The organism is Streptomyces sp. NPDC033229, from assembly GCF_055576875.1.
Genome location: NZ_JBVIQR010000027.1, coordinates 74,574 through 119,081 on the forward strand (window position 1 = coordinate 74,574; position 44,508 = coordinate 119,081).

The following is a 44,508-nucleotide window of genomic DNA, read 5'->3' on the forward strand; positions in this document are numbered from 1 at the left end:
TACCGCTTGCGGCGGCGGCTACCTGGTGGGCGCGTCCTCAATCGCCGGACGGGCTGATTTCAGCCCGTCCGGCGATTGAGGACACCGCCGCGCAGCGGTTGGTGCAGCCAGTTCGGAACCGCCCGGTTCCTACTTCGGCTTGGCCTCGTTCACCAGCTCCACCGCCGCGCGCAGGCTCAGGCCCCGCTCAGCCTCCCGTACCGCCTTGATCGCGCGGACCTCGTGCTTGACCGGGTCCACCCCCGCCTCCGCGAGAACACCCCGCACCCACTCCACACGCGCCTCCGCCTCCGGGCGGGCCCCGTACTCGGCGACGATCGCGGCGGCGCGCTCCAGGCCCGGCCGCTCCGCGTCACTCGCCCCGGCCAGCGCCTCGCGTATCGCGTCGGCGGCCGCCGCGCTGTCGCGCAGCACGAGGACCTCGTGCTCGAGCCCGGTCTTCTTGCCGCCACCGCCCAGGAATTCCAGCATCCGGCCACTCCCCCGGTTCCATTCGATCTTGATCAGGCAGCCGAGCGTACGACAAGCCGCACCACGGCGCCCACCGCCACCGTCCCCAGCAACCCCACCACCGCCACCACCGCGTGCACCGGCGCGAACTCCGCGGCCACGCCCGCGAGTGCCATGCCCAGGCCCTGGATCGTCATCATCCCGGCCGTCTGGAGCGTCATCGCCCGCCCGCGCAGCTCTTCCGGCACGGCCGCGATGAACCACTGGTCCAGGCCCAGTGTGTACGCCATGCCCGTGCCGGCCAGCGCCACGATCAGCAGGGCCCACCCCAGCGACGGCCGGAACGCGTACGCGAGGAACGGCAGCAGGGTCGCCGCCGCCACCGGCAAGGTGATCCGCTCCCGGGCCCGCGCGCTGAGCACCGATCCCGCGAGCATCTCCCCCACGATCGAGCCCACCGGCATCCCGCACATCAGCAGCCCCAGGCCCACCGGGCCCACCCCGATCGCGTCCGCGTACGGCGCCGCGAGGGCCTCCGGGGCGACGAGGAGGAACGGCGGCACCCAGGACAGCAGCAGCAACGCCCGTACGCGCCGGTCGGCGAAGAGCTGCCGGGCGCCGGACAGCGAGGACTTCACCAGCGCCCCGCCGGCGCCCGTACGCGACGGCCGTCGCCGCGTCCCGAAGCGCAGCAGCGCCGCCGAGCCCAGGAAGCCGACGACCGTGGCCACCAGCACCTCGCGCGGCGACGCCATCGTCAGCAGCACTCCGCCCGCCGCGAACCCGGCGAGCTGCGCGCCCTGCGACACGATCCGGATCAGCGAGCGTCCCAGGACGAACAGTTCGCCCTCACCGAGGATGTCGCCCAGGGTCGCGGCCCTGGTCCCGCCGAAGACGGGGGCGACGGCGGCGAGGACGCAGCGCAGGGCGAGCAGCCCGGCGATCGGCGTCGCGGGCAGCGCCATGGTCGCGGCGGCCCCGGCGCACACGAGGTCGCAGACGACGAGCACCCGCCGGGCGGGATACCGGTCGGCGATGCCGGACAGCAGCGTGCCGCCCGCGACGTACGGCAGGAAGCCGAGCGCGAAGGTCAGTGCGGTCAGCATCGGCGATCCGGTCAGCCGGTAGACGAGCACGGACAGGGCGATCTCCCCGACGACGATGCCGAGCAGGGACAGCAGGTGGGCGGCGAAGACGGTACGGAACTCGCGCACGGCGAAGACGGCGGCGTAGTCGGCAGGGGCGATGGCTGGGACGGAAGACATGCCGGTCAGCGTGCCGAGGGCGGTCCCGGCCCACTAGTGTTTCGGCTGGATCCGAAAGGAAGCAGACCCCGATGCCCTTCCATATGCGGTTCGGAGCCGACGATCTGCTGCGCTGCCGGTTCGGGATCTCCCCGCTGTGGGAGACCCACCAGGCGCTGTACACACTGCTGCGCCCGGAGCGGCACGGTTACCACCTGCCGTGGCTGCGCCGGATGCGGGAGGCGGTCGACCGGCTGGATCTGACGCGGATGTCGCTGCTGGCCCCCGCCGCTTCCGGCGGCTACCACCCGGACTTCCTCTGCCCGCCGCCCGTCGGCCCCCTGTCATCGTTCGAGGACGAGCTGACGCGCGTACGGGCCACCGACCCGGCGGTGGTCCATGCCGAGTTGGCCCGGTCCATGGCCGACACCCCGGGCGCGGCCGAGTCCGTCCACGGCCGGGCGCTGCTGGCCGATCCGGCGCGCGCCCTCGCCGAGCTCACCGGCCTGCTGGAACAGGCCTGGCTCACGCTGCTCGCCCCGGACTGGCCGAGGCTGCGCGCGTTGCTGGAGGCGGACGTCGCCTTTCATACGCGGCGGCTGGCGGAAGGCGGCCTGGAGCGGCTCTTCGCCGATCTGCACCCACGGCTGATCTGGTCGGACGGCACCCTCACGATCACCAATCGCGGCGATCACGTCCGTGAGCTGGGCGGTCAGGGCCTGATGCTGGTGCCGAGCGTCTTCGCGTGGCCGGAGGTGATCGGCGGTTTCGACCCGCCCTGGCAGGCGACCGTGATCTACCCGGCGCGCGGCATCGGCGGCCTGTGGGCCGAGCCGGACGCGGAGACGTCGGACGCGCTCGTCCGTCTCCTCGGCCCGAACCGCGCCGCCGTCCTCTCCGCCCTGGACGAGCCCGCCTCCACCACCACCCTGGCCCACCGCCACGGCCTCGCCCTGTCGTCGGTCTCCGCCCACCTGTCGGTACTGCGCGCCGCCGGCCTCCTGACATCCCGCCGCCACGGCCACCAGGTCCTGTACGAACGCACACCCCTGGGCATGGCGCTGGCGGGGAGATGACGGGGCGGATTCTCCTGAGCCCGGCCCCATGGCCGCACGACTCGTCGTACGTCGGGCGGTACGTCCCCGACGACGCCCCCGCTGGCTCAACCCGGCGAGGACACCGCACAGAAGCCGCGAGAAGTGTACACTTCCGCACATGGCTGACACGCTGCCGATCACTGAAGCACGCGCTCGCTTCGGATCCTTGGTCCGTCGGGCTTCACACGCCCGCGAGCGCATCACCATCACGGACCACGGGCAACCCGCTGCAGTGTTGATAAACCCGCAGGAACTCGCCGACCTCGAGGACGCCCTCGCACTGGCCCAGTACCGGGAACGGCTGGCCGTCGGCACGGCGGTTGGCGTCCCGCATGAAGAGGTGCGGGCGCGACTTGGCCTGGAGCGTGTGTGAGCTTACAGATCATCTGGGACGAGCCGGCGATCGACGCGGCCACCCGGTTCCTCAAGGACGACCCCGAAGGGCTGCGGCAGCTCTTCGCCGCGATCGACCTGCTGGCCGACGACCCCCGCCCCGCAGGTGCGGCCGAGTACGGCTCGCCCAACCTCCGGCGCATCCACGTGGGCCGCTACCGGGTCCTCTACGAGATCACCGACTCGTCGGTCACGATCGTCATCATCCACGTGGGCCGCATCGGCTGACGTACGCAAGGAAACGGCCCGGCCCGGGGTGCGCACATCGCGCGCGCCCCGGGCCGGGCCGTTGACCGACTCTCCGGGTCACCCCTCGGAGAGATACCGCTCCACCGTGTCGACCTTCGACGTCAGTCCGTTCGTCACGCCCGGCCGGATGTCCGCCTTCAACACGAGCGACACCCGCCCGCACCGCGCCTCGACGGCGGCCACCGCGCGCTTGACGACGTCCATGACCTCGTCCCACTCGCCCTCGACGGACGTGAACATCGCGTCCGTGCGGTTCGGCAGCCCGGACTCGCGGACCACGCGCACCGCGTCGGCCACGTACTCGCCGACGTCCTCGCCCACGCCCAGCGGGGAGACGGAGAACGCGACGATCATGCGTTGACCACGCCTTCCTGGCGGGCACGGGCGGCGATGACGCTCGCCTCGGCCTCACGGCGCAGCATGCGCTCGGCGAAGAAGCCGCCGGTCGGCAGGACGGAGAGGACGAAGTAGAGGGCGGCGGTCTTGAGGCCCCACTTGGTCTTGTGCCAGGCGTCCAGCCAGAAGAGCACGTAGATCACGAACAGCACGCCGTGCACGGCACCCATCACGGGCACCGCGTTGAAGTCCGTGGTCCGCTTGAGCAGCGAGCAGAGCAGCAGGAGCAGGAAGGAGACGGCCTCCGGGGCGGAGACCAGGCGGAGTCGGCGCAGGGGGGATGCGGTCGTCATGTCCACGGGGGCACGCACCTTCGGGAAGCGAGTGGCGGATCGGCTACAGCTTGTGACGGCATTCACAAACCACCCCATTGTTGCAGCCCATGAGTTGATCAAGCCTGCCGGGTCCCACCCGAAGCGCCCTCCCCTCTCCCGGTGATCTCCCGGCGATCCCCCGATGATCTTCCCTCGGGACCTCTTCTGATCGGTTCCGGGACCATGGGGCCTGTTGGAGCGGTATGTCCTGCCGCTAGCGTCTGGTCCGTGGCTCAGTTTCGGCTCCAAGGGAGCAAAGTCCTCGCCGTCGACATGGCGGGTGACGCGGTCAAGGCCAAGAACGGCGCCATGGTCGCGTACGAGGGCGAGATGACGTTCAAGAAGATGACCGGCGGCGGTGACGGCCTGCGCGGCATGGTCACCCGTCGGCTCACCGGCGAGCAGATGGAAGTCATGGAGGTGAAGGGACACGGCACCTGCTACTTCGCCGACCGCGCGAGCGAGATCAATCTCGTCACGCTGCACGGCGACACGCTGTACGTCGAGTCGAGCAATCTGCTCTGCACGGACAGCGGCCTCCGCACGGGCACCTCGTTCACCGGCCTGCGCGGCGCCTCGCAGGGCACCGGACTGTTCACGACCACCGTCGAGGGCTCCGGCCAGGCCGCGATCATGTCGGCCGGCACGGCGGTCGTCCTGCGCGTCACGCCGAACATGCCGCTCCAGGTCGACCCCGGCGCGTACATCGCCCACACCGGCAAGCTCAAGCAGCACTTCCAGTCCGGGGTGAACTTCCGGACGTTCATGGGCGAGGGTTCGGGCGAGGCCTTCCAGATCCGCTTCGAGGGCGAGGGGCTCGTCTACGTGCAACCCAGCGAGCGCAACACCATCGGGGGTGACGTCTGATGCCCTTCCGGCTTCTGAACTCGCGCATGGTCGAAGCCAGCGTCCTGCCGGGCCAGCGGCTCTTCAGCCAGCGCGGCGCGATGCTCGCCTACCGGGGCGACGTCTCCTTCACCCCCAGCATCACCGGCGGCCAGGGCGGCGTCATGGGGATGATCGGCCGCCGGATCGCCAACGAGGCCACCCCGCTGATGACCGTCGAAGGCAGCGGCACGGTCATGTTCGGCCACGGCGGCCACCATGTCTCGGTGATCGAGCTGTCCGGCGACACCCTCTACGTCGAGGCCGACCGGCTGCTCGCCTTCGACGGCACGCTCCAGCAAGGCACGATGTTCATGGGGTCCCAGGGAGGTGTGATGGGCATGGTGCGCGGCCAGGTCACCGGCCAGGGCCTCTTCACCACCACCCTCAAGGGCCATGGCGCGGTGGCGGTGATGGCCCACGGCGGCTTCATCGAGCTGCCCATCGCCCCGCAGCGCCCCATTCATGTCGACCCGCAGGCCTACGTCGCCCACCGCGGCGACGTCCGCAACAAGCTCTCGACCGCCCTCGGCTGGCGCGAGATGGTCGGCCGCGGCTCGGGCGAGGGCTTCCAGCTGGAGCTGTCCGGCAGCGGCACGGTGTACGTACAGGCGTCGGAGGAAAAGCTGTGAACGGCCCGGTCATCCATGACGCGACCACGCTCCCGGTCGACGACAACGTCAATCCGTACGCGTTCTCCGTCGACCTCAACGGCCAGTGGTTTCTGCAGAAGGGGAAGATGATCGCCTATTACGGGCGTATCGACTTCCACGGCATCGGCCACGGCCCCCTCGACCGTCTCATCCGCAGCAGCTTCCACTCCCCGCTGCACGCCTCGGACTGGGTCGTCGCCGAGGGCCAGGGCAAGATGCTCCTCGCGGACCGCAGCTTCGACGTCAATTCCTTCGACCTCGAAGACGGCAACCTCACCGTTCGCTCGGGCAATCTCCTGGCCTTCCAGCCCTCGCTCTCGTTGAAGCAGTCGATCATCCCCGGCTTTCTGACGCTGATCGGCACGGGCAAGTTCGTGGCCGCGTCCAATGGCCCGGTCCACTTCGTCGAACCCCCGATCCGCGTGGACCCCCAGGCCCTCGTCGGCTGGGCGGACTGCCCTTCGCCTTGCCACCACTACGATCACCAGTACTTGAAGGGCGTCCTCGGTGGCATCCGCTCCCTGACGGGCCTGGGCGGCACATCGGGCGAGGAGCACCAGTTCGAGTTCGTCGGTGCCGGTACGGTGCTCCTGCAATCCACCGAGCAACTGATGGACGAGCAGAACACGGGCGTCACGCCCCAGCAGGCCGGCGTCCCGAACGCAACACCGGCAAACCAGCCAATGACACCCCGGATGCCCGGCCAGCTCGGTGACCTCCAGCGTCGCTTCGGGCTGTGAGCGGTACCCTGCGGAGTGTGACGTCGAACGCGTGACTCCTCAGTCCCGATCGCTCCGCAATGACCATTGGTTCATCTTTCAACTTTCTTAGGTAGAATCCATCTATGGACACCGAGAACGGCACCCGTTGGCTCAGCGACGAGGAACAGCGCGCCTGGCGTGCCCATCTGGAGGTCAGCCGACTGCTGATGCACCAGCTCGAACGGGACCTCCAGCCGTTCGGACTCACCAATAACGACTACGAGATCCTGGTCAACCTCTCGGAGTCCGAGGACCACCGGATGCGGATGAGCGACCTCGCCACCGCGACCCTCCAGTCCAAGAGCCGCCTCTCCCACCAGATCACCCGCATGGAGACGGCGGGCCTCGTCCGCCGCGAGAACTGCGAGTCGGACCGGCGCGGCCTCTTCGCTGTCCTCACCGACCAGGGCTGGGAGACCATGCGCGAAGTCGCCCCGCACCATGTCGCCTCGGTGCGCGAGCACTTCATCGACCTGCTGTCCCCCGAGGACCTCAAGGCCCTCCACGCCGCACTCGCCCCGATCGCGAAGCGACTGCGCACGACGCGCGGCCGCGCCTGACCTTCTCCTTACGGGCCCCTGTTGCTCCGTCGCTCCCGTCACTCGGGAGCGGGGAGTTTCCCCGAACCCGGCTCATATGCCCCTTGCCCGGCAATAGCGTCGCCAGTAACGACATGGGTACGGGAAAGGCGGGATGCCGTGACCGGAGAGACCTCCCAGCCGCCGATGGCATGGCGGTATTGCGGGAACCAGATCAAACTGTGGCGAACCCAAGCGGGCATCTCCCGCGATGAGTTGGGCAAGGAAGCCGGGTACGAGTACGAGTCGGTCAAGTCGATGGAGCAGGGGCGGCGGAAGCCGCAGCTTCGACTGCTTGAAGTGGCGGACCAGATGTGCGGGGCGCGGGGGTTGTTGCTCGCCGCTCAGGATTATCTGAAGCCGGACAAATTCCAGTCGTACGCGCAGAGTTTCATGGAGGCAGAGGCAGAGGCCATCGCCCTGCACTGGTACGAAACGGTGCTCATCCCGGGCCTGCTCCAGACCGAGGACTACGCGAGAGCCCTGATCGGCAGCCACTGCCCACCCCTGGACGACGAGACGATCGAGGAGCGGGTAGCAGGAAGGCTGGAACGCCAGGAAAAACTGAGGGACCAGCCGACCGCCATGTTCAACTTCGTGATCTACGAAGCTGCGTTGCGCACTGGAGTCGGCGGGCCAGGGGTGATGAGGGGCCAGCTCCTCCGCCTGCTCGAATCGGGAGCGCTACGCAACGTCTCCATTCAGATCCTCCCGGCCGACCGCTGCTCCCATTCCTGGCTCAACGGGCCACTGGTGTTGCTGGAATCCGCCGAGCACGAGCAGCACGCATACACAGAGGGCCAGGAGTCCGGCATGCTGCACGCGGACGTGGAGACGGTCAGAAAGCTCTCCCACCGCCATGGCATGATCCGCATGCAAGCCCTCAGCGTTGAGGAGTCGACGCGGTTCATCACAAGGCTGGTGGAGGAAATATGAGCAACGAGCGGACGTGGCTCAAGTCCAGCTACAGCGACTCCGGCGGGGGCGCCTGCGTGGAAGTAGCCGCCCCGCATCCCCACACCATCCACATCCGAGACTCGAAGCTCGGGTCGGGGCCAGAGGTCCACGTAACGGCGGCGACCTGGGCGAAGTTCATATCGCACATAGCCGGGGCTTGAGCGTCGGGCTTCGGGGGTCGGGATCCGAGCTCCTTACCAATGGAATGGTGGGGAAGAGATAACCCACCCACCCTCCCAACTCCCGCGTGCACTCGTACAGATGACTTTTGCGCAACGAGGTCACAGCGACGCGCAGCGCCCGGTAGCGTGCGGAGCAACAAACAACCCCCGCCGGTGCTGGAACACCGAACGGGGGTCTGACCAACAAGATCGCGAGACCGATCCCAATGGCTGTTGCCAACCTTATCGCTGCCCCGCCCATGGCCGCACCGGGCTACGGAAAACGCTCCGCGCCCGGAGAAGCACCCCGCCGCCGGGACGACTTCACACACTTACCGCCCCGTGAGGCGTCCATCGCCACGCACATCGACCGCCTGCCGGACGGCGCGGCGATCGACACGAAGACCCTGGCCAAGGAGCTACCGCCCTACGGCCAGCAAGCGGTCCGCACCGCACTCAACGCCCTTTCCGTTGCTGGCCACTTGCGCCGCGTACGGGAACCGGTCGGGGACGGCCGTACGCAGTGGGTGTTCCGTACGTACTTCTCGCGAACCGCCCGCAGCGACGCCTGGTGGAACCGCTTCCTGGCGGGAGACGTACCGGAGGTCGAACCGCAGGCACCGGCGCCACAAGCTCGGCAGCCGAAACGGTCGGAGGCCTACGACGCCCTGGCCGCACTGGGCCGGACCGATGCCCGCCTGACGCTCTCGGCGGCGGAATGCATGGCCCTGGAACCCCTGGCAGCCGAATGGCTGGCACGCGGGGTGCGGTCGGCGGACTTCGCGACGACCCTCACCGCCGGGCTGCCGGACGTCATCCACTCCCCCGGAGCGTTCACCCGAAAGCGGCTCGTCGACAAACTTCCGCCGGAGCCACCCTTGGCAGCACTTCCGGGACCCCAGGCCCCACCCCGCCGCCTCATGGAATGCACGAACTGCGGCGATCCGGGCCGCCCGGAAGCCCTCCCCGGCGGCCTCTGCCGCCCCTGCCGAGGCGAAGCCCCCGACGACCCGGCCCCACCGGCCGACTGGATCCACTCCCAGGTCGACCGCCTACGCGCCGCCGCCCGCCAGGCCCGCTGACGGTGCCGACGGGCGGGCCGGTTCTCCTCAGTCCAAGCGCGCCCGACGGTCACGGACCCACGTCACCACGATCAGGCTCGCGGTGACGTACATGAGGACAGCGGCGGTGGACACGGACTCGACGTACTGCTCGTAGCCGACTGCGCGCAACTCGACCGCGAGGCAACCCAGCACGGTCCCGAGCGCCACGATCGCGCCGGTCAAGGCACCGAAGGGGGGCTTTGCCATTCCATCTCCTCCAAACAACAAGACAACCCGGCCACCGCCGAGTCCACTGACCCACCATCAACTACCCCCACCTGCCCCACCCATAGCGACACACGCGCGTGGTGAAGAGCACATCCTGGGGGCAATGGGCAGTCGCTACCTCCTGCCGCTGAGAGGTTCTCCGGTAGCGGCCTACTCGTATGCCCATGCCTTGCCGCTCTGGCGGTACTCCTCCACGGGGATCGGCTCTACTCCGGTCCTCATGCGGGCCGTGTACAGCAGCCCGTCGAGGTGGTCGACCTCGTGGTGGATGAGGCGGGCGAGCCCGCGCTCGTACACCGTGCTCACGGTCTCGCCGGTGAGGGCCGTGGTCACGATGGTGACCTTCAGAGGGCGGGGAACCAGGCCACGGACGTCGAAGAAGCTCAGACAGCCCTCGTACTGCTCGTCCGTCCCGTCAGAGCGGTCGGTGATCCGCGGGTTGAGCAGGATGATCGCCGGGGCTTCACCAGGCGGCTGGACGACGGCCGCAGCGCGACCGACGCCGATCTGCGGGGCGGCGATACCCATGCCCTTGGCGAAGGGGTGGACCTGACCGATCCGTTCCATCGCGGCGAACAGCTCGTCGGTGATGCGCTCGGCCTCATCGCGCTCGGCGGGCAGGGCGAAGGCGCGGGCCGGTTCGGCGAGGATGCCGGCCCCGTGCTGGACGACTCCGAGGTCTCGCATCTGCTGACTGGGCCGCACGTCAATCACCTGAAGTCCCCTTGTTCCGAGTTGTGTTCGGGCCGCGCCCGGAACCTCCATTCAAGACGGTACCGAGCGTGGAGGGTGGGTGCGGTCGTGGTCCATGTGAATTGCCTCAGTTCACCTTCGTCGCTGCGGACGGGCGGGGTCCGCAGTGGGGATGCTTCCGCGGTCATGGACGTCTCGGTGCCCCACACGACGGGGTCGAGGGCAGCGGGGAAGGCGAGCTGGACTTCGAGTTGTTCGGTGGGCAGGCGTACGGCCCGCTGGAACCAGTTACCCCATTTGTCGTCGCTGACGGTGTAGGCGTACTCGATCCACACGGACTCGCCGGGGTAGAGCGGGAAGCGGCCGTGTTCGTTGTCGAACAACAGCCAGACCTCCTTGAAGGCGTCGCGGTCGTGCTTGGCCTGCCACCGCATTGCCTCGCCCCGGCAGGCGGCTGTGAGGTCCAGTTCATCCCAGGTCAGCGGGTGGGCGCGGTAGTGCGCGTTGGACCGCTCCGGGGCACCGGGGTATCGATCGACGGAGATGCGGATCAAGTAGCGGGTCACCGGCTCACTGCCGGTATTCAGCAGCAGCCTGCGCATGGTGAGGCGGTAGGAATGACCGTCGTACTGGAGACGGGCGGCGTCGTGTTCGACGACGAGGGCGGAGCCGGTGGCGTACGGCTGCTCGTGCCCGCGCTGGGCCGGTGGGACGGTAGGTGGGCGCCGGGCCTTTGCCCGGGCCCGCTTGTAGTCGCCCCAGCGCCGCCAGATCGCCTTCCCGGCGTTCAGGTGCTCGTCGGCGAGCCGGGCGAACTCCTCGCTGGGCTTGTGCCGGCCGGACTCCACATGGCTGACGTACGACGGGTCGAAACCCATGGCCAGCGCTAACGCCCGCTTGGACTTGCCGCGTACTTCCCGCCAGTGCGCCACCTCGGCCACGAAGTTTTCGGCCGCCTGCTCGACGGCGATCTCCTCGCTCTGCGCGTCCATCAAAGCCCCGCCCCGCGTCATTGTTGGTGAGCATGAATGAACCGTGAGTGATCCAAGTTCACCATCCCGTCACGGCCCGCGTCGCCGTTTTCCTTCCCTCATGAGCCCGGATCGACCCCCGGGCGGATGAGGGAGGCGACGCATCATGCGCGTGCTGTACCTGCTGAACATTTCCAACCCCGACCGGCTCTCGGCCGACTCCGGCTGGATCTTCGCGGGCCTGCTCGCCCCTGCCCTGGCCGACGCCGGGGCCGATGTGACCGTCGCAGCCCCAGCTGCGGTCGGGGATGCCCGCTGCGGCTTCCACCGGACGCAGGTGCCCGGAACGAAGTACCGGGCCCGGTTCTCGGCGAACATCGACGAGCTGGTGGCCTTGATCCGGTGCGAGCGGCCGGATGCGGTCGTGGCCAACCAGATCGAGGAGGCTCCGGCGGTCCGCACGGCCCTGCTGGAGGCCGGATCGGACGCGCTGCTGGCCGGTTACTGTCACTACCTGCCGTTCTCCTTCGCCAGCGGCGAACAGCTCCTGCTCGACCCCTCCCTGGACGACGCGGGACTCGGGCGGCCGGTGCTGCTGGCGTTCGCCGCCGGCCTGGCCGCGTGCGACCGGGTGATGGCCCACTCCTCCGTTGCCGCCTCCTGGGTGTCGGCCGCCGCCGCCCGGATGACCGTGGACCTGGGCAACCGGTTGCGGGTGGTTCCCGCGCCGCGTGACGAGCGCCTGGTCAGCGACCGCATCACCACCCAGCCCTCCTGCGACAACGGCGAGGCCATCGGGATCTACAACCACCGGCTGTACGCGCACTACGGCACCGGTCAGTTCGTGGACCTGGCCCGCGCGCTCAGTGCCTCCGGCACGGTACGGCTGCGGGTCATGGACCTGTTCGGCCAGCGCCGGGCCGAACGGAAGGGTCTGGACGACAGCCCCGAGAAGATGCGTAACCAGCTCGCCGCGCTGCCGCACGTCCAGGTCGTGTCCGATCGGGGTGACCGCGTCCGCTACAAGAGCCTGCTGGCCGGCGCCCGCTTCGGCATCGCCCCGTTCCGGCCCGGCTGCCCCTGGTCAATGAGCGTGATCGACTGCCAGGGCATGGGCCTGCCGGTCATCTCACCCCGGCTGGGCTGGCTGGCCGAGCACATCGACCCCGAGCTGTCCTTTACCACCCCGGCCGAGGCGGTCACCCTGGCCGAACGCCTGGCCACGGACGACGAGTTCCACGCCGTGCACGCCAAGCGGGCCCACGCCTCCACCGCCGACTTCGCCCCTGCCCTGGTCGCCGCCCGATACCTGGAGGCCATCTCGTGACCGACTTCGACGCGGTATTTCTGTCGTACGACGAGCCGATGGCCAACTCCCTGCACTCCCGGCTCCAGCGGACGCTGGGCGGCAGCGTGAAGCGTCTGCACGGCGTGCACGGAATGCGCCGGGCCTACCGGCTGTGCGCCGAGGTCGTCGAGCGCGAGCAGTTCTTCCTCGCCGACGGCGATTTCGCCGTCGCCACCGACTTCGACCCGACGGCTGTCGAGCCGCTGAATGAGGGCATCTCCATGCGGGTATGGCAGGCGGTCAACCCGGTCAACGGCCTGACCTACGGCTACGGCGGGCTGAAGCTGATCCGCCGCAGTGCTCTGCGGGACATGGGCGAGGCGGTGGACGTGCTCGCCGCCCTGCCCGGCCGCATTGAATTCGCCCAGCAGACCGCCGGGATCACGCGCTTCAACCAGAGCCCCTTCCACGCCTGGAAGGCGGGTTTCCGCGAGTGCGCGATGCTCTCCCGCGGCAGCGAGTACGGCATGGCCGACGACGACGCCCACAAGCGTGTCGAGGCATGGACACTCAGCCGCAGCGGCGAGTTCGCCGCCTACGCCGCCACCGGGGCACGGGAGGGCGTCGCCTTCGCCTGCCTGACCGCACGCGACCCGCAGCAGTTCGGCCACCTCAACAGCCCCACCTGGCTGCGAGAGAGGTTCACCGCCGCCCACGGGGACCAGGCGGTCTCGGGATGACCGGCCCCCTCGTGCTCATCGAGCCCTACGCGGACCGCCTGGGCGGGCACCACCAGCGCACGCTGGTGGCCCTCGCCCAGGCGCCGGCCCGGCAGCCTCGTCATCGCCCCGCACGGGGCCGCCCGCGACGCGGTGGCGGCCCTTCGGGAGGCCGGGGCCCGGCTGGTGACTGCACCGGCCGGGCGACGGGCGACCGTGCTGCTGGCCGCCTCCCGTCTCTCAGCCGGGCTGTCGGCGGCCGGGCAGCGGGCCTTCCGTTCGCGCCGCTGGCCCCGCGTCGTGCGGCGGCTGCCGCACCAGATCACTCTGATCGCCCGCTGCCTCACCGAAGGGGCGGCCTTGCAGACCGCCCGCCGATCGGAGTCCGGCGCCGACGCGGTGGTGATCCTTACCGCAAGCGAGGCCTTGCACGGGGCCGCCGCCCTCCTCGGATGCCAGCCGCACCTGCGGTTCATCCACGAGGCGGTGACCACCGAAGACGCCGTCGTGCGGTTGCTCGGCCGGCTCGCGCGCCGAGGCGAACAACGGGTGATCGCGGTGTACCCGACCCAGGCCGTCGGCGATCAGCTCTCCGCGGCCTTCCCCCACCTGCCCGCGGTGGTGCGGGCCTTCGCGGTCGACGACGGCCGCCGTCTGACGGAGGCAGAACGTGACGGCGGCCGGGCGGCGTTCGACATCCCCGTCACCGAAGCCGTGGTCTGCCTGGTGGGCGGCTGGTGGCCTTACAAAGACGTCGGCGTCATCGACGCCGCCCTGGCCCGGCTGAAGGAGCCACTACACCTTGTGGTCGCGGGCGATCCGCTCGACGAAGCTGTACTCGAGCGGTGGCGGGCCTTGCCTCACCTCCGCCTGCACACCGTCCCCGGCCCCGTCGCGGAGGGCGTGCTACGGCTGGTCTATGGCACCGCCGACGCCGCCCTGGTCGCCCGGCGCCCCGGAGTCGGAAAGGAGTCCGGGCTCGTGATGGATGCCATCCGCCTCGGCGTCCCGCTGATCGTCTCCGACCACGACCCCGCTCTCACCAGCCGCCTGCACAAGTCGTGGGCTCTGACTTTCTCGGCCGGTGATCCGGTCGGTCTCGCCGACGCCCTCCACACGGTCAGGCACCAGCCGCCGGAGCGCCCCGGCCCCGAAGCCCCTGGCCTGGCGGGGATGTGGACCGCCGAAGAGCAGGCCGCCTTCCTCACTCGATCGTTCACGTCGCTCACAGCCAAGGAGTCCCGATGCTGAGCGCACCCCCCGCCCTGATCGCGGTCATCGGCCCGGTCGAGCCTCCGCTGCTGGCAGCCTGGGTCCGCCACTACCGGTGGCTGGGTGTCGAGCGGTTCCTGATCACCTTCCACTTCCCCGACCACGTCAGGGACGTCCAGCGGCACGAGCTCCAGGCCGCCTGCCGCGAGCTGGGCATCATCCCCACCGGCACCAGCACCGGCCCCTGGCACGAGCACACCAACACCCAGCTCCGCGACGCTCTGCGGCACCGTGCCGGTCTCGGCTGGCATCTGATGGCCGACGCTGACGAGTTCCAGCAGTATCCGGCCCCGCTGGCCGAGGTCGTCACCCAGGCCGAGAACTCCGGGCACCGTGTGGTGGGCGGGCTGATGCTCGACCGCGTCGCCGCGAGCGGGCGCCTGACCGGCTGGCGACCTGAAGGCGGCCTCGATGTGGCCTATCCCCTCGGCGGCCACCTCACCCACCGGCTCCTGCAGGGCGACCCCCGCAAGATCGTCCTCGCCCGTCATGACGTCACCGTTTCCTCCGGCAACCACCGGGCCCCCGGACGCCGTCCGGACGCGGACCGCATCTGCGCAGTTCACCATTTCAAGTGGCGCTCGGGCGTCCTGGACGACCTCCGCCGACGGGTCCAGCACTTCACATCCGGCACCTGGCAGGAACACACCCCGGCCGTCCGCGACGAGGCCGGCCGACTGCTGTCCCACGTCGGCCAGCACGGCGGCGTGATTAACACGAGCGATCCGCGGTTCGCCTTCCGCCGGGTCAGCCTGGATCGGATGCCCTTCGGCTGGCTCTCCGAGGCCCGCAACATTTTCACCGCCTGGCGTCCACACGCACATACCGGCCAGGATTGACACACAATGCACATCGCTCGCGGACAGCACGTCGCGGAAGGATGACCACGTGCCCCTTGCCGTTCTCCTGGCAGGCCTCACCGGCTCAGGGAAGACCACCGTCGCCCAGACCCTGGCCGAGCATGGCTACATCCGGTTGTCCGTCGACGAGGAGGTCCACCGTCTCCACGGCCGGTACGGCGTGGACTACCCCGAGCACACCTACTTCGAGCGCGAACGGCCGGTGGTCGACGCGATCCGGGAACGGTTCATCAAGGAGATCGAGGCAGGAAACGACGTCGTCCTGGACCACGGCCTGTGGCGCCGCAGCGAACGCGACGCCTGGCGGCAGGCCGCCCGCGAAGCGGGCGGCCACCCCCTTGTCGTATACCTCCCCGCCGACCGCGAAGAGCTGCTGCGGCGCCTTGCCGAGCGCAACCAGCGCAAGGACGCCAACGCTTTGACCGTTACCGCCGAAGCTCTCGACGACTTCTTCGCCCGCTTCGACCCCCCGGCCGATGACGAGGAAGTGATCGTGCACTCCGGCGAGGTGGACGTGCTGGTGACGGCACTCACCAAGGCCCGGGGCCGGTAGCGCGGGACCTCGGCTACCGACTCGGCGCCGGCCTCTGGGTAGTCACTCCGTCCAGGGGCCGGAGGCGGGCAGGGCAATCCCCCGCCCCTGGCACCGCGCGCTCGCCTTTTTCTTCAGCTCGAGACTCTCGCAGTAGAGGTTCGCGGTCACGGTGGCGAGCGCGTCGAACTTGCACTGCAGTTCGGTCGCCTTGGCGGTGGCCTCGCGCAGCATTCCTGTCCTGAACCATTCAGCCAGGCCGTCGAGCCGCTCCGCGCGGCGACCGAGCATGTAGAGCCGGTACTTGGTGCGCTCCACTTCGTGGACCAGGGTGAACCCCTGACTCTCGTAGTAGCGCACCAGGTCCGGCCACAAACAGTCCCGGCGCACCCACTCCCGACCCTCGCGCGCGGCGCGGTTCACCGCCCACAAAGCCATCAGCGTGCCCGGCCGCAGGTGCCTCACTGACGGATCCGTCACCGAGGTGTTCAAATACAACGCGGGCTCAGCCTGCTCCTGCGGTGTCCATCCCCAGGGCGGCCCCTGCTCCTGCACGGTCGTACGCCCCACGACCCTGCCGTCCAGCTCCAGCAGCCACACGTCCCCGAACGGGTTGTCGCACTGAGACGCAAGATCCGCTGCGCTGTCACGCCAGCTCGGCAGCCCTTTCCGCTCCATCCACTCGCATCGGGCACGGATCACATCCTCAACTGAGGCGCGGTCTCTCGGCTCAGCACGTCGCATGGAGAACACCTGGGCTCCTCACCTGGGTTCGGGTCGGCGAAGCCATTACCTGACAGCGAGGCAGCCAGACCGACGGTTCTGCAACCTAGGCGACCGTACTCCCCGGGCCCGCTGACCGCCGTCGCCGACGCGAGCGCTGACGCCCGCCGACGGCGGGGAGACCCAAGTCACATCCACTCGTGTCACAGGGGCTCGGGCTGTCCCGTCTCAAGGGGTGTAGCCACTGACGACGACGGAGGAGCACACCATGGACGCACGACTGGACTTCTTTGCCGACCCGACCACCGGCAAGGCCCTCAAGCAATTCATGGCACTGGGCAAGGCACTCAAGGAGTCGTCGCTGTCGGCCACCACGCAGGAGCTGGTGTCGCTGCGCGTGAGCCAGATCAACGGCTGCGCCGTCTGCATCGACATGCACACCAAGGAGGCGGCCGCCGCCGGTGAGACCTCGGTGCGGCTGAACCTCGTGGCGGCGTGGCGGGAGGCCACGGTCTTCACCGCGGCCGAGCGTGCCGCGCTGGAGCTGGCGGAGGAGGGGACCAGGGTCGCGGACGCGGCCGGTGGGGTCAGCGACGAGGTGTGGGCGAACGCCGCCAAGCACTACGACCAGGAGCAGCTCGCCGCCCTGACCCTCCTGATCTCCGCCATGAACTTGGCCAACCGGCTGAACATCATCACCCAGCAGCCGGCGGGCAACTACGAGGTCGGGCAGTTCCACTGAGCGGCATCAGCCCCTCTACCGACGGGCGTTAGGGTGACCTGCCGGTGGTCCTGATGATCACCAGCAGGCCGCCTGCGCCGACGAGTACGGCCAGGTGGGAGGGGATCAGGGGGAGGAGAGCCGGCGTGAGCAAGGTCGAGGAGTTCGAGGAGCTGCGGCCGCTGCTGTTTTCGATCGCCTATCGGATTCTGGGCAGTGTCGGTGAGGCCGAGGACGCGGTGCAGGAGACATGGCTGCGCTTCGACGGGTCGTCGACCCGGCCCACGTCGACCAAGGCTTTCCTGTCGGCCACGGTGACGCGGATCTCGATCGACGTGCTGCGCTCCGCGCGGGTGCGAAGGGAGCAGTACGTGGGCCCGTGGTTTCCCGAGCCGCTGCTGAACGATCCGTATCAGGATCCGGCGCGGGCGGCGGAGTTGGCCGACTCCGTGTCGATGGCGGCACTGGTGCTGCTGGAGCGGCTCAGCCCGCTGGAGCGGGCGGTGTTCGTGCTGCGGGAGGTGTTCGGCTTCGGATTCGACGAGATCGCCACGGCGGTGGAGCGTTCGGAGGCGGCGTGCCGACAGCTGCTCGTACGGGCGCGGCGGCACATGCAGGCCGGACGGCCCCGGTTCGAGGCGGACCGTCAGGAGCGGCAGAAGCTGGCGACACGGTTCTTCGACGCCCTCCGCGAAGGTGACGTCACCGGCCTGCAAGAGCTGCTGGCAGCCGACGTATCGATGGTCGGTGACGGCGGCGGCAAGTCCCCCGCGCTGGCCAGGGCCATCGTGGGCGCGGAGAAGGCGGCCAGGTTGCTCGCCTCGGTCTTCCCCTGGCTGATCCGGGTCGACGTGACGTTCGAGCCGCGCGACGTCAACGGCCAGCCGGGCGCGATCTTCCGCGACCGGGACGGCAAGGTGCTGTACGCCATGACCCTCGATGTGCTGGACGGCCAGATCCAGACGATCCGCTCGGTGAGCAACCCCGACAAGCTCGGCCACCTCGGGCCGGTCGCCGACGCCTGGGCCACCGACCGCGAGCTGAAGCAGGCCCGCCGGGCCTCCCGTACCTGATCCCGCCCTCACGCGCGGAGAGCGGCGTCGAGATCGCGAAATTCTGGCGTCATACGGATCGGCCGCCCCGCGGAAGGCGGTGGGCCGATCCGCGGGGCGACCGAGCGTGGCGGAGCCAGTGCGCCTGAGGTTATGGGCAGGTCACACCCATATGTAGAGGTCGTAAGTACCGTCACCCCACGGGACGCACTGGTACCGGCCGACGTAGTCCCGGCCGGCCGCTACGCACGCCCGCTTGCTGGGGTAGTTGCCGATATATACCTTGCCCGGAACAGCCGCGTCGGTTGCCGTGACGGTCCCGGAGGACGCGGGCGCTGCCTGCGCCGTGGCGGCGGTGGCGGCGGCTCCGCCCGCCAGCAGCGTGGCGGCCAACGCGACGCCGGCGAGCCGGACTCGTGTGTTCATGGTTGCCCCTCGGATCGAAGTGGTTCGACTGATCCGAGCGTGCTGGCGCGGCTCGGGCCGGGGCAACAGCGATGTCCGTCCCGGACGACGCGCTGCCTGTCCGGCCTGGTCAGCGCCTCGTCCGGGTCCTGTCCGGACGCAGCGCGGCGGCCTCGCGGAAGTCGGCGAGCGCCTCGGCGTAGCTCTTGCCCGCGACAAGCAGGGTCGATCGGTCGGTCAGGGCCCTGACGAGCGCGGGCGTGCCGCGCTTCTCATCCAGCCCGGCCAGGCGACGGGCCAGCTCGACCCCCTCGTCGAACGAGGGCCGCAGCGATGCGAGGAACCGGTGGTGGTGTGATCCCCAACGCTTCGCCGCGTCGATGGTCGATCTCCGCTGCGCGGCGATCCGTTCGGCGAGGCCATCGGACGCGGCCTGTTCCTCGTCCTCCTTGTCCGACAGGACGAACAGGGCAGTCCACCAAGGGAGGATGTTGCTCCAGGACTTGCGTTCGCCGGTCTCGGCCAGCTCGCTCAGCAGGGTGTCGACTTCCCGACGGGCCTCATGGGCGTCGTCGCACCGCCCCCGGGCGTCGAGCATCCGGGAGTAGTGGACCAGGTCCCAGATCAGCGTGGCCAGCGAGGCCCAGCCCTCGTCGAGGCGGGCGCGGGTGTGGTCCACGAGTTCCTTGAAGGCGGCGAGGGCCTCGTCGGGCAGTCCAGCGGCGTCCAGTTGGGTCGTCCAGTCGACCATGGTCCAGAAGGAAACACCGCCCGGCCGTGGGCGCTCCGCGTCGACAATCTTCCCGTAGGCCTCTGCCGCCTCGCGGTGACGTCCCTCCCCGGCGAGGGCGGCGGCCAACGACCCGAGCCCGTACGCGGGGCTCTCCACCTGGCCCGTCTCATATCCCCGGCGCCCGACGCGGGCCATCTCCTCGCACACGGAGAAGCCCTCCGCCCGTCGGCCGAGTACACACAGCGAACGCTGGTAGGCGCGCAGGGCGTCGACGAGCAACTCGGTCCGCGCGGGCTCGCTCTCGTCCAGCCGCCGGGCCGCCTCCACCGCCTCGGCCCTCAGGGCCAGGCAGGCCTCGGGCTGGTCCCGGTACGCCTCGTGGCTGAGCCGCACCAATGCCCGGCTCAGGCGCGGCAGATAGGTCATCGGGCCCACGTCGGCGAGCGCCCGGTACGCCTCGACCTCCTGTTGCAGGTTGAGCCTGCCGGATCCGAGCAGCATCGTCCGCGCTCGCAACACCGCATCGTGATCGACGTTCTCGGAGTGGTTCATGTCGGCGATTCTGCGAGCCGCCGCGCAGCCGGGACAAGGCCTCTGAGCTGTGCCTTCTGTCCTAGGAAAGCGCCCTGCGGCCTGTCATGATGGGTGTGTCATCACCCCTCATCACCTCTCATCGCCCCTCCGCCCGGCCTCTCGGAACCGTCCGCACCCCGGACGCCGCACCGGGCACCGCCCCCGCGCCCGCTCCTGGTGCAGCGGACCCGAAGGGGGCCGGCGCTCGGCGTATTCGAAACCGGAGAGGCGCCCTCCGACCCACCTTCCCCTGCCGACCCCACGGTCGCGGCCGGAATGCGCCCGAAAGCCGTTTCTGCTGACGGCGATCGGACCGGGAAGGGCCGAAACCGCAGAACACCCCCATTGGGCCGAACGGCGCACCCCCGGCGTGGAAAGCGAATGCATCGGGTACCGATGTCGCACTGATCAACAGGGTCGGCCGTCGGACCAACGGCTTCGCGGCCCGGCCGGGTGAGCGAGGTGGCCAGTGACCGGGCGATGGTTCGGCGTGGTGATCGCCGTGGCGGCCGTGTCCGCCGCGAGCGGGTGCGGGACGGTCTCCGAACGGCGTGACGGGGCCACCGCGGCCACCACCGTCTTCGAGAAGGCCCTCGGGTCCCGGCAGTACGCGGCGGTGTGTGCCGTACTGGCTCCCGCCACCCGCGAGGAGCTGGCGCAGTCGGCACGCGCGACGTGCGAGGAGGCCATGGGCCAGGAGGACGTGCCGGCCGGTGGCCCGGTGCGGCACGTGGACGTGTACGGCAACCAGGCCCGTGCCGTACTGGCAACGGACACCTTGTTCCTGTCGCGGTTCCCCGACGGCTGGAAGGTCACCGCGGCGGGCTGCGAGGAACGCCCGGACAAGCCGTACCAGTGCGATATCAAGGGCGGTTGAGAGCTGGTGAAGGTGATGTTCATCGGAATCCTGCTGGTCCTGGCCGTCGGATTGGCCTACTTCACGACACTGGGGTTGATGTACCGATGACCGGGGCCACGGGCGGTGAACAGTCCAAACCCACCCCGCCGAAGCGGAGCTTCCTGCGCGACAACGGCCTCGGACTCGCCTTCGGCATCGGCTTCCTGCTCACGCTCGTGGGCCAAGCGGTCGCCGGACACGCGGAGTTCAACAGCCAACTCGTCGACGAGGGCCTGGCCCGCGTCGACTTCGGCGGCTATGTGACGTCCTCGGACTTCGCGGTGGACGTCACCGAGAACTGGCAGTCCGAGTACCTGCAGTTCTTCCTCTACATTTTCGTCACCGTATGGCTGGTGCAACGGGGTTCACCGGAGTCCAAGGAGCCGCACAAGGCCGGCACCGAGTCGGACAAGGAGCAGATGGTCGGCGAGCACGCCAAGGAGGACTCGCCCCGCTGGGCCAAGGAGCGCGGCTGGCGCCAGCGCAACTACGCCCGCTCGCTGGGCATGGTCATGGGTACCATCTTCGTGCTGTCCTGGCTGGCCCAGTCCGTCACCGGCGTGGCCGCGTACAACGAGCGCCAGCTCAGGGAGTTGCAGGCGCCGAACAGCTGGGGCGAGTACCTGCTGCTGCCGGACTTCTGGGACCGCACGCTGCAGAACTGGCAGTCCGAACTGCTCGCCGTCGCTTCCATGGCGGTGCTGTCGATCTATCTGCGCCAGCGGGGCTCACCCGAGTCGAAGCCGGTGGGCGCGGCCCACACCACCACCGGAGTCGAAGGCTGACGGCGGCGGCTGGCGGCATCAGCCCTCCGTGATGCCCGCCACCAGCTCGTCCGCCGCCGCGTACGGGTCCAGGTCGCCGGCGACGATCCGCTCCGCCAGCGCGTCCAGGCGGCGGTCGCCGTGCAGGTCGCCGATGCGCTCGCGCAGGGCGGTCACCGCGATGGTCTCCACTTCGCGGGCCGCCCGCGCCACGCGCCGTTCCGCCAGGACGCCGCGCTCCTCCATCCACGCCCGGTGCTTCTCCAGCGCCTCGACCACCTCGTCCAGGCCCTCACCGCGCGCGGCCACGGTCTTGACGATGGGGGGCCGCCAGTCGCCCGGGCCGCGGGACTCGCCGAGGCCCAGCATGTGGTTCAGCTCGCGGGCCGTGGCGTCGGCGCCGTCGCGGTCGGCCTTGTTGACGACGTAGACGTCGCCGATCTCCAGGATGCCCGCCTTGGCCGCCTGGATGCCGTCGCCCATGCCCGGGGCCAGCAGCACCACGCTCGTATCGGCCTGGGAGGCGATCTCCACCTCGGACTGCCCCACGCCCACCGTCTCGACGAGGATCACGTCGCAGCCCGCCGCGTCCAGCACCCGGATGGCCTGGGGGGCGGCCCAGGCCAGGCCGCCGAGGTGGCCGCGGGTGGCCATCGAGCGGATGTAGACCCCCGGGTCGGAGGCGTGGTCGGACATCCGTACGCGGTCACCGAGCAGGGCGCCGCCCGAGAACGGGGAGGACGGGTCGACGGCGAGGACGCCGACCCGCTTGCCTGCCCGGCGGTAGGCGGAGACCAGGCCCGAGGTGGAGGTGGACTTGCCGACGCCGGGCGAGCCGGTGAGGCCGACGACGTACGCCCCGCCGGTCAGCGGGGCCAGCGCCGCCATCACCTCGCGCAGCTGCGGGGACGCCCCCTCGACCAGGGAGATCAGCCGGGCCACGGCACGCGGCCGGCCTTCCCGTGCCTGCTCGACCAGCGTGGGGACGTCCGCCATGACTGCTCCGTTCCGATCTGAGAAAGCCCGAACCCGCGCGTCGGAATCCGGGGAGGGTCAGTTCCCCGGCACCCGGATGATCAGCGCGTCGCCCTGGCCGCCGCCACCGCACAGCGCCGCCGCGCCCACGCCGCCGCCACGCCGCTTCAGCTCCAGCGCGAGGTGCAGCACGATGCGGGCGCCCGACATGCCGATGGGGTGCCCGAGCGCGATGGCTCCGCCGTTGACGTTCACCTTTTCCGGGGACACCCCGAGGTCCTTCATTGACTGCACGGCCACCGCGGCGAACGCCTCGTTGATCTCGATGAGATCGAGGTCCTGCACCGTGAGGCCCTCCTTGCCCAGCGCGTGGTTGATCGCGTTGGACGGCTGGGACTGGAGGGAATTGTCCGGTCCGGCCACATTGCCGTGGGCGCCGATCTCGGCGATCCACTCCAGGCCCAGCTCCTCGGCCTTGGCCTTGCTCATCACGACCACGGCGGCGGCGCCGTCGGAGATCTGCGAGGACGTACCGGCCGTGATCGTGCCGTCCTTGGCGAAAGCGGGCCGCAGCTTGGCCAGCGACTCGACGGTGGTCTCCGGGCGGATGCCCTCGTCCTTGCTGAAGATGACCGGCTCGCCCTTGCGCTGCGGGATCTCCACGGGGGTGATCTCCGCCTCGAAGAGGCCGTTCTTCTGGGCGGCGGCGGCGCGCTGGTGGGAGCCGGCCGCGATCTCGTCCTGCGCGGCGCGGGCGATGCCGAGACGGGTGTTGTGCTTCTCGGTCGACTCGCCCATGGCGATGTTCTCGAACGCGTCCGTCAACCCGTCGTGCGCCATCGCGTCGAGCATCTCGATCGCGCCGTACTTGTAGCCCTCACGGGACTTGGGCAGCAGGTGCGGGGCGTTGGTCATCGACTCCTGGCCGCCGGCCACCACGATGTCGAACTCGCCCGCGCGGATGAGCTGGTCGGCCAGCGCGATGGCGTCGAGGCCCGAGAGGCAGACCTTGTTGATGGTGAGGGCCGGCACGCTCATCGGGATGCCGGCCTTGACGGCCGCCTGGCGGGCCGGGATCTGCCCGGCCCCGGCCTGGAGCACCTGGCCCATGATCACGTACTGGACCTGGTCGCCGCCGATGCCGGCCCGGTCCAGGGCCGCCTTGATGGCCACCCCGCCCAGGTCGGCACCGGAGAAGGTGCGCAGCGATCCGAGGAGGCGGCCCATGGGCGTACGGGCGCCCGCGACGATCACGGAGGTCTTGTCGGTGGAACCGTTCGTACCGGTCATGAGGCGCGGCCCCTTCGAGCGGAGGAAGTTAACGAGGGTTTCCGTCAATGTACTGAGCGGTACCCGCCCGGTCACCGGGCAGCGGGTGTGATCGCGCGCACGTTGCGTAACCACGCGTACGGCGGTGCACTGGACCCATGCTGACGCGAATCGACCACATCGGGATCGCCTGTTTCGACCTCGACAGGACTGTCGAGTTCTACCGTGCCACGTATGGCTTCGAGGTGTTCCACAGCGAGGTCAACGAGGAGCAGGGCGTGCGCGAGGCCATGCTCAAGATCAATGAGACGTCCGACGGCGGCGCCTCGTACCTCCAGCTCCTGGAGCCCACCCGGGAGGACTCCGCGGTCGGCAAGTGGCTTGCGAAGAACGGGGAAGGGGTCCATCACATCGCCTTCGGCACCGCCGACGTGGACGGCGACGCACAGGCCATCCGGGACAAGGGCGTACGGGTCCTGTACGAGGAGCCGCGGATCGGTTCGATGGGCTCCCGGATCACCTTCCTGCACCCCAAGGACTGTCACGGCGTTCTCACCGAACTGGTCACCTCGGCGACCGCCCCCGGGGCGGAGCACTGACCACCGCCTCCCCCGGCCGGTAGAGTGCAGGCTCAGCCGGGGTACGGGTGGGGCCCGACCCAGGCTGTACCGATGATCTGACACCATTTCTTCGGAAGGGCGGGCTCCGGGGTTCCACCAGTACGCAGGACGGGGCCGGCCGCCAACGCGACCAGGGGACGGATGGGACCGCGCAGTGCGGGGCAACGACCGCTACGAGGCTGACGACCACCTCTCGCAATTCGAAGCCGAGATGGAGCGGCTGAAGAAGGAGCGGGAGAAGGCGGTCCAGCACGCCGACGACCTCGGCTATCAGGTCGAGGTGCTGCGCGCCAAGCTCCACGAGGCGCGCCGCACTCTTGCCCACCGTCCGGCATACGACACCGCCGACATCGGGTACCAGGCGGAGCAGTTGCTCCGTAATGCCCAGATTCAGGCGGAACAGCTGCGCACGGACGCCGAGCGCGAGCTGCGCGAGGCCCGGGCGCAGACGCAGCGTCTCCTCCAGGAGCAGGCCGAGCGCCAGGCCCGGATGGAAGCCGAGCTGCACGCCGAGGCCGTCGCGCGCCGACAGCGGCTGGACGAGGAGCTCAACGAGCGCCGCCAGACCGTCGAGTCGCACGTCAACGAGAACGTGGCCTGGGCCGAGCAGCTGCGGGCCCGCACCGAGTCGCAGGCGCGGCGGCTGCTGGAGGAGTCCCGGGCGGAGTCGGAGGCCGCCCTGGCCGCCGCCCGCGCGGAGGCCCAGCGGCTGACCGAGCAGGCCCGGGCCCGGCTCGGGGCCGCCGCCGAGGAGGCGCGCGCCGAAGCGGAAGCGATACTGCGCCGGGCGCGCACCGACGCGGAGCGGCTGCTGACCGCCGCGTCCGCGCAGGCCCAGGAGGCCACCGACCACGCCGAGCAACTGCGCACGGCGACGAGCGCGGAGTCCGACCAGGCCCGTACGACGGCGGCCGAGCTGACGCGCGGCGCCGAGGCGCGCATGCAGGAGGCCGACACGGCGCTGCGCGAGGCGCGCGCCGAGGCCGAGAAGCTGGTCACCGAGGCGAAGGAGTCCGCCGCCCGCCGGCTGACGTCGGCGGAGTCGGAGAACGAGCAGCGCACCCGTACCGCCAAGGCCGAGATCGCCCGGCTGGTGGGCGAGGCGACGAAGGAGGCCGAGGCCCTCAAGGCCGAGGCCGAGCAGTTGCGCGCCGATGCCCGGGCGGAGGCCGACCGGCTGCTGGCCGAGGCGTCCGACAACGCCCGCAGCGCCGCCGCGGAGGACTCCGCGGCGCAGCTCGCGAAGGCGGCCCGGACGGCGGAGGAGGTCTTGACCAAGGCGTCCGAGGACGCCCGCGCCGCCACGAAGGCGGCCGCCGAGGAGGCCGAGCGGATCCGCCGGGAGGCGGAGGCCGAGGCCGAGCGGCTGCGTGAGCAGGCGGCGGACACCGCCGAGCAGCTCAAGGGCGAGGCGAAGGACGACACCAAGGAGTACCGCGCCAAGACCGTCGAGCTCCAGGAGGAGGCGCGGCGGCTGCGCGGCGAGGCCGAGCAGCTGCGGGCCGACGCGGTCGCCGAGGGCGAGCGGATCCGGGGCGAGGCGCGCCGGGAGGCCCTCCAGCAGATCGAGGAGGCGGCCAGCACCGCCGAGGAGCTGCTCGCCAAGGCCAAGGCCGACGCGGAGGAGACCCGGGCCGGTGCGAGCGCCGAGAGCGAGCGGGTGCGCACCGAGGCGGCCGAGCGGGCCGCGAGCCTGCGCAAGCAGGCCGAGGAGGTGCTGGAGCGGTCCCGGGCCGAGGCCGAGGAGATGGCCGAGGAGGCCGAGGACCACGCGAGCCGCACCCGTACCGAGGCGGCGGAGGCCGCCCGGCAGTTGCGCGAGGAGGCCGAGCGGGCCGCGAAGGCGCGGCGCGAGGAGGCGGACGCGGAGCTGACGCGGCTGCACTCCGAGGCCGAGCAGCGGGTGGAGTCCGCGGAGACGGCGCTGCGCGAGGCCCGTACGGAGGCCGAGCGGCTGCGCCGGGAGACCGCCGAGGAGACCGAGCGGCTGCGTACGGAGTCCGCGGAGCGCATCCGTACGCTCCAGGCGCAGGCCGAGACGGAGGCCGAGCGGCTGCGCGCCGAGGCCGCCGAGGAGGCGGCCGCCACGCGCGGCGAGGGCGAGGCCGTGGCGTTGCGGCTGCGGACCGAGGCCGCCGCGGAGGCGGAGCGGCTGCGCGCCGAGGCGCGGGAGAAGGCCGACCGGGTGCGGGCCGAGGCGAACGCCGCGGCCGAGCGGACGGCCGCCGAGGCCGCCGAGGCCCTGACGGCCGCGCAGGAGGAGGCCGCCCGTCGGCGCCGCGAGGCCGAGGAGCTGCTCGGTGACGCCCGCACGGAGGCGCAGGCCGAGCGTGCCGCGGCCCACGAGCAGAGCGAGGAGCTGCTGGCGTCGGCCCGTAAGCGGGTCACAGAGGCTCAGGAGGAGGCGCGGCGGCTGGTCGAGGAGGCCGAGCAGCGCGCCACCGAGCTGGTGGCCGCCGCCGAGCTGACGGCCCAGCAGGTCCGGGACGCGGTCGCGGGGCTGCACGAGCAGGCCGAGGAGGAGATCGCCGGGCTGCGCTCGGCGGCCGAGCACAACGCCGAGCGGACCCGTACCGAGGCGCAGGAGGAAGCGGACCGGGTCCGCGCCGACGCCTATGCCGAGCGCGAGCGCGGCGGCGAGGACGCGGCCCGGATGCGGGCCGAGGCGCAGGCGGCGAAGGACGCCGCGAAGGCGCTGGCGGAGCGCACGGTCGAGGAGGCCGTCGCCGAGGGGCAGCGGCTGGAGGCGGAGGCCGCCCGCACGCTGGACGAGGCACGGGAGGCCGCGGGCGCCCGGCGCACCGAGGCCGCCGAGCAGGCGGACCAGTTGCTCGCCGAGGCCATGGCCGAGGCGGAGAAGCTGGTCACGGAGGCCGAGGAGACGGTCGAGCTGGCCCGGGCCGAGGCGGCCCGGACGGCGGACGAGGCCCGTCAGGCCGCCGACGCCAAGCGCGCCGAGGCCGCCGAGCAGGCCGACGCCCTCGTGATCGAGGCGACGATCGAGGCGGACCGGCTGCGGGCCGAGGCCGCCCAGGTGCTCGACGACGCCCGGGACGCCGCGAACGCCCGTCGCACCGAGGCCGCCGGTCAGGCGGACGCGTTGCTGGCCGAGGCGACCGCGGAGGCCGAGCGGCTGGTGGCCGAGGCCACCGCGACGGTGGACACGGCCCGCGAGCGCGCCGAGACGCATCGCGCGGAGGCCGCCGCGCGGGCCGAGGCCCTCGTGGCCGAGGCGACCGCGGAGGCGGAGCGGCTGCAGGCCGAGGCGGCCAAGGCCCTCGACGAGGCCCAGGAGTTCGCCGAGACGCACAAGGCGGAGGCCACGGCGGAGTCCGAGCGGCTGGTCGCCGAGGCCGAGCGGACCGTGGACGAGGCCCGTGAGGCGGCGAACGCGCGCCGCACGGAGGCCGCCGAGCAGGCGGACGAGCTGATCGCCAAGGCGACGTCCGAGGCCGAGCGGATGGTCTCGGACGCGTCGGCCAAGGCGCAGCAGATGCGCATCGACGCCTCCGACGCGCTCGCGTCGGCCGAGCAGGACGCGGCGCGTGCGCGCGCCGAGGCCCGCGAGGACGCGAACAAGATGCGGGCGGAGGGCCACGCCGAGGCCGAGCGGATCGTCAACGCGGCGACCGAGCTGACCTCTTCCGCGCAGGACGACGCGGACCGCATCGTCGACGAGGCCCGCGAGGCCGCGGGCGCGCGGCGCACGGAGGCGGCCAAGCAGGCCGACGAGCTGATCGCCGAGGCGACGGCTCAGGCCGAGCGGATGCGTGCCGAGGCCGAGGAGAGCCTGGAGACGGCCCGGGCCGAGGCGGCCCGTACGGCGAAGGAGGCCCGCGAGGCCGCCGACGCCCGGCGCACGGAGGCCGGCGAGCAGGCCGACGCGCTCATGGCCGAGGCCACCGCCGAGGCGGAGCGGCTGCGTACCGAGGCCGCCAAGGCCCTGGACGAGGCCCGGGAGGCCGCGAACGCGCGCCGCACGGAGGCCGCCGAGCAGGCGGACGCCCTCGTCGCGGAGGCGACGGCGGAGGCCGAGCGGATGCGGCTGGAGGCCGAGGCCGCGCTCAACTCCGCGCAGGAGAACGCGAACAGCACGCGTGCCGACTCCGCGAAGATCAAGGCCGATGCCGTGCTGGAGGCGGAGCGGCTGCGGTCGGAGGCGCGGGCCGAGGGCGAGCGGACCATCGACCAGGCGCGGGACGCGGCCGCGCAGAAGCGCACCGAGGCCGCCGAGCAGGCGGACGCCCTCATCGCCAAGGCCCAGGAGGAGGCCCTGCGGGCCGCCGCGGCCGCGGAGGAGCAGGCCGACACCATGGTGGGCGCCGCCCGCCGGGAGGCCGAGCGGATCGTGAAGGAGGCCACCGGCGAGGGCAACGCGCTGGTGGAGCAGGCCCGTACCGACGCGAACACCATGCTCGCGGAGGCGCGTGGGGACGCGACGGCCATAAGGGAGCGGGCCGAGGAGCTGCGCTCGCGGCTCGAGGGAGAGGTCGAGGAGCTGCACGACCGGGCCCGCCGGGAGGCGGCCGAGGCGATGCAGTCGGCGGGTGAGCGCTGCGACAAGCTCGTCGCGGCGGCCACCGAGCAGTTGGCGGCGGCGGAGGAGAAGGCGAAGAAGCTGGTCTCCGACGCCGGGGCCGAGGCCAACAAGGTCCGGATCGCCGCCGTGCGGAAGGCCGAGGGGCTGCTCAAGGAGGCCGAGCAGAAGAAGGCGGCCGCTGTACGCGAGTCCGAGCGCCTGCGCACCGAGGGTGCGGAGGAGGCCAAGCGGCTCGTGGAGGAGGGAAAGCGGGAGTTGGAGGTGTTGGTGCGCCGTCGGGAGGACATCAATGCCGAGATTTCCCGTGTCCAGGACGTGTTGGAAGCGTTGGAATCATTTGAGGCCCCGGGGGCAGGCGGCACGAAGGACGGTGGGGTGAAGGCGGCTGCGGGCGCCGGGGCAACTCGATCGAGTGGCAAGCAGTCCCAGAAGTAGCCACTCAAACGGGGGGACATTCTCCAGTTGTCCCTCCCATCCCCTCGTTGACACGCCGCTCGCACCCCTAGGATTCCCTCTATCACCTCACCGGTCTCTTTCGACAGGAACCCCATGAGTGACACTTCCTCCCCCTTCGGCTTCGAGCTCGTGCGGCGTGGCTACGACCGCGGCCAGGTGGACGACCGCATTTCGAAGCTCGTTGCCGACCGTGACAGCGCACTGGCTCGCATCACGTCTCTGGAAAAGCGGATCGAGGAGCTGCACCTCGAAACGCAGAATGCTCAGGCCCAGGTCAATGACGCGGAGCCGTCCTACGCGGGTCTCGGGGCACGGGTCGAGAAGATCCTGCGGCTGGCTGAGGAAGAGGCCAAGGACCTGCGTGAGGAGGCCCGTCGGGCAGCCGAGCAGCACCGTGAGCTGGCGGAGTCGGCGGCGCAGCAGGTGCGCAACGACGCCGAGTCGTTCGCCGCCGAGCGCAAGGCGAAGGCGGAGGACGAGGGCGCCCGGATCGTCGAGAAGGCGAAGGGCGACGCCGCTTCCCTGCGGGCCGAGGCGCAGAAGGACGCGCAGTCCAAGCGGGAGGAGGCGGACTCCCTCTTCGAGGAGACCCGTGCCAAGGCCGCCCAGGCCGCGGCGGACTTCGAGACCAACCTGGCCAAGCGCCGCGAGCAGTCCGAGCGCGATCTGGCGTCCCGCCAGGCCAAGGCCGAGAAGCGGCTCGCGGAGATCGAGCACCGGGCCGAGCAGCTGCGACTGGAGGCGGAGAAGCTGCGTACGGACGCCGAGCGTCGGGCCCGTCAGACGGTGGAGACCGCGCAGCGCCAGGCCGAGGACATCGTGGCCGACGCCAACGCGAAGGCCGACCGGATCCGCAGCGAATCCGAGCGCGAGCTGGCGGCGCTCACCAACCGCCGCGACAGCATCAACGCCCAGTTGACCAACGTCCGCGAGATGCTGGCCACGCTGACCGGCGCGGCGGTGGCCGCGGCCGGCGTCCCCGGCGACGACGAGCCGATCTCGCGCGGTGTCCCGGCCCAGCAGAGCCGCTGACCCCTTGAACGACGCCCCGTAGAGGGCTGTACGTACCCAGCGCGTCGTGCGCAAACCCCTGTGGCGCACGGGGCGCTGGGCTGTTTTGAGCCGTAGTTTCGGCCATACATGCGGCCAGTCTCGTGGCCGGTTCCGGTCGGTTCTCCGGTCGGCTCTTCAGTCGGTTTCCGGTCGGGCCCCCGGTCCGTTTTCCGGTCGGCTCCCCGGTCCGTTTTCCGGACGGTTTTCCGTCGGCGCACGGCCGGGGCGTGCTCGCGATCCGGCCGGGGCCGTCGGTGTTCCGGACCCGCCGCCACCGGTGGCGAGGCGCCCCGGGCGCCCTTAGCGTGGGTGGATGATCGAGCTTGAGGGGCTGACCAAGCGCTACGGCGAAAAGCTCGCCGTGGACCACCTCACCTTCACCGTGCACCCCGGGATCGTCACCGGCTTCCTGGGCCCCAATGGCGCGGGCAAGTCCACGACCATGCGCATGATGCTCGACCTGGACAACCCCACCAGCGGCTCGGTGCGGATCGACGGCAGGCACTACCGCTCGCTGAAGGACCCACTGAAGGTCGTCGGCGCCCTGCTGGAGGCCAAGGCCTGGCACGGCGGCCGCAGCGCCCACAACCACCTGCTGTGCCTGGCACAGAGCAACGGCATCCCCCGCACCCGGGTGCGGGAGGTGCTGGACACCGTCGGCCTGACCTCGGTGGCCAAGAAGCGCACCAAGGGCTTCTCGCTGGGCATGGGCCAGCGGCTCGGCATCGCCGCCGCGCTGCTCGGCGACCCCGAGATCCTGATGTTCGACGAGCCGGTCAACGGGCTCGACCCCGAGGGCATCCACTGGATCCGCAATCTCATGAAGAACCTGGCGGCCCAGGGCCGTACGGTCTTCGTCTCCTCGCACCTGATGAGCGAGATGGCGCTGACCGCCGAGCACCTCGTGGTCATCGGCCAGGGCCGGCTGCTGGCGGACACCTCCATGGCCGCCTTCATCGCGGAGAACTCACGGTCGTACGTGCGGATGCGCTCGCCCGACCACGAGCGGCTGCGGGACGTGCTCTCCGGGGCCGGGATCACCGCCCGGCCCACGGCCGACGGCTCCCTGGAGGTGGACGGCGAGGACGCGCCGCACCTCGGCGAGCTGGCCGCGCGGCATCAGCTCACACTGCACGAGCTGAGCCCCCAGCGGGCGTCCCTGGAAGAGGCCTTCATGCAGCTCACCGCCGAGTCGGTGGAGTACCACGCGCACGACGGCCGCCCACCGGAGGAGGCCCGGGCGGGCACCCCGGCCGCGCCGCCGGGCGGGCGCCCCGGCTGGGGAGCCGACTGGCGGAAGAAAGGGTCCTGACGATGGCGGTGGTGACGCAGGTCCTGCGATCCGAATGGACAAAGATCAAATCCGTGCGTTCCACGGTGTGGACGCTCGGTCTGGCCGTGGTGGTGACGGTCGCACTCGGCGCACTGATCAGCGCATTGTCCAAAAATGAGTTCGATAAACTCTCCACACGCGAGAAATTGACCTTCGATCCGACCTTCACGAGTTTCGCGGGGATGGGTCTCGGACAGCTCGCGATGATCGTTTTTGGTGTGCTGGTGGTGTCGAACGAATACAGCACCGGAATGATCCGCACCTCGCTGGCGGCCGTTCCCCAGCGCGGCACCTTTCTCTTCAGCAAGATCACCATTGCCACGCTGCTCGCACTCGTCGTCAGCATGATCACGAGTTTCGTGGCCTTTTTCGTCGGCCAGGCGATGCTCGGCAGCCACAAAGCGGCCCTCGGGGACCCCGGCGCCCTGCGCGCGGTGATCGGCGGCGGTCTCTACATGACGCTGATCACCGTCTTCTCGATGGGCGTCGCGACGATGCTGCGCAGCCCGATGCTCTCGCTCGGCATCCTGATGCCGTTCTTCTTCCTCATCTCGGCCATCCTCGGCAACGTCTCCGCCACCAAGAAGGTCGGCCAGTACCTCCCGGACCAGGCGGGGCAGAAGGTCATGCAGGTCGTCACCTTCGACGACGACGCCCCGTACGGGCCGTGGGGCGGCTTCGCGATCATGGTGGTCTGGGTGGTCGCCGCGCTGATCTGCGCATATGTCCTGTTGAGGAAGCGGGACGCGTGAGCGCTCGGTGACCGCTCCCTGACCCACCGCAGGCCCTTGAAATCTCACAAATCGGGAACCGTCAACGCTCGCCTATGCTCCTAACCCTCACGGGGGCTTATTGCCCCGACCAGCTCGCGAGGGGCGGAGAATGATCGAGGCAGTCGGCCTGACGAAGCGCTACGGCGCCAAGACGGCCGTGTACAACCTGTCGTTCCAGGTACGGCCAGGTGCCGTCACCGGCTTCCTGGGGCCCAACGGCTCCGGCAAGTCGACGACGATGCGCATGATCCTGGGCCTGGACAACCCGACCTCCGGGCAGGTGACCATCGGTGGCCACCCGTTCAACAAGCTGCCCAACGCCCCCCGCCAGGTCGGTGCCCTCCTCGACGCGAAGGCCGTGCACGGCGGACGCAGCGCACGGCAGCACCTGCTGTCCCTCGCCCAGCTCTCCGGCATCCCGGCCCGCCGGGTCGACGAGGTGCTCGGCGTCGTCGGTCTGCAGGACGTGGCCCGCAGGCGCTCCAAGGGCTTCTCGCTCGGCATGGGCCAGCGGCTCGGCATCGCCGCCGCGCTGCTCGGCGACCCCCAGGTGCTGCTCTTCGACGAGCCGGTCAACGGTCTCGACCCCGAGGGCATCCTGTGGGTCCGCAACCTCATGAAGCGGCTCGCGGCGGAGGGCCGCACGGTCTTCGTCTCCTCGCACCTGATGAGCGAGATGGCGCTGACCGCCGACCACCTGATCGTCATCGGACGCGGTCAGCTGATGGCCGACATGAGCGTCACCGACTTCATCTCCGCGAACTCCGCGGACTTCGCCCGCGTCCGCACGCCCGAGGGCGAGCACGAGAGCCGCGAGAAGCTCACCGCCGCGCTGGTCGAGGCGGGCGGCCAGGTGCTGCCCGAGCAGGACGGCGCGCTGCGCGTCACGGGCCTGGCCCTCCCCCGGATCAGCGACGTCGCGCACGGCGCGGACGTCCGTCTGTGGGAGCTCTCCCCGCACCAGGCGTCCCTGGAAGAGGCGTACATGCGCCTCACCCAGGGCGCGGTCGACTACCGCTCGACCGCCGACCAGATGTCCGGCTTCCAGCAGCCCGCCCCCGGGTACGGACAGCCGGGCGCCCCGCAGGGCTGGGCCCCGCCGCAGCCCCCACAGGGCAACCCCTACCCCGTGCTTCCGGGCGAGCAGCCCAACCCGTACGCGCAGCAGCAGCAGTTCGCCGCCGCCCCTGGCGTCCCTGCCACGCCGCAGCACCAGCAGCCTCAGCCGCCCGCCGCGGCTCCGGCCGCTCCCCCGGCGCAGCCGACCGCCGCGCCGGATTCCGCACCCGCCCCCGCCGACCTCACCAAGCGCGACAGCGAGGACGCCCGATGACCACCCCCCAGCACCCCGCGCCCCCGCAGTCCGCCCCGCAGGGCCCGCCGCAGGGGCCCCCGCAGGCCCAGGCCTACGCCCAGCCGCAGCAGGGGCTCCCGCCCCAGCAGCAGCCCCAGCACGGGCAGGGCTACTGGCCGGGCACCGCGCCCGCCGGCGTCTACGTCTCGCCGATCCCGGTGCGCAACGCCCACCTCGGTGACGCCCTCGCCTCCGAGTGGACCAAGATCAAGTCGGTCCGGTCGACGATGTGGACGCTCGGCGTCCTGGTCGTGCTCGTGGTCGGCATCGGCATCCTGATCGGGACGATCGCCAAGGCCGTGGACAAGGAGCTGAACGCCTCGGCACTGGGCGGCGGGTTCTTCGGCGTGATGCTGGGCTCGATCTGCGTGATCACGCTCGGCGTGCTGACGATCACCTCCGAGTACGGCACGGGCATGATCCGCACGACCCTGACGGCCTGCCCGAACCGCGGCCGGGTACTGACGGCCAAGGCGATCGTGTTCTTCTCGCTGACGTTCGTCATCACCCTGATCTGCACCGCACTGGTGGGCGTGATCAACACGGCGCTGCTGGGCGATCTGGCCCTTGAGGCGACGGGCGCGGAGTGGTTCAAGGCAACGGTCGGCGTGAGCCTTTACACGGCGGCGCTGGGCCTGTTGGCGCTCGCCGTGGGCACGCTGCTGCGGCACTCGGCCGGGGCGATCACGACCATGCTGGGCGTGGTGCTGCTGCCCGTGGTGGTCGCGATGTTCATGATGTCCGACAGCCTCTCGGACGTGCGTGAGTGGCTCTTCGAGTACTCGATCCCCAGCCAGCTCGCCGTCATCGCCGTCTCCGACGGCTCCGGCGACGGGGACGGCATGACCGGCTGGGACCCGCTGTGGATCATGCTGGTCCTGGCCGGCGTGGCCCTGGCCGGCGCGTACGCGTCGATCACGAAGCGCGACGCGTAACGCTGGGCGCCGAGCCTTCCGACGGACCTTCCGCCGATCCGGCCGGTCTTTGCCGCGGCGGCCTCCGGCGGTTCTTCGGCTACCGGCCCGTCTCGCCGCCTGCGGCGGCCGGCGCCCTGCGGGCGCGTCCTCAAACGCCGGACGGGCTGATATCGGCTGAGCCCAGCCACAACCGGCCCGCTGGGGGCACCTCCCAGCGGTAGCTGGGGGAGATTGAGGACACCGCCGCGCAGCGGTGGTGCGGGCCGCCCCGATCAGTACCGCGGTGCGTTACGAGACCGCTGGAGCCTCGCGCTCCGGCGGTCTCTCGCGTTCCAGCAGGCCTTGTGCCAGTGGCGGCGGTCCTCGACGCCGCCACCGTACTGCGGCCAGGCGACGAGGTGCGGGACGCCCGGCGGGATCTCCTGGTCGCAGCCGGGGCAGCGGTAGTGCTTGGCCGCCGAGCCGCCACCGATCATGCGGACGTTCCACTCCTCGCCCTGCCAGCTCTCCGTGCGCTCCAGCCCGTAACGGTTGCCGACCGGTTCGCGCTCGTCACGCGGGTCGGCGGCTTGCTTGTCGGCGCCGCCTCGCGGGCGGTTTCGGCGCGGGGACACGGAACACCTCGGAGGTCTGGAAACACGGGCCGTGACCAGTATTGCGCGCTGCGGCGGCCTGCCCGGGCACCCGCACCCCGGCACCGGAGCGGCCCGCTCTCCGATCATCATGAAAACTTCACGCTCCGCCGTGCCCTTGGCACGTGTCGGGCGTTATTGCCTTTGGGGGGAGGCCGCGTCGGTCGCTTAGGAGGAGTCAGAGCGATGCGCGTTGGAGCTTTTGTCCTTGCCGCCCAATTCCCCGGTCAGGGCCACGGAGAAGCGCTGTACCGAGCCGTGCGGTCGGCTGAGGTCGCCGAGGAAGCCGGGCTGGACGCCGTCTGGGTGGCCGAGCACCACTTCGTACCGTACGGAGTCTGCCCGTCCGCCGTCACCCTGGCGGCGCTGCTGCTGGGGCGCACGCATTCCATCGAAGTGGGCACGGCTGTCAGCGTGTTGCCGACCGCGCACCCGGTGGCCCTCGGCGAACAGGCGGCACTCCTGCATCTGACCTCCGGTGGCCGGTTCACCCTCGGGGTGGGACGCGGCGGGCCGTGGGTGGACCTGGAGGTCTTCGACTCCGGTCTCGCGGCGTACGAAGAGGGGTTCCCCGAGTCCCTCGAACTGCTGATGCGCTGGCTGCGCGAACCCCGCGTGAGCGCTGACGGGAAACGATTCGCCTTCCGCGAGGTCCCGGTCGTCCCGCGCCCGGACGAACTGCTCGACCCCTCCGGTGCCGACCGCCCCGGCCCGCCGGTCATGGTCGCCTGCACTTCACCCGACAGTGTGCGGCTCGCGGCCCGGCACGGGCTGCCGATGCTGCTCGGCATGCACATCGGGGACGAGGAGAAGGCGGAGATGGTCGCCGCGTGGCGCAAATGCGCCCTGGAGTACGGGAGTTCGCCGGAGGAGGTCGCGGCGGCGGGCCATGTGGCGGCCGGGGTCGCCCAGGTCGCGGACAATCGGGCCGCGGCGGCCGAGACCCTGCTGAAGGCCATGCCGGGCTGGCTGCACAAGGGGCTCACGGCACACGTGACGGTCGACGGCCGCGAGCGGCGGATGCGCGACCCGTACGCCTACACGGAGCTGCTCTGCGATCTCCATCCGGTGGGACCGCCCCGGCTGTGCGCCGACCGGCTGGCCGCGACCTCCGAGCGCACGGGCATCAGCCGCTTCGCCCTGCTGACCGAGGGCTCGGGGGATCTCGCCGCCACCGAGGACAATCTCCGTCGGCTCGGCGGAGAGGTACTGCCGCTGCTCGCCTGAGCTGCCCCCGGCCGGTACGGGCTCCCGCCCTCCCCGGCCGTACGCCCCCTGCCCATGCCCTTCGCCCGGTTTCCCCCCGCTTACCCGAGCCCCCCTGTACCCCCGTGCCCCCGTGTCCCGTGCCCCCGCGGGTCGTGCGGAGCTGCCGCCCATTACTCGTCGCACACCTCCCCCCCTGCGAGGAGCGGCAGCAAGGGTGGGGTCAGCAGTCCCGCAACTCCGGGGACTGGTTCAGCAGCTGGCCCCGGATCGAGGTGAAGCGGGCCAGGCGGTCGTCCACCGCCGGGTCGAGCGGGAAGACCGCCACCCGATGGCAGTTCTGGAACGCCAGGCGTACCCCGAAGTGTCGCTGGAGTGCACCGCGAATCGCGTCACTCGCCAGGGCGCGCAGCAGTTGACCGCGCGCCTGCTCGTCCGGCGGCGGCATCCGGTTGTCGGCGAACTCGCCGCCTTCGACCTTGAGCTGGACCACCAGAGAGCTGACCATTTCCCACGCGTACGGCAGGGAGTTCCGGACGCAGTCGACGAATTCCGCTTCGTCGACCTCGCCTCGCTCGGCCTGTTCAAGGAGGGCCGGTGAGACGTCGAGCGACATGGGTTCTCCTCTCGAGGACCCCGCGAGCGGGGTCACAGGGATGGGCGGGCGGACGACGACGCCCTGTGCCCGTACGGCGACCGCCCGCTTCAACGGTAATTCGGCCACTGCTACCGCACCAGGAGAACGCACATACAACTGGCCATCCGGCGCCCTCCATCGAACGGGCTCTTCCGGGGCGAATCGCGTCGAGCGGCAGGAGTCGAGTAGCGTGACCCACCATGCGTCTCGTCATTGCCCGTTGCTCCGTGGACTACGCGGGCCGGCTCACCGCCCACCTTCCTTCCGCCCCGCGTCTGATCCTGGTCAAGGCGGACGGCAGCGTCTCCATCCACGCGGACGACCGGGCCTACAAGCCCCTCAACTGGATGTCCCCGCCCTGCACCCTGAAGGAGGGCGACGGCAGCGTGTGGACGGTGGTGAACAAGGCGGGCGAGAAATTGATCATCACCATGGAGGAAGTCCTCCACGATTCCTCGCACGAGCTGGGCGTCGACCCCGGTCTCGTCAAGGACGGCGTGGAAGCGCACCTTCAGGAACTGCTCGCGGACCGCATCACCACGCTCGGTGACGGCTACACTCTGATCCGTCGCGAATATCCGACGGCCATCGGGCCCGTGGACATCCTCTGCCGGGACGCCGACGGCGCCACCGTGGCCGTGGAGCTGAAGCGGCGCGGCGACATCGACGGCGTCGAGCAGCTGACCCGCTATCTCGAACTGCTCAACCGCGACCCGCACCTCGCCCCCGTACGAGGGATCTTCGCCGCGCAGGAGATCAAGCCGCAGGCACGCGTTCTGGCCACGGACCGCGGCATCGGCTGCGTCGTCCTGGACTACGACGCGATGCGCGGCATCGAGGACGACAAGCTGCGGCTGTTCTAGGGACCGGGCGCCCTGCGGGGTGTCCTGCTGACGGCGAGCCGTCTTGCCGCCTGCGGCGGCGGGCGCCCTGCCCGGCTGCGCGGGCTCCGGATGCTGTCCGGCGGACCTTCGGCTGCGGGCCGTCTTGCCGCCTGCGGCGGCGGGCGCCCTGCGGGCGCGTCCTCAAGCGCCGGACGGGCTGAACTCAGCCCGTCCGGCGCTTGAGGACACAGCACAGCAGCCCGTCCGGCGCACCCGACACGGCCTACACAGCGGGAGCGCTTCCGCTGCCCGATCCGCCCGGCGCGGGGCCGCTCGCGGAGTTCGAGCTGCTGCCCGCGGGGGACGTGGGGGACGTCGGATCCTGCGTCGGCGTTCCGGGGTCCTTCGTGGGCTCCTGCGACTTCGTCGGCGTCGGCTTCTGCGTCGGCGGCGTGGGATCGCCACCGCCCGGCGTACGCGTGGGGCTCTTCGTCGGCCCGTCCGACGAGGACGGCGAGCTCGACGGCGCATCGCTGCCGCTCGGGCTCGGCGACGAGCTGCCGGAGGCGCCCGGCGAGGACGGCGTGGCACCCGGACTCTGCGACTGGCCGGGCCTGCCGGTGCCGTCCGGGACCTGCGGGCGGCCGGTGACGCCCGACGCCGGCTGATCGGCGTTGAGGGTGTTGTCGCCGTCCTGCCGGGACGCCGACTGGTCCGGCTTCACCTGGTCCGACGGCTTGTGGGTGGGCCCCCCGGAAGCCGCGCCGAGCGTGACGACCGTGCCGAGGACGCCCGCGAGGAGCGCGCCCGCGCCCGCCGCGATCAGATTGCGCCGGGCCCGGCCCACCATGAGTCTCTTGGCCCACGGCTCCCGGTGCGCGGGACGGCCCGGGCCGCTCTGCGCGACGGGCCCGGAGGCCCCCGCGGGCCCGGCCTTGCCGCTGTCCGCGCCGAAACCGCTTACGACCGTGGTCGCCCCCGAGTCATGGGCGCGGGGCGCGGGCACGGCATAGGGCGGGGTGACCGACTGCTCGCTCCGCGCGGCCGGGATCTCCTCACCCGCCGGGGCGGGGCCGTCCTCGCCGGGCAGCGGCGGCAGCGGTGGCACGCCGGGGACGCCGCGCATGCCCATCGCCAGCCCGGAGCGGTCGGCGACCAGCGCCAGCGCCCGGCGGCCGGCGACCGCGCCGCGCTTGTCGGCCATCACACCGCGCAGCCCGATGGAGGCCTCCAGCTCGGCGCGGGCCCGGTCGAGGCTGCCGGTGCACAGCGCCAGCACGCCCAACTCGTGGTGGAAATACGCTTCTTCGCCGACCTCGCCCGACATGCGCGCGGCTGCCTGGCCGTGCCGCAGGCTGCGCTCCCAGGCGCTCCAGTGGCAGGCGGCGGCGAAGGCGGGCGCCGCCGTGCGGGCCAGCAGCACCGCGGCCGCCGGGTGCCCGGCCCCGCCGTCGGCGATCAGCACGGACATCGCGGCGAGGATCGCGTCGGCCTCGGCGGCGGCCCGCTCGGGGGCGACGGAGGGATGCCCGGCCCACCAGGCGTAGTGCTGCGCGGCGGAGTGCGCGCGGGCGGCGGTGTCGGTGCCGTAGCCCTCGGCGAGCAGCTGGTCGGCGACGCCGGCCGCGAGCCGGTAGTGCGCGCCGACGGCGGTGATCAGCCCGCTGGCGAGCAGCTCGCCGACGGCGGCGTCCGCGTGGGTGTCGCCGGCCAGCGCGGGCAGATGGGCCTGGTGGGGGACCTCGCCGCCGAGGGCGAGGGCGAAGCTCAGGGTGTCGCGGGCGACGTCGCTGAGCCGGGAGGCGAGCACGCCGACGGGCGCCGCGCTGACCGCGAGGCTCGGCAGCGGCGGCTTGATGTCGCCGCCGGCTTCCTCGGACCCGCCGGCCGCGTCGGCCACGTAGGGCCGCTCGGCGAAGACGCCGAACTCGTCGACGGCGGCGGGGTCGGCGCCGGTCCGGTCGCGCTGCCGCAGCAGGGCCCCGGCCTGGACGAACCGCAGCGGCAGCCCCTCGGACTCGAACCACAGGTCCGCCGCCCAGTCCGCTTCCTCGTCCGTGAGCGGCCGCTCCACGGCCCGCTCCAGCAGCTCCAGGCAGCCGGTGCGGTCGAGGCCGCCGAGGAAGACCTCTTCGAGGTGCGAGTCGGGGGATGGCGCGGCGACGTCGGGCGTGGCCGCGAGGAGGAAGGCGCACTCGGGGGTCGCGTCGAGCAGCTCGTCGAGCGCGCTGCCGCCGAACTCCAGGTCGTCCAGGACGACGATCGCGCCGATCTCGTGCACCGCCGCCAGGATCCCGGCCCGGTCGGGGCGGTTCCGGGGCGCGTGGTGGACGGCGGCGAAGAGCTCGTAGAGCAGATCGGCGGGGGTGCGGTGGTAGCCGCTGAGGCGGACGACGCCATCGGGGGCCAGGCCCTCGACGTCCGTGGCGACGGCGTCCAGCAGGGCGGTGCGCCCGGAGCCGGCGGGGCCGGTGAGGCGCACGGAACGGCCACGGGAGAGCAGCCGGGTCAGCCGCTCGCGCTCCTCGTCCCGCTCGACCAGCGGCAGCTCGGGGCCGACGGGACGGGCGGGCGGCGGCGGGGCCGCGGCGCGGCGCAGCTCGGCGCGCTCGTCGGCACCGTGCCGCTGGGGGCGTGCGGGCAGCCTGCCGGGCGGGCAGGGCTCTATTTCGCTGCCGTCGACAGGGTTGACGGTGAGCAGGTAGTCACCGGTGACCAGCTGGACGACCCGGACGGGCCCCTGGTTCGGGGAGTCGGGCGCGCTCGACGACGCGGCCGCGGGCTCCGACCGCGACGGCTGCAGCGGGCCGCCGTCGGCGGACGCGCGGTCGTCGTCGTGGAAGTCCTCGGATCCCGGGTTCGTCGGGTCCATGGTCAAAAGCCCCCCAGATGCGTGGCGTGCCGTCCTGCCCTTTCGGCCTGACCTTCGCTTCTGGTCCGGTGCCCGCCGTGGGCTTGCTTATGCGGCCTTTGCGTGTGCGGCGGGAAAACCGAACCTCAGACCTGCGCCCAGTATCTACGACCGCCGGGGGCGGATGCCGCCGGGGCAGATCACAGTCTTATGAGGATCTGATGCCGGAGGGGGCCGGGGCTGCCAGGGGGGCCTGGCGGACCGGGGTGACGTCTCGAACGGGCGGACGGGTCAGACGCGGGGCAGGGACTCCGCCTCGATGCCGCCCTCGATGGCGAGGATGCGGTGCAGCCGAGTGGCGACCAGGAGCCGCTGCATCCGGTCGGGGACCCCGCGCAGGACGAGCCGCCTGCCGGTGCGACCGGCCCGGCGGTGGGCTCCCATGATCACCCCGAGTCCGGTGGCGTCCCAGGAGTCCAGCTCGGTCAGGTCCAGGACGAGGTCGCCCCGGCCGGCGTCGAGCGCGGAATGCAGCAGGCTTCGGACGTCCGCCGCGTTACGGACGTCGAGGCGCCCCCCGACGACCAGCTCGGCGTGGTCGCCCCTGATATGCATATGCGCTCCCGGGAGTGGTCGGAGATGTGGGTGTGGCCGTACTGAACTGACTGCCTCTCACACGACAAAGTTGCCGCCTGTAAGCGAACCGATACCGAATTCACCCCGGAGGGTGAATTCGATTAGGCGTTACAGGCTCAGTGCTGGTAAAAGCCCTGCCCGCTCTTGCGGCCGAGGTCACCCGCGTCCACCATGCGGCGCATCAGCTCCGGCGGGGCGAACTTCTCGTCCTGGCACTCGGTGTAGATGTTGTCCGTGGCGTGCATCAGGATGTCGACACCGGTCAGGTCGGCGGTGGCCAGCGGCCCCATCGCATGACCGAAGCCCAGCTTGCAGGCGATGTCGATGTCCTCGGCGCTGGCCACCCCGGACTCGTACAGCTTGGCCGCCTCGACGACGAGCGCCGAGATGAGGCGCGTGGTGACAAAGCCCGCGACGTCGCGATTGACGACGATGCAGGTCTTGCCGACACCCTCGGCGAACTCCCGCGCGGTGGCGAGCGTTTCGTCACTGGTCTTGTACCCGCGAACGAGCTCGCAAAGCTGCATCATCGGCACGGGCGAGAAGAAGTGCGTACCCACGACGCGCTCCGGGCGCTGCGTGGCGGCTGCGATCTTGGTGATCGGGATGGCGGAGGTGTTGGAGGCGAGGACCGTCTCGTCCTTCACCAGGCCGTCCAGGGTGCGGAAGATCTCGCGCTTGGTGTCGACGTCCTCGAACACCGCCTCGACGACGATGTCGGCGTCGGCGGCCGCGTCCAGGTCGGTGGTGGCGGTGATCCGGGCGAGGGCCGCCTCGGCGACGTCCGCGTCGAGCTTGCCCTTGGAGACGAACTTGTCGTACGAGGCCTTGATGCCGTCCGTGCCCCGCGTGAGCGCGGCGCCGGTGACGTCCCGCAGCACGACGTCCCACCCGGCCTGGGCGGAGACCTGTGCGATCCCGGAACCCATCAGACCGGCTCCGATGACGGCGAGCTTCTTGGCCACTGCTGTCCCCTTAATCCCTGTTCACTTACGGTCTCTGGCCCGGACCTTAGCGTCAGTGGGCGCGCCGTTGGGAAGGAAGAGATGCGCGTCACGTCCCAAATGACGGACATCACACTGGACAGCCCAGCGGCCTGACCACACGCCGCAGTTGAGCCACTCCAGCCCCATGATTCACACGGTCGGCCGTACGGTCCCACCGGCGTAGCCGAGCAGCTTCTCCCCCATCAGCTCCTCCATCTCGTCCAGCAGGACGAGCGCGTCGCGGGAGACGTCCTTCGCCGTACGGCCCGTCAGCAGCGCGCGCCCGATGTGCTCGGCGAGCCGGGCCAGCACCCAGGCGAGCTGACCGGCCACCAGTTCGGGCAGTACGTCACCGGGCGCGGCCCCGGCCTCCTCGGCGAGGGTGACCGTGAGCGCCTCGGTGACCTGCCGGTCCATGGCGGCGAGGCGGGACTTCAGGGCTTCCGACTCCCCGACGACCCGCAGAAACCGGTCGTATCCGTCGATCAGCCCGAGGCGCGGCGACACGGCCACGGCCTCGGCGCGCAGCACGCGCAGCACGGCCCGGGCAGCCGACTCGCCCTCGGCCCGGCCCCGGACGACGGACGGCAGCCAGTCGACGACGTCGTCCTGCCGGTCGAGGAAGAGATCTTCCTTGGCCGGAAAGTAGTTGTAGACGGTATTGACGGACACGTCGGCCGCCGCCGCGACCTCCGCGATCGTCACGGCGTCGAATCCGCGCTCCAGGAACAGGCCGGTCGCGACATCGGAGATGTGCTGCCTGGTCTGCCGCTTCTTCCGCTCCCTGAGCCCCTCGGTCATGGCCCCATCGTAGCTTCGCTGGACCCCCTGAAAACTTGGGGTCATTGCAAACTTTAGGAGACTCTGCTTTTCTTGCGGCCATGGACGACGCACCCGATCGGCTCAGCATCAGCGCCTCCGGACTCACCCGGACCTTCCACACCGGGCGGGGCCCCGTCGAGGCCGTACGCGGCATCGACCTCACCGTCCGCGGGGGCGAGGTCCTCGGCCTCCTCGGCCCCAACGGCGCGGGCAAGACCACCGCCCTGCGCATGCTCACCACCCTCCTGCCACCCACCGGCGGCACCGCGACCGTCGCCGGTCACGACCTCGCCCGCGACCCGGAGGGCGTACGGCGCCGCACGGGGTACGTCGCCCAGTCCGGCGGCGTCGACCCGACCGTGTCCGTGCGCGAGGAACTGCTCACCCAGGCCCGCCTCTACCGGCTCCGCAAGGCCGAAGCCGCCGCCCGCGTCGAGGAACTGACCCTCGACCTCGGCCTGACCGGACTCCTGGACCGCCCCTGCGGCGCCCTCTCCGGCGGCCAGCGGCGCCGCCTCGATGTCGCCATGGCCCTGACCCACCGGCCAGAGGTCCTCTTCCTCGACGAGCCCACCACCGGACTCGACCCCGGCAGCCGCGCCGACCTGTGGGACCTCCTGCGCCGCATCCGCGCCGAGTGGGGCACCACCGTCGTCCTCACCACCCATTACCTCGACGAGGCCGACGCGCTCGCCGACCGGCTGGTCGTCGTCGACCGGGGCGCCGTCGTCGCCGAAGGGACCCCGGCCGCCCTCAAGTCCCGCTATGCCGGGTCCCCCCACGCGAGCCTGCAGGACGCCTTCCTCGCCATCACCGGGCGCGCCGCCGCGCCCCGGGAATCCGCCCCCGTGGCCGTCTAGACGAGTCATTCCGAATGCTGACGGTGTGTCCGGGAACGCAGACAGGGCGTCCAAGATCGTTGTGTGACGAACAACCTGGACGCCCTGCTGA

At 71.1% G+C, this 44,508-nt stretch carries 47 protein-coding genes; 29 read left to right on the forward strand and 18 right to left on the reverse strand.

All coding sequences use genetic code 11. The features are described from left to right. Nucleotides 1-129: 129 nt before the first annotated feature. Together ACZ53N_RS23330 and ACZ53N_RS23335 are read right to left on the reverse strand one after the other, a co-directional pair. Nucleotides 130-471: a hypothetical protein gene (locus tag ACZ53N_RS23330; RefSeq protein ID WP_469142752.1), complete on the reverse strand. Its 342-nt coding sequence runs from the start codon at nucleotides 469-471 to the stop codon at nucleotides 130-132. Nucleotides 472-503: 32 nt separating this feature from the next. After that, the gene (locus ACZ53N_RS23335) at nucleotides 504-1,715 is read right to left on the reverse strand and encodes an MFS transporter (protein ID WP_469142753.1); all 1,212 of its coding nucleotides are present in this window, start codon (nucleotides 1,713-1,715) and stop codon (nucleotides 504-506) included. A gap of 71 nt (nucleotides 1,716-1,786) precedes the next feature. Between ACZ53N_RS23335 and ACZ53N_RS23340 the strand changes: the two genes are divergently transcribed. From ACZ53N_RS23340 to ACZ53N_RS23350, 3 genes are all read left to right on the forward strand, one after another. Then, the gene (locus ACZ53N_RS23340) at nucleotides 1,787-2,770 is read left to right on the forward strand and encodes an ArsR/SmtB family transcription factor (RefSeq protein WP_469142754.1); all 984 of its coding nucleotides are present in this window, start codon (nucleotides 1,787-1,789) and stop codon (nucleotides 2,768-2,770) included. Nucleotides 2,771-2,909: 139 nt separating this feature from the next. Further along, nucleotides 2,910-3,164, forward strand: coding sequence for a type II toxin-antitoxin system Phd/YefM family antitoxin (locus ACZ53N_RS23345; protein WP_469142755.1), 255 nt, complete (start codon nucleotides 2,910-2,912; stop codon nucleotides 3,162-3,164). Further along, nucleotides 3,161-3,412, forward strand: a complete 252-nt coding sequence (locus tag ACZ53N_RS23350) for a type II toxin-antitoxin system RelE family toxin (protein ID WP_469142756.1) — start codon at nucleotides 3,161-3,163, stop codon at nucleotides 3,410-3,412. The genes ACZ53N_RS23345 and ACZ53N_RS23350 overlap by 4 nt, the downstream gene beginning before the upstream one ends. Nucleotides 3,413-3,490: 78 nt before the next feature. On the opposite strand, the gene ACZ53N_RS23355 is transcribed toward ACZ53N_RS23350, so the two are convergent. Together ACZ53N_RS23355 and ACZ53N_RS23360 are read right to left on the reverse strand one after the other, a co-directional pair. Next, nucleotides 3,491-3,787 carry an MTH1187 family thiamine-binding protein gene (locus ACZ53N_RS23355; RefSeq protein WP_184732477.1) on the reverse strand — a complete coding sequence of 99 codons (297 nt, stop codon included), beginning with the start codon at nucleotides 3,785-3,787 and terminating at the stop codon, nucleotides 3,491-3,493. Then, nucleotides 3,784-4,128 carry a DUF3817 domain-containing protein gene (locus tag ACZ53N_RS23360; protein ID WP_469142757.1) on the reverse strand — a complete coding sequence of 115 codons (345 nt, stop codon included), beginning with the start codon at nucleotides 4,126-4,128 and terminating at the stop codon, nucleotides 3,784-3,786. Before ACZ53N_RS23360 ends, ACZ53N_RS23355 begins: the two co-directional genes overlap by 4 nt. 198 nt (nucleotides 4,129-4,326) lie before the next feature. Here ACZ53N_RS23360 and ACZ53N_RS23365 point away from each other — a divergent pair, with 198 nt between their 5' ends. From ACZ53N_RS23365 to ACZ53N_RS23395, 7 genes are all read left to right on the forward strand, one after another. Next, on the forward strand, nucleotides 4,327-5,010 hold the full coding sequence (locus tag ACZ53N_RS23365; RefSeq protein WP_184732481.1) for an AIM24 family protein: 684 nt from the start codon (nucleotides 4,327-4,329) through the stop codon (nucleotides 5,008-5,010). Further along, a complete protein-coding gene (locus ACZ53N_RS23370) occupies nucleotides 5,010-5,660 on the forward strand; it encodes an AIM24 family protein (protein ID WP_469142758.1) in 651 nt (216 codons plus the stop codon). Before ACZ53N_RS23365 ends, ACZ53N_RS23370 begins: the two co-directional genes overlap by 1 nt. Next, the gene (locus tag ACZ53N_RS23375) at nucleotides 5,657-6,421 is read left to right on the forward strand and encodes an AIM24 family protein (RefSeq protein ID WP_209516886.1); all 765 of its coding nucleotides are present in this window, start codon (nucleotides 5,657-5,659) and stop codon (nucleotides 6,419-6,421) included. Before ACZ53N_RS23370 ends, ACZ53N_RS23375 begins: the two co-directional genes overlap by 4 nt. Before the next feature lie 104 nt (nucleotides 6,422-6,525). Beyond that, nucleotides 6,526-7,002 (forward strand): MarR family winged helix-turn-helix transcriptional regulator, encoded by a 477-nt coding sequence (locus ACZ53N_RS23380; protein ID WP_365210664.1) that lies wholly within the window; start codon nucleotides 6,526-6,528, stop codon nucleotides 7,000-7,002. A gap of 165 nt (nucleotides 7,003-7,167) precedes the next feature. Further along, on the forward strand, nucleotides 7,168-7,956 hold the full coding sequence (locus tag ACZ53N_RS23385; protein ID WP_469142791.1) for a helix-turn-helix domain-containing protein: 789 nt from the start codon (nucleotides 7,168-7,170) through the stop codon (nucleotides 7,954-7,956). After that, on the forward strand, nucleotides 7,953-8,138 hold the full coding sequence (locus tag ACZ53N_RS23390; protein ID WP_469142759.1) for a DUF397 domain-containing protein: 186 nt from the start codon (nucleotides 7,953-7,955) through the stop codon (nucleotides 8,136-8,138). The genes ACZ53N_RS23385 and ACZ53N_RS23390 overlap by 4 nt, the downstream gene beginning before the upstream one ends. 227 nt (nucleotides 8,139-8,365) lie before the next feature. Next, nucleotides 8,366-9,220, forward strand: coding sequence for a hypothetical protein (locus tag ACZ53N_RS23395; RefSeq protein ID WP_469142760.1), 855 nt, complete (start codon nucleotides 8,366-8,368; stop codon nucleotides 9,218-9,220). 27 nt (nucleotides 9,221-9,247) lie between these two features. Here ACZ53N_RS23395 and ACZ53N_RS23400 read toward each other — a convergent pair whose 3' ends face one another. From ACZ53N_RS23400 to ACZ53N_RS23410, 3 genes are all read right to left on the reverse strand, one after another. Further along, nucleotides 9,248-9,448: an SCO3870 family protein gene (locus tag ACZ53N_RS23400; protein WP_469142761.1), complete on the reverse strand. Its 201-nt coding sequence runs from the start codon at nucleotides 9,446-9,448 to the stop codon at nucleotides 9,248-9,250. Between the two features lie 171 nt (nucleotides 9,449-9,619). Then, complete coding sequence (locus tag ACZ53N_RS23405; protein WP_469142762.1) at nucleotides 9,620-10,156, reverse strand: peptide deformylase; 537 nt, start codon at nucleotides 10,154-10,156, stop codon at nucleotides 9,620-9,622. Nucleotides 10,157-10,179: 23 nt separating this feature from the next. Further along, the gene (locus ACZ53N_RS23410; RefSeq protein ID WP_469142763.1) at nucleotides 10,180-11,154 is read right to left on the reverse strand and encodes a helix-turn-helix domain-containing protein; all 975 of its coding nucleotides are present in this window, start codon (nucleotides 11,152-11,154) and stop codon (nucleotides 10,180-10,182) included. Nucleotides 11,155-11,299: 145 nt separating this feature from the next. Here ACZ53N_RS23410 and ACZ53N_RS23415 point away from each other — a divergent pair, with 145 nt between their 5' ends. From ACZ53N_RS23415 to ACZ53N_RS23435, 5 genes are all read left to right on the forward strand, one after another. After that, nucleotides 11,300-12,460 (forward strand): glycosyltransferase family protein, encoded by a 1,161-nt coding sequence (locus tag ACZ53N_RS23415; protein WP_469142764.1) that lies wholly within the window; start codon nucleotides 11,300-11,302, stop codon nucleotides 12,458-12,460. Next, nucleotides 12,457-13,161: a hypothetical protein gene (locus ACZ53N_RS23420; protein WP_469142765.1), complete on the forward strand. Its 705-nt coding sequence runs from the start codon at nucleotides 12,457-12,459 to the stop codon at nucleotides 13,159-13,161. Before ACZ53N_RS23415 ends, ACZ53N_RS23420 begins: the two co-directional genes overlap by 4 nt. A gap of 165 nt (nucleotides 13,162-13,326) precedes the next feature. Continuing rightward, the gene (locus ACZ53N_RS23425) at nucleotides 13,327-14,391 is read left to right on the forward strand and encodes a glycosyltransferase (RefSeq protein WP_469142766.1); all 1,065 of its coding nucleotides are present in this window, start codon (nucleotides 13,327-13,329) and stop codon (nucleotides 14,389-14,391) included. Then, nucleotides 14,385-15,251, forward strand: a complete 867-nt coding sequence (locus tag ACZ53N_RS23430) for a glycosyltransferase family 2 protein (protein ID WP_469142767.1) — start codon at nucleotides 14,385-14,387, stop codon at nucleotides 15,249-15,251. Before ACZ53N_RS23425 ends, ACZ53N_RS23430 begins: the two co-directional genes overlap by 7 nt. Nucleotides 15,252-15,300: 49 nt before the next feature. Then, a complete protein-coding gene (locus ACZ53N_RS23435) occupies nucleotides 15,301-15,825 on the forward strand; it encodes a P-loop nucleotide/nucleoside kinase family protein (RefSeq protein WP_469142768.1) in 525 nt (174 codons plus the stop codon). Between the two features lie 42 nt (nucleotides 15,826-15,867). On the opposite strand, the gene ACZ53N_RS23440 is transcribed toward ACZ53N_RS23435, so the two are convergent. Next, nucleotides 15,868-16,557, reverse strand: coding sequence for a GNAT family N-acetyltransferase (locus ACZ53N_RS23440; protein ID WP_469142769.1), 690 nt, complete (start codon nucleotides 16,555-16,557; stop codon nucleotides 15,868-15,870). Nucleotides 16,558-16,795: 238 nt separating this feature from the next. Here ACZ53N_RS23440 and ACZ53N_RS23445 point away from each other — a divergent pair, with 238 nt between their 5' ends. Continuing rightward, entirely contained in the window at nucleotides 16,796-17,269 is a 474-nt protein-coding gene (locus ACZ53N_RS23445; RefSeq protein ID WP_469142770.1) for a carboxymuconolactone decarboxylase family protein, read from the forward strand. A 125-nt stretch (nucleotides 17,270-17,394) separates the two neighbouring features. Beyond that, nucleotides 17,395-18,321 (forward strand): RNA polymerase sigma-70 factor, encoded by a 927-nt coding sequence (locus ACZ53N_RS23450; RefSeq protein ID WP_469142771.1) that lies wholly within the window; start codon nucleotides 17,395-17,397, stop codon nucleotides 18,319-18,321. 141 nt (nucleotides 18,322-18,462) lie between these two features. On the opposite strand, the gene ACZ53N_RS23455 is transcribed toward ACZ53N_RS23450, so the two are convergent. Together ACZ53N_RS23455 and ACZ53N_RS23460 are read right to left on the reverse strand one after the other, a co-directional pair. After that, on the reverse strand, nucleotides 18,463-18,726 hold the full coding sequence (locus ACZ53N_RS23455) for a hypothetical protein (RefSeq protein WP_469142772.1): 264 nt from the start codon (nucleotides 18,724-18,726) through the stop codon (nucleotides 18,463-18,465). A gap of 109 nt (nucleotides 18,727-18,835) precedes the next feature. Beyond that, the gene (locus ACZ53N_RS23460; protein ID WP_469142773.1) at nucleotides 18,836-19,990 is read right to left on the reverse strand and encodes a hypothetical protein; all 1,155 of its coding nucleotides are present in this window, start codon (nucleotides 19,988-19,990) and stop codon (nucleotides 18,836-18,838) included. Between the two features lie 490 nt (nucleotides 19,991-20,480). On the opposite strand from ACZ53N_RS23460, the gene ACZ53N_RS23465 reads away from it, so the two are divergent. Both ACZ53N_RS23465 and ACZ53N_RS23470 read left to right on the forward strand, forming a co-directional pair. Next, entirely contained in the window at nucleotides 20,481-20,888 is a 408-nt protein-coding gene (locus ACZ53N_RS23465; RefSeq protein ID WP_469142774.1) for a hypothetical protein, read from the forward strand. A gap of 86 nt (nucleotides 20,889-20,974) precedes the next feature. Then, the gene (locus ACZ53N_RS23470) at nucleotides 20,975-21,694 is read left to right on the forward strand and encodes a DUF6766 family protein (protein WP_469142775.1); all 720 of its coding nucleotides are present in this window, start codon (nucleotides 20,975-20,977) and stop codon (nucleotides 21,692-21,694) included. An 18-nt stretch (nucleotides 21,695-21,712) separates the two neighbouring features. On the opposite strand, the gene meaB is transcribed toward ACZ53N_RS23470, so the two are convergent. Both meaB and ACZ53N_RS23480 read right to left on the reverse strand, forming a co-directional pair. Then, entirely contained in the window at nucleotides 21,713-22,669 is a 957-nt protein-coding gene (gene meaB, locus ACZ53N_RS23475; RefSeq protein ID WP_469142776.1) for a methylmalonyl Co-A mutase-associated GTPase MeaB, read from the reverse strand. A 57-nt stretch (nucleotides 22,670-22,726) separates the two neighbouring features. Beyond that, a complete protein-coding gene (locus ACZ53N_RS23480) occupies nucleotides 22,727-23,902 on the reverse strand; it encodes an acetyl-CoA C-acetyltransferase (RefSeq protein ID WP_469142792.1) in 1,176 nt (391 codons plus the stop codon). Nucleotides 23,903-24,075: 173 nt separating this feature from the next. Between ACZ53N_RS23480 and mce the strand changes: the two genes are divergently transcribed. The 7 genes from mce to ACZ53N_RS23515 all read left to right on the forward strand — a co-directional run bounded on the left by mce (nucleotide 24,076) and on the right by ACZ53N_RS23515 (nucleotide 34,981). Next, a complete protein-coding gene (gene mce, locus ACZ53N_RS23485; RefSeq protein WP_469142777.1) occupies nucleotides 24,076-24,516 on the forward strand; it encodes a methylmalonyl-CoA epimerase in 441 nt (146 codons plus the stop codon). A 175-nt stretch (nucleotides 24,517-24,691) separates the two neighbouring features. After that, nucleotides 24,692-29,512, forward strand: coding sequence for a polarized growth protein Scy (scy, locus tag ACZ53N_RS23490; RefSeq protein WP_469142778.1), 4,821 nt, complete (start codon nucleotides 24,692-24,694; stop codon nucleotides 29,510-29,512). Between the two features lie 114 nt (nucleotides 29,513-29,626). Next, on the forward strand, nucleotides 29,627-30,565 hold the full coding sequence (locus tag ACZ53N_RS23495) for a coiled-coil domain-containing protein (protein WP_130879962.1): 939 nt from the start codon (nucleotides 29,627-29,629) through the stop codon (nucleotides 30,563-30,565). 334 nt (nucleotides 30,566-30,899) lie between these two features. Continuing rightward, entirely contained in the window at nucleotides 30,900-31,898 is a 999-nt protein-coding gene (locus ACZ53N_RS23500; RefSeq protein WP_469142779.1) for an ABC transporter ATP-binding protein, read from the forward strand. Nucleotides 31,899-31,900: 2 nt separating this feature from the next. Beyond that, a complete protein-coding gene (locus tag ACZ53N_RS23505; protein ID WP_469142780.1) occupies nucleotides 31,901-32,671 on the forward strand; it encodes an ABC transporter permease in 771 nt (256 codons plus the stop codon). Between the two features lie 130 nt (nucleotides 32,672-32,801). Continuing rightward, complete coding sequence (locus ACZ53N_RS23510; RefSeq protein WP_469142781.1) at nucleotides 32,802-34,025, forward strand: ATP-binding cassette domain-containing protein; 1,224 nt, start codon at nucleotides 32,802-32,804, stop codon at nucleotides 34,023-34,025. After that, a complete protein-coding gene (locus ACZ53N_RS23515; protein ID WP_469142782.1) occupies nucleotides 34,022-34,981 on the forward strand; it encodes an ABC transporter permease in 960 nt (319 codons plus the stop codon). Before ACZ53N_RS23510 ends, ACZ53N_RS23515 begins: the two co-directional genes overlap by 4 nt. Before the next feature lie 254 nt (nucleotides 34,982-35,235). Here the strand turns inward: ACZ53N_RS23515 and ACZ53N_RS23520 are convergent, their stop codons facing one another. Further along, on the reverse strand, nucleotides 35,236-35,577 hold the full coding sequence (locus ACZ53N_RS23520; RefSeq protein ID WP_130879956.1) for an ATP/GTP-binding protein: 342 nt from the start codon (nucleotides 35,575-35,577) through the stop codon (nucleotides 35,236-35,238). A gap of 204 nt (nucleotides 35,578-35,781) precedes the next feature. Here ACZ53N_RS23520 and ACZ53N_RS23525 point away from each other — a divergent pair, with 204 nt between their 5' ends. Beyond that, entirely contained in the window at nucleotides 35,782-36,822 is a 1,041-nt protein-coding gene (locus ACZ53N_RS23525; protein ID WP_469142783.1) for an LLM class flavin-dependent oxidoreductase, read from the forward strand. A 202-nt stretch (nucleotides 36,823-37,024) separates the two neighbouring features. Here ACZ53N_RS23525 and ACZ53N_RS23530 read toward each other — a convergent pair whose 3' ends face one another. Next, nucleotides 37,025-37,417, reverse strand: a complete 393-nt coding sequence (locus ACZ53N_RS23530; protein WP_469142784.1) for an SCO5389 family protein — start codon at nucleotides 37,415-37,417, stop codon at nucleotides 37,025-37,027. A 221-nt stretch (nucleotides 37,418-37,638) separates the two neighbouring features. Here ACZ53N_RS23530 and nucS point away from each other — a divergent pair, with 221 nt between their 5' ends. Beyond that, nucleotides 37,639-38,301 (forward strand): endonuclease NucS, encoded by a 663-nt coding sequence (nucS, locus tag ACZ53N_RS23535; protein WP_130879953.1) that lies wholly within the window; start codon nucleotides 37,639-37,641, stop codon nucleotides 38,299-38,301. A 244-nt stretch (nucleotides 38,302-38,545) separates the two neighbouring features. Here nucS and ACZ53N_RS23540 read toward each other — a convergent pair whose 3' ends face one another. The 4 genes from ACZ53N_RS23540 to ACZ53N_RS23555 all read right to left on the reverse strand — a co-directional run bounded on the left by ACZ53N_RS23540 (nucleotide 38,546) and on the right by ACZ53N_RS23555 (nucleotide 43,536). Beyond that, nucleotides 38,546-41,134: an ATP-binding protein gene (locus tag ACZ53N_RS23540; protein ID WP_469142785.1), complete on the reverse strand. Its 2,589-nt coding sequence runs from the start codon at nucleotides 41,132-41,134 to the stop codon at nucleotides 38,546-38,548. 270 nt (nucleotides 41,135-41,404) lie between these two features. After that, nucleotides 41,405-41,728: an STAS domain-containing protein gene (locus tag ACZ53N_RS23545; RefSeq protein WP_469142786.1), complete on the reverse strand. Its 324-nt coding sequence runs from the start codon at nucleotides 41,726-41,728 to the stop codon at nucleotides 41,405-41,407. Between the two features lie 137 nt (nucleotides 41,729-41,865). Continuing rightward, a complete protein-coding gene (locus tag ACZ53N_RS23550) occupies nucleotides 41,866-42,714 on the reverse strand; it encodes a 3-hydroxyacyl-CoA dehydrogenase family protein (protein ID WP_385972239.1) in 849 nt (282 codons plus the stop codon). Between the two features lie 171 nt (nucleotides 42,715-42,885). Continuing rightward, complete coding sequence (locus ACZ53N_RS23555; RefSeq protein ID WP_469142787.1) at nucleotides 42,886-43,536, reverse strand: TetR/AcrR family transcriptional regulator; 651 nt, start codon at nucleotides 43,534-43,536, stop codon at nucleotides 42,886-42,888. Between the two features lie 80 nt (nucleotides 43,537-43,616). Between ACZ53N_RS23555 and ACZ53N_RS23560 the strand changes: the two genes are divergently transcribed. Then, complete coding sequence (locus ACZ53N_RS23560; RefSeq protein ID WP_469142788.1) at nucleotides 43,617-44,417, forward strand: ABC transporter ATP-binding protein; 801 nt, start codon at nucleotides 43,617-43,619, stop codon at nucleotides 44,415-44,417. Nucleotides 44,418-44,508 lie beyond the last annotated feature (91 nt).

Excerpts from the sequence above, each read along its gene's own strand:
- ACZ53N_RS23515 (WP_469142782.1), top strand. The coding sequence starts at position 34,022 with ATGACCACCCCCCAGCACCCCGCGCCCCCGCAGTCCGCCCCGCAGGGC.
- ACZ53N_RS23365 (WP_184732481.1), top strand. The coding sequence starts at position 4,327 with ATGGGGCCTGTTGGAGCGGTATGTCCTGCCGCTAGCGTCTGGTCCGTG.
- ACZ53N_RS23540 (WP_469142785.1), bottom strand. The coding sequence starts at position 41,134 with ATGGACCCGACGAACCCGGGATCCGAGGACTTCCACGACGACGACCGC.
- ACZ53N_RS23430 (WP_469142767.1), top strand. The coding sequence starts at position 14,385 with ATGCTGAGCGCACCCCCCGCCCTGATCGCGGTCATCGGCCCGGTCGAG.
- ACZ53N_RS23445 (WP_469142770.1), top strand. The coding sequence starts at position 16,796 with ATGGACGCACGACTGGACTTCTTTGCCGACCCGACCACCGGCAAGGCC.
- ACZ53N_RS23505 (WP_469142780.1), top strand. The coding sequence starts at position 31,901 with ATGGCGGTGGTGACGCAGGTCCTGCGATCCGAATGGACAAAGATCAAA.
- ACZ53N_RS23345 (WP_469142755.1), top strand. The coding sequence starts at position 2,910 with ATGGCTGACACGCTGCCGATCACTGAAGCACGCGCTCGCTTCGGATCC.
- ACZ53N_RS23555 (WP_469142787.1), bottom strand. The coding sequence starts at position 43,536 with ATGACCGAGGGGCTCAGGGAGCGGAAGAAGCGGCAGACCAGGCAGCAC.
- ACZ53N_RS23355 (WP_184732477.1), bottom strand. The coding sequence starts at position 3,787 with ATGATCGTCGCGTTCTCCGTCTCCCCGCTGGGCGTGGGCGAGGACGTC.
- ACZ53N_RS23330 (WP_469142752.1), bottom strand. The coding sequence starts at position 471 with ATGCTGGAATTCCTGGGCGGTGGCGGCAAGAAGACCGGGCTCGAGCAC.
- ACZ53N_RS23405 (WP_469142762.1), bottom strand. The coding sequence starts at position 10,156 with ATGCGAGACCTCGGAGTCGTCCAGCACGGGGCCGGCATCCTCGCCGAA.
- mce (WP_469142777.1), top strand. The coding sequence starts at position 24,076 with ATGCTGACGCGAATCGACCACATCGGGATCGCCTGTTTCGACCTCGAC.
- ACZ53N_RS23390 (WP_469142759.1), top strand. The coding sequence starts at position 7,953 with ATGAGCAACGAGCGGACGTGGCTCAAGTCCAGCTACAGCGACTCCGGC.
- ACZ53N_RS23335 (WP_469142753.1), bottom strand. The coding sequence starts at position 1,715 with ATGTCTTCCGTCCCAGCCATCGCCCCTGCCGACTACGCCGCCGTCTTC.
- ACZ53N_RS23455 (WP_469142772.1), bottom strand. The coding sequence starts at position 18,726 with ATGAACACACGAGTCCGGCTCGCCGGCGTCGCGTTGGCCGCCACGCTG.
- ACZ53N_RS23560 (WP_469142788.1), top strand. The coding sequence starts at position 43,617 with ATGGACGACGCACCCGATCGGCTCAGCATCAGCGCCTCCGGACTCACC.
- ACZ53N_RS23340 (WP_469142754.1), top strand. The coding sequence starts at position 1,787 with ATGCCCTTCCATATGCGGTTCGGAGCCGACGATCTGCTGCGCTGCCGG.
- ACZ53N_RS23470 (WP_469142775.1), top strand. The coding sequence starts at position 20,975 with ATGACCGGGGCCACGGGCGGTGAACAGTCCAAACCCACCCCGCCGAAG.
- ACZ53N_RS23510 (WP_469142781.1), top strand. The coding sequence starts at position 32,802 with ATGATCGAGGCAGTCGGCCTGACGAAGCGCTACGGCGCCAAGACGGCC.
- ACZ53N_RS23545 (WP_469142786.1), bottom strand. The coding sequence starts at position 41,728 with ATGCATATCAGGGGCGACCACGCCGAGCTGGTCGTCGGGGGGCGCCTC.
- ACZ53N_RS23380 (WP_365210664.1), top strand. The coding sequence starts at position 6,526 with ATGGACACCGAGAACGGCACCCGTTGGCTCAGCGACGAGGAACAGCGC.
- ACZ53N_RS23500 (WP_469142779.1), top strand. The coding sequence starts at position 30,900 with ATGATCGAGCTTGAGGGGCTGACCAAGCGCTACGGCGAAAAGCTCGCC.
- nucS (WP_130879953.1), top strand. The coding sequence starts at position 37,639 with ATGCGTCTCGTCATTGCCCGTTGCTCCGTGGACTACGCGGGCCGGCTC.
- ACZ53N_RS23460 (WP_469142773.1), bottom strand. The coding sequence starts at position 19,990 with ATGAACCACTCCGAGAACGTCGATCACGATGCGGTGTTGCGAGCGCGG.
- ACZ53N_RS23395 (WP_469142760.1), top strand. The coding sequence starts at position 8,366 with ATGGCTGTTGCCAACCTTATCGCTGCCCCGCCCATGGCCGCACCGGGC.
- ACZ53N_RS23370 (WP_469142758.1), top strand. The coding sequence starts at position 5,010 with ATGCCCTTCCGGCTTCTGAACTCGCGCATGGTCGAAGCCAGCGTCCTG.
- ACZ53N_RS23410 (WP_469142763.1), bottom strand. The coding sequence starts at position 11,154 with ATGGACGCGCAGAGCGAGGAGATCGCCGTCGAGCAGGCGGCCGAAAAC.
- ACZ53N_RS23400 (WP_469142761.1), bottom strand. The coding sequence starts at position 9,448 with ATGGCAAAGCCCCCCTTCGGTGCCTTGACCGGCGCGATCGTGGCGCTC.
- meaB (WP_469142776.1), bottom strand. The coding sequence starts at position 22,669 with ATGGCGGACGTCCCCACGCTGGTCGAGCAGGCACGGGAAGGCCGGCCG.
- ACZ53N_RS23525 (WP_469142783.1), top strand. The coding sequence starts at position 35,782 with ATGCGCGTTGGAGCTTTTGTCCTTGCCGCCCAATTCCCCGGTCAGGGC.
- ACZ53N_RS23495 (WP_130879962.1), top strand. The coding sequence starts at position 29,627 with ATGAGTGACACTTCCTCCCCCTTCGGCTTCGAGCTCGTGCGGCGTGGC.
- ACZ53N_RS23415 (WP_469142764.1), top strand. The coding sequence starts at position 11,300 with ATGCGCGTGCTGTACCTGCTGAACATTTCCAACCCCGACCGGCTCTCG.
- ACZ53N_RS23530 (WP_469142784.1), bottom strand. The coding sequence starts at position 37,417 with ATGTCGCTCGACGTCTCACCGGCCCTCCTTGAACAGGCCGAGCGAGGC.
- ACZ53N_RS23385 (WP_469142791.1), top strand. The coding sequence starts at position 7,168 with ATGGCATGGCGGTATTGCGGGAACCAGATCAAACTGTGGCGAACCCAA.